This is a genomic window from Pseudomonas sp. GD04015 (assembly GCF_029837675.1).
GTDB lineage: Bacteria > Pseudomonadota > Gammaproteobacteria > Pseudomonadales > Pseudomonadaceae > Aquipseudomonas > Aquipseudomonas paralcaligenes.
In genome coordinates this window covers 1-41,017 of record NZ_JAOEEE010000041.1, presented here as the reverse complement: position 1 = coordinate 41,017, position 41,017 = coordinate 1, and the positions used below count along the sequence as shown (strand labels likewise).

At 67.9% G+C, this 41,017-nt stretch carries 37 protein-coding genes; 17 read left to right on the top strand and 20 right to left on the bottom strand.

Going from position 1 to position 41,017, the window contains the following annotated elements:
* A partial coding sequence (locus tag N7640_RS22855) for a LysR family transcriptional regulator (RefSeq protein WP_279906241.1) occupies positions 1 to 894 on the bottom strand: 894 nt, incomplete at its 3' end.
* Between the two features lie 156 nt (positions 895 to 1,050).
* Between N7640_RS22855 and ycaC the strand changes: the two genes are divergently transcribed.
* From ycaC to N7640_RS22835, 4 genes are all read left to right on the top strand, one after another.
* Complete coding sequence (gene ycaC, locus N7640_RS22850; protein ID WP_279904237.1) at positions 1,051 to 1,665, top strand: isochorismate family cysteine hydrolase YcaC; 615 nt, start codon at positions 1,051 to 1,053, stop codon at positions 1,663 to 1,665.
* A gap of 202 nt (positions 1,666 to 1,867) precedes the next feature.
* Positions 1,868 to 2,248, top strand: a complete 381-nt coding sequence (locus N7640_RS22845; RefSeq protein ID WP_279904236.1) for a c-type cytochrome — start codon at positions 1,868 to 1,870, stop codon at positions 2,246 to 2,248.
* A 1-nt stretch (position 2,249) separates the two neighbouring features.
* Positions 2,250 to 3,644 (top strand): D-arabinono-1,4-lactone oxidase, encoded by a 1,395-nt coding sequence (locus N7640_RS22840; RefSeq protein ID WP_279904235.1) that lies wholly within the window; start codon positions 2,250 to 2,252, stop codon positions 3,642 to 3,644.
* Positions 3,645 to 3,716: 72 nt separating this feature from the next.
* On the top strand, positions 3,717 to 4,931 hold the full coding sequence (locus N7640_RS22835; protein ID WP_279904271.1) for a DSD1 family PLP-dependent enzyme: 1,215 nt from the start codon (positions 3,717 to 3,719) through the stop codon (positions 4,929 to 4,931).
* 153 nt (positions 4,932 to 5,084) lie between these two features.
* Here N7640_RS22835 and N7640_RS22830 read toward each other — a convergent pair whose 3' ends face one another.
* Complete coding sequence (locus N7640_RS22830) at positions 5,085 to 6,119, bottom strand: AraC family transcriptional regulator (protein ID WP_279904234.1); 1,035 nt, start codon at positions 6,117 to 6,119, stop codon at positions 5,085 to 5,087.
* A gap of 172 nt (positions 6,120 to 6,291) precedes the next feature.
* On the opposite strand from N7640_RS22830, the gene N7640_RS22825 reads away from it, so the two are divergent.
* The 7 genes from N7640_RS22825 (at position 6,292) to N7640_RS22795 (ending at position 15,291) form a co-directional block, all read left to right on the top strand.
* On the top strand, positions 6,292 to 8,091 hold the full coding sequence (locus N7640_RS22825) for a DUF1302 domain-containing protein (RefSeq protein ID WP_279904233.1): 1,800 nt from the start codon (positions 6,292 to 6,294) through the stop codon (positions 8,089 to 8,091).
* Between the two features lie 13 nt (positions 8,092 to 8,104).
* A complete protein-coding gene (locus N7640_RS22820) occupies positions 8,105 to 9,463 on the top strand; it encodes a DUF1329 domain-containing protein (RefSeq protein ID WP_220811415.1) in 1,359 nt (452 codons plus the stop codon).
* A 356-nt stretch (positions 9,464 to 9,819) separates the two neighbouring features.
* Positions 9,820 to 12,117 (top strand): neutral/alkaline non-lysosomal ceramidase N-terminal domain-containing protein, encoded by a 2,298-nt coding sequence (locus N7640_RS22815; RefSeq protein ID WP_279906239.1) that lies wholly within the window; start codon positions 9,820 to 9,822, stop codon positions 12,115 to 12,117.
* A complete protein-coding gene (locus N7640_RS22810; protein ID WP_279904231.1) occupies positions 12,003 to 12,833 on the top strand; it encodes a sugar nucleotide-binding protein in 831 nt (276 codons plus the stop codon). Before N7640_RS22815 ends, N7640_RS22810 begins: the two co-directional genes overlap by 115 nt.
* 9 nt (positions 12,834 to 12,842) lie before the next feature.
* Complete coding sequence (locus N7640_RS22805) at positions 12,843 to 13,778, top strand: NAD-dependent epimerase/dehydratase family protein (RefSeq protein ID WP_279904230.1); 936 nt, start codon at positions 12,843 to 12,845, stop codon at positions 13,776 to 13,778.
* Between the two features lie 200 nt (positions 13,779 to 13,978).
* Entirely contained in the window at positions 13,979 to 14,701 is a 723-nt protein-coding gene (locus N7640_RS22800; protein WP_279904229.1) for a hypothetical protein, read from the top strand.
* On the top strand, positions 14,698 to 15,291 hold the full coding sequence (locus N7640_RS22795) for a FlgO family outer membrane protein (protein ID WP_220811425.1): 594 nt from the start codon (positions 14,698 to 14,700) through the stop codon (positions 15,289 to 15,291). The genes N7640_RS22800 and N7640_RS22795 overlap by 4 nt, the downstream gene beginning before the upstream one ends.
* A 367-nt stretch (positions 15,292 to 15,658) precedes the next feature.
* Here the strand turns inward: N7640_RS22795 and N7640_RS22790 are convergent, their stop codons facing one another.
* From N7640_RS22790 to N7640_RS22770, 5 genes are all read right to left on the bottom strand, one after another.
* Positions 15,659 to 16,345 (bottom strand): OmpW family outer membrane protein, encoded by a 687-nt coding sequence (locus N7640_RS22790; RefSeq protein ID WP_220811426.1) that lies wholly within the window; start codon positions 16,343 to 16,345, stop codon positions 15,659 to 15,661.
* Between the two features lie 122 nt (positions 16,346 to 16,467).
* Positions 16,468 to 16,977: a DUF3299 domain-containing protein gene (locus N7640_RS22785; RefSeq protein WP_220811428.1), complete on the bottom strand. Its 510-nt coding sequence runs from the start codon at positions 16,975 to 16,977 to the stop codon at positions 16,468 to 16,470.
* A 7-nt stretch (positions 16,978 to 16,984) separates the two neighbouring features.
* Positions 16,985 to 18,247, bottom strand: coding sequence for an ABC transporter permease (locus tag N7640_RS22780; RefSeq protein ID WP_279904228.1), 1,263 nt, complete (start codon positions 18,245 to 18,247; stop codon positions 16,985 to 16,987).
* A gap of 268 nt (positions 18,248 to 18,515) precedes the next feature.
* Positions 18,516 to 19,223, bottom strand: coding sequence for an ABC transporter ATP-binding protein (locus tag N7640_RS22775; protein ID WP_279904227.1), 708 nt, complete (start codon positions 19,221 to 19,223; stop codon positions 18,516 to 18,518).
* Positions 19,224 to 19,374: 151 nt separating this feature from the next.
* Complete coding sequence (locus tag N7640_RS22770) at positions 19,375 to 19,965, bottom strand: DUF2796 domain-containing protein (RefSeq protein ID WP_279904226.1); 591 nt, start codon at positions 19,963 to 19,965, stop codon at positions 19,375 to 19,377.
* Between the two features lie 112 nt (positions 19,966 to 20,077).
* Here N7640_RS22770 and N7640_RS22765 point away from each other — a divergent pair, with 112 nt between their 5' ends.
* The gene (locus N7640_RS22765; RefSeq protein WP_279904225.1) at positions 20,078 to 20,416 is read left to right on the top strand and encodes a hypothetical protein; all 339 of its coding nucleotides are present in this window, start codon (positions 20,078 to 20,080) and stop codon (positions 20,414 to 20,416) included.
* Between the two features lie 28 nt (positions 20,417 to 20,444).
* Here N7640_RS22765 and N7640_RS22760 read toward each other — a convergent pair whose 3' ends face one another.
* The 7 genes from N7640_RS22760 to N7640_RS22730 all read right to left on the bottom strand — a co-directional run bounded on the left by N7640_RS22760 (position 20,445) and on the right by N7640_RS22730 (position 27,287).
* Complete coding sequence (locus N7640_RS22760; protein ID WP_279904224.1) at positions 20,445 to 20,879, bottom strand: thioesterase family protein; 435 nt, start codon at positions 20,877 to 20,879, stop codon at positions 20,445 to 20,447.
* Positions 20,879 to 21,751 (bottom strand): thioredoxin, encoded by an 873-nt coding sequence (gene trxA / locus N7640_RS22755; protein ID WP_279904223.1) that lies wholly within the window; start codon positions 21,749 to 21,751, stop codon positions 20,879 to 20,881. The genes N7640_RS22760 and trxA overlap by 1 nt, the downstream gene beginning before the upstream one ends.
* A gap of 77 nt (positions 21,752 to 21,828) precedes the next feature.
* Positions 21,829 to 22,494, bottom strand: a complete 666-nt coding sequence (locus N7640_RS22750; protein ID WP_279904222.1) for a 50S ribosomal protein L11 methyltransferase — start codon at positions 22,492 to 22,494, stop codon at positions 21,829 to 21,831.
* Entirely contained in the window at positions 22,491 to 22,928 is a 438-nt protein-coding gene (locus N7640_RS22745; RefSeq protein ID WP_279904221.1) for a hypothetical protein, read from the bottom strand. Before N7640_RS22745 ends, N7640_RS22750 begins: the two co-directional genes overlap by 4 nt.
* Positions 22,929 to 23,289: 361 nt before the next feature.
* Positions 23,290 to 25,698, bottom strand: a complete 2,409-nt coding sequence (locus N7640_RS22740) for a TonB-dependent siderophore receptor (RefSeq protein ID WP_279904220.1) — start codon at positions 25,696 to 25,698, stop codon at positions 23,290 to 23,292.
* A 90-nt stretch (positions 25,699 to 25,788) separates the two neighbouring features.
* Positions 25,789 to 26,772, bottom strand: coding sequence for a FecR family protein (locus N7640_RS22735; RefSeq protein ID WP_279904219.1), 984 nt, complete (start codon positions 26,770 to 26,772; stop codon positions 25,789 to 25,791).
* Positions 26,769 to 27,287 (bottom strand): sigma-70 family RNA polymerase sigma factor, encoded by a 519-nt coding sequence (locus tag N7640_RS22730; RefSeq protein WP_279904218.1) that lies wholly within the window; start codon positions 27,285 to 27,287, stop codon positions 26,769 to 26,771. Before N7640_RS22730 ends, N7640_RS22735 begins: the two co-directional genes overlap by 4 nt.
* Before the next feature lie 146 nt (positions 27,288 to 27,433).
* Between N7640_RS22730 and nrdR the strand changes: the two genes are divergently transcribed.
* Both nrdR and ribD read left to right on the top strand, forming a co-directional pair.
* On the top strand, positions 27,434 to 27,898 hold the full coding sequence (gene nrdR, locus N7640_RS22725; protein ID WP_220811451.1) for a transcriptional regulator NrdR: 465 nt from the start codon (positions 27,434 to 27,436) through the stop codon (positions 27,896 to 27,898).
* Entirely contained in the window at positions 27,895 to 29,007 is a 1,113-nt protein-coding gene (gene ribD / locus N7640_RS22720) for a bifunctional diaminohydroxyphosphoribosylaminopyrimidine deaminase/5-amino-6-(5-phosphoribosylamino)uracil reductase RibD (protein WP_279904217.1), read from the top strand. The genes nrdR and ribD overlap by 4 nt, the downstream gene beginning before the upstream one ends.
* A 125-nt stretch (positions 29,008 to 29,132) precedes the next feature.
* Here ribD and N7640_RS22715 read toward each other — a convergent pair whose 3' ends face one another.
* Complete coding sequence (locus N7640_RS22715; protein WP_279904216.1) at positions 29,133 to 30,935, bottom strand: acyl-CoA dehydrogenase; 1,803 nt, start codon at positions 30,933 to 30,935, stop codon at positions 29,133 to 29,135.
* Positions 30,936 to 31,080: 145 nt separating this feature from the next.
* Between N7640_RS22715 and rlmJ the strand changes: the two genes are divergently transcribed.
* Positions 31,081 to 31,917 carry a 23S rRNA (adenine(2030)-N(6))-methyltransferase RlmJ gene (gene rlmJ, locus N7640_RS22710; RefSeq protein ID WP_279904215.1) on the top strand — a complete coding sequence of 279 codons (837 nt, stop codon included), beginning with the start codon at positions 31,081 to 31,083 and terminating at the stop codon, positions 31,915 to 31,917.
* A gap of 7 nt (positions 31,918 to 31,924) precedes the next feature.
* Here rlmJ and N7640_RS22705 read toward each other — a convergent pair whose 3' ends face one another.
* On the bottom strand, positions 31,925 to 33,283 hold the full coding sequence (locus N7640_RS22705) for a choice-of-anchor Q domain-containing protein (RefSeq protein WP_279904214.1): 1,359 nt from the start codon (positions 33,281 to 33,283) through the stop codon (positions 31,925 to 31,927).
* A gap of 397 nt (positions 33,284 to 33,680) precedes the next feature.
* On the opposite strand from N7640_RS22705, the gene N7640_RS22700 reads away from it, so the two are divergent.
* Positions 33,681 to 35,276, top strand: a complete 1,596-nt coding sequence (locus tag N7640_RS22700) for a malate:quinone oxidoreductase (protein ID WP_279904213.1) — start codon at positions 33,681 to 33,683, stop codon at positions 35,274 to 35,276.
* A 127-nt stretch (positions 35,277 to 35,403) separates the two neighbouring features.
* On the opposite strand, the gene N7640_RS22695 is transcribed toward N7640_RS22700, so the two are convergent.
* From N7640_RS22695 to N7640_RS22680, 4 genes are all read right to left on the bottom strand, one after another.
* On the bottom strand, positions 35,404 to 36,660 hold the full coding sequence (locus N7640_RS22695) for an HD-GYP domain-containing protein (protein WP_279904212.1): 1,257 nt from the start codon (positions 36,658 to 36,660) through the stop codon (positions 35,404 to 35,406).
* 68 nt (positions 36,661 to 36,728) lie between these two features.
* Entirely contained in the window at positions 36,729 to 36,926 is a 198-nt protein-coding gene (locus N7640_RS22690; RefSeq protein WP_220811464.1) for a YjfB family protein, read from the bottom strand.
* A 61-nt stretch (positions 36,927 to 36,987) separates the two neighbouring features.
* Positions 36,988 to 37,635 carry a peptide-methionine (S)-S-oxide reductase MsrA gene (gene msrA, locus N7640_RS22685; RefSeq protein ID WP_279904211.1) on the bottom strand — a complete coding sequence of 216 codons (648 nt, stop codon included), beginning with the start codon at positions 37,633 to 37,635 and terminating at the stop codon, positions 36,988 to 36,990.
* 95 nt (positions 37,636 to 37,730) lie between these two features.
* The gene (locus N7640_RS22680) at positions 37,731 to 40,427 is read right to left on the bottom strand and encodes a GGDEF domain-containing phosphodiesterase (RefSeq protein WP_279904210.1); all 2,697 of its coding nucleotides are present in this window, start codon (positions 40,425 to 40,427) and stop codon (positions 37,731 to 37,733) included.
* Between the two features lie 80 nt (positions 40,428 to 40,507).
* Here N7640_RS22680 and N7640_RS22675 point away from each other — a divergent pair.
* On the top strand, positions 40,508 to 41,017 hold a 510-nt coding region (locus tag N7640_RS22675; RefSeq protein ID WP_279906237.1), incomplete at its 3' end, for a hypothetical protein.

Sequence of the window (41,017 nt, the reverse complement as noted above, 5' to 3'; positions counted from 1 at the left end):
CGCGCTCGCCAGGCGGGCCTGGAGGAAGTCGCACAGCGCCGCCACCTTGCGCGAGCCGCGCCCGGCGCGCGGGTACAGGGCGTAGATGTCGTCGTCCACCGGCGTGGCGCCGATGTCAATCTCTCGCAGGGCGCCGCTGTCCAGCGCGCGCTGGGCGATGAAGCGCGGCAGCACCGCCAGCCCCAGGCCGCGTACCGCCATCTCGCACATGATCTCGCCGTTGTTGCTGGTGAAGCGCCCCTGGGGCGCCAGGCTGAAGGGCTCGCCGTCACTCTCCGACCTGAAGGTCCAGACCTGGCCGGTGCTGACGTTGCTGTAGCCGATGCCCGGGTGACGGGCGATTTCCGCCGCGCTGGCGGGCACGCCGTGGCGCGCGGCGTAGTCCGGGCTGCAGCAGAGCACCCGCGGGCTGGCGGCCAGCCTGCGGGCGATCAGCGCGCTGTCGCCCAGGCGCGAGATGCGGATGCACAGGTCGTAGCCTTCCCGCTCGAAGTCGAGGATGCGGTCGTCCAGCTGCAGGTCGACCCGCAGCTCCGGCTGCTCGGCCATGAACTCGGCGAGCAGCGGCGCCAGCCACAGGGTGCCGAAGCTCATCGGCGCCTGCAGGCGCAGGTGGCCGCGCAGGCCGCTCTCGCTGCTGGCGGCCGTCTCGGCGGCCTCGGTCAGCTGCGCCAGGGCCTGGCGCGCCTGCTCGTAGAACTGCAGGCCGGTGTCGCTGGGCGTCACCCGGCGGGTGGAGCGGTGCAGCAGGCGGGTGGCGAGGTGCTTCTCCAGGTCGCTCAGGCGCTTGCTGACCACCGACTTGGACAGCCCCATGCGCTGGGCGGCCTGGCTGACGCTGCCCAGCTCGACGACGCGGAGGAAGGTTTCGATTTCCTGCAGGTCCAGTTTCATGCGGCCTCCTGGCGGTTGATCGGCGCAGCATAGCCTCCCCGCGCGCCGCGATTGTTCGCGCCGGGCGAAAAGCCATTTCGCCGATGGGCGGGCTGTGGGCTGCGGGCCGCTGGTCTAGCCTGGAATTCCTTCCACCCAGCCTTCGGAGATACCGCCATGCCCTTCACCTACAAGCGTCTGGACAAGGACGATGCCGCCCTGCTGCTGATCGACCACCAGGCCGGCCTGCTGTCGCTGGTGCGCGACTACAGCCCGGACGAATTCAAGAACAACGTGCTGGCCCTGGCCGACATCGCCAGGTTCTTCAAGCTGCCGACCATCCTCACCACCAGCTTCGAGACCGGCCCCAACGGCCCGCTGGTGCCCGAGCTGAAAGCGATGTTCCCGAACGCGCCCTACATCGCCCGTCCCGGGCAGATCAACGCCTGGGACAACGAGGATTTCGTCGCCGCCGTCAAGGCCACCGGCCGCCGCCAGCTGATCATCGCCGGGGTGGTCACCGACGTCTGCGTCGCCTTCCCGACCCTGTCGGCGCTGGAGGCCGGCTACGACGTGTTCGTGGTGACCGACGCATCCGGCACCTTCAACACCAGCGTGCGCGACGCAGCACTCACCCGCATGGCCCACGCCGGCGCGCAGCTGGTCAACTGGTTCAGCGTGGGCGGCGAACTGCACCGCGACTGGCGCAACGACATCGAGGGCTTCGGCGGCATCCTCGGCGGCCACCTGCCGGCCTACGCCAACCTGATCCAGAGCTTCAACCAGCGCTGAGACGCGCACGGGGGCGGCCCGGGCCGTCCCCGACCTCCCGGATTCACTGGCGGTCCACGGCCGCAATCCCGCCGATTGCCTTGACCGTTTTCAGGTTCTTCGCTGGCCGTTTGGGACCTCATGCGCCGGACGGCGCTGCTCTAGTGTGAGCGGCATCGTGATGAACCGGCGTTCGGAGGGGACTATGCAGGCAGGGCGGGGCTTGAGCCGGAGGGCTGCCAGTGGCTGGCGCAACCGGGCCTTGGGGCTGGGGTTGTGCGCGTTGCTGGCGGGCTGTGGCGACGAGGGCGGGGCGCAGGCGCGGGCGGGCGATCCGCAGGCCATGCCGGCGGATGCCGCGCTGGCCCAGTTGTATGCCGCCAGCTGCCGGCAGTGCCATGCCAACCCCTCCGCCGGCGCGCCGCTGACCGGCGACGCCGCGGCCTGGGCGCCGCGCCTGGCCAAGGGCATGGATACCCTGCTGGAGCACAGCATCAACGGCTTCCAGGGCATGCCGCCGATGGGGCTGTGCATGCAGTGCTCGGCGGAGGAGTTCCAGGCGCTGATCGAATTCATGTCGGCAACGCCGACGGAGGGCCGCTGACATGGGCCAGCCGTTCTCCCGCCGCCAACTGTTGCAACGCGCCAGCCTGCTGGGCGCCGTGCTGGCGCTGCCGGCCCGCTCGCTGTGGGCGGAGCCGGCGCTCGCGTCGCGGCCGATCCCCTGGCGCAACTGGTCCGGCGCGCAGAGTTGCCTGCCGCTGGAGCGGCTGGCACCGAAGAACCTGGACGAGCTGATCCAGGCCATCCGCCAGGCGCCGGGCAAGATCCGCCCGGTCGGTTCGGGGCATTCCTTCAGCGCGCTGGTGCCCACCGACGGCACCCTGTTGTCGCTCAGCCACTTCTCCGGGCTGCTGGGCCATGACGCGCAGACCCTGCAGGCCGAGTTCGCCGGCGGCACGCCGATGTCGCAGATGGGCGCGCCGCTCAAGGAGGTCGGACAGGCGCTGATCAACATGGCCGACATCGACTACCAGACCCTGGCCGGGGCGATCGCCACCTCGACCCACGGCACCGGCGTCGACTTCGGCTCCTATTCCGCCCAGGTCTGCGGTCTGCAGCTGGTCAGCGCCGCCGGCGACGTGCTCGATTGCAGCCGCGAGAACAATCCCGCGCTGTTCGACGCCGCGCGGGTGTCGCTCGGCGCGCTGGGCGTGGTCACCCGCGTGCGCCTGCAGAACCGCCGCGCCTACCGGCTGCGCGAGCGCCAGTGGATCGCCAAGACCGAGGAGCTGCTGGAGGACATCGACAACCTCACGCGCGACAACCAGCACTGGGAGATGCTGGTGGTCACCCACTCCGACTACGCGCTGTCGGTGGCGCTGAACGAGACCGAGGACCCGGAGACGCCGCCGCTGCCGCCGGACGAGGAGGGCGGCAACGGCTTCGTCGGGCTGATCGAGGGGCTGGACAAGTACCTGAGCGACTTCCCCGACCTGCGCCGCAGCCTGCTGAACAACATGCGCCACCTGGCCAGCTTCGAGGACCGGGTGGACGACTCCTACGAAGTCTTCGCCAACGTGCGCAACGTGCGCTTCAACGAGATGGAGTACTCGGTGCCGGCCGAGCAGGGCCCGGCCTGCCTGCGCGAGATCCTCAAGCGCATCGACGACGGCAACCTGCGCACCTGGTTCCCCATCGAGTACCGCTACGTCAAGGCCGACGACATTCCCCTGAGCATGTTCGAGGGGCGCGACAGCTGCGCGATCTCGGTACACCAGCACTATGCGATGGACCATCACAACTTCTTCGCCGCGATCGAGCCGATCTTCTGGAAGTACCAGGGGCGGCCACACTGGGGCAAGCTGCACAGCCTGGGCGCGCGCCAGCTCGAAGCGCTGTACCCGCGCTGGAAGGAGTTCACCGAGGTGCGCCAGGCGCTGGACCCGCGCGGCCGCTTCGTCAACGCGCACCTGGCCGGCATCTTCGGCCTTGCTTGAGGAGTGGTGATGAAGCGACGTTCTTTCGTACTGGCCGGCCTGGGCGCCGGCGGGCTGCTGGCCGCGGCGTGGCTGCGTCCGCGCGATCACGGCCAGCCGCACGACGCCTACTTCCAGGCGCTGAACCAGGAGCTGAAGGCCAATGGGCCGATGCGCCCGGCGCTGGTGATCGACCTCGACCGGCTCGACCACAACATCGAGGTGATACGCCAGTTCCTCGCGCGCAGCGGCAAGCATCTGCGTCTGGTGGAGAAGTCCCTGCCGGCGCCCGATCTGCTGCGCTACGTCGGCGAGCGTATCGGCACCCGGCGGCTGATGTCCTTCCACCAGCCGTTCCTCAATCACGACGCGCGGCTGTTCCCCGAGGCCGACATCCTGCTCGGCAAGCCGCTGCCGGTGCGCTCGGCGCAGCTGTTCTACGAGCGCCACCGCGGCCCGTTCGACCCGGCCCGCCAGTTGCAGTGGCTGATCGACACCCCCGAGCGCCTGGGGCAGTACCTGGCGCTGGCTCAAGGCTTGGGCACGCGGCTGCGCATCAACATCGAACTGGACGTCGGCCTGCACCGCGGCGGCGTGCACGACACCCAGGCGCTGGGGCAGTTGCTGCAGCTGATCGCGGACAACCCGCAGCACCTGGAATTCGCCGGCTTCATGGGCTACGACCCGTTCGTCGGCATGAACCTGCCGGACCTGCTCGGCACCCAGGACGAGCTGCTGGCCAAGGTGATGGCGCTGTACCAGGGTCATGTGGATTTCACGCGCCAGCGCTTCCCCGCCCTGTGGCGCGAGGGCCTGACCCTGAACACCGCCGGCAGCCCCAGCTACCGCGCCCACGAGGGCGAGTCGCTGAGCACCGAGGTGGCCATCGGCACCGGCCTGCTCAAGCCCAGCCACTACGACCTGCCTTCGCTGGCCGAGCACGTGCCGGCGGTATACATCGCCACGCCGGTGCTCAAGCGCACCGGGGCGCTGCGCATCCCGGCGCTGGACGAGAAGTCGCGGCTGTTCTCCTGGTGGGACGTCAACCAGCGCGAGACCTTCTTCATCTATGGCGGCAACTGGCAGGCCGACTTCGCCTCGCCCGCCGGGCTGCAGCTGAGCGGCGTGTACGGGCGCAGCTCGAACCAGGAACTGGTCAACGGCTCGCCGGCGGTGGGGCTGGGGGTGGACGACCAGGTGTTCCTGCGGCCGACCCAGAGCGAGTCGGTGCTATTGCAATTCGGCGACCTGCTGGCGGTGCGCGGCGGCCGCATCGTCGAGCGCTGGCCGGTGTATCAGGAGTCCTGATGGTCGTGGCGCCGTAGGAGCGAGCTCTGCTCGCGAAGATGCTTGGTTCGCGAGCAGAGCTCGCTCCTACGGTGACGCGGCAATCGGTGCGCGCGGCGCACCCTACGATCTCGGGCAGACCTGGGTAGGGTGCGCCGTGCGCACCGTCGCGGCTCACTCCTGGGCGATACGCTGCTTCGCCGTGCGCGGGGTCACGCCGGTCCAGCGCTTGAAGGCGCGGCGGAAGTTGCGCACGTCGCTGAAGCCGGTGGCGCAGGCCACGTCGATCAGCCGGTTGTCGCGCTGGCCGAGCAGCTGCAGCGCACGTGCCCGGCGCAGTTCGTCGACGATTCCGTGATAGCTCAGGCCCGCGTCGCCGATGCGCCGGCGCAGGGTGCGCTCGCTCAGGTTCAACTGGCTGGCCAGCTGGCTCAGCGACGGCGGCGCCTCCAGGTTCTTGCGCACTTCGCGCTCGATGGTCTCGATCAGGTCGCTCAGCCCCTGTTCGTGCCGGCTCGCCCCGTCCAGCAGCATGCAGGCCTCGGCCACCACGTAGTCGTCTCGGGTCGGTAGTGGCATTTCCAGCCAGGCGGCCGGGAACTGCATCAGGTTGTGCTCGCTGGCGAAGCGCAGCGGGCAGCGGAACAGTTCTTCGTAGCGCTGCGCGTGCGGCGGGGCGGGGTACTGCACCTCGATGCGGCTGGCGACCAGGTCCGCGCCGGCCAGGAAGCGGACGATGGCCAGGCTGCTGGAGAACGCCTCCTCCAGGTAGAACACCGCCACGTCCGGGTCGAAGAAGCGCGGCGTGGCGTAGAACATCACCTGGCCGCCGACGATCTCCATGCGGTAGTCGAGCAGGCTGCCGATGTGCCACTGGTAGCGCAGCCCCAGGTCCAGCGCCGTGCCCAGGTCCGGGCAGGCCAGCATGGCCAGGCCGACCAGCCCCCAGGACACCGGCGTCTGCCGGCTGCCGACCGTCAGCCCCAGGCCGCTGTCGCCCAGCACCTGGCGGGCGCGCCGCACCAGCTGGTAGCTCTGCCGGAAGGACAGGCGGTAGTCCGGCCGTTTCAGATCCTCCGGGGCGAAGCCCAGGCCACGGCACAGCAGCGCCGGGTCATGGCCGCAGGCGACCGCGTGCTGCAGCAGGAAGCGGGAAATCTGCGGCGGCGCCGAGGCTTCCGAATAGCGCGGATCGACGATGGGTTTCATGCCTGTGCATCCCTCACTGCCCGAAGATGGCTGCCCGGCAGTGTGCCGCAAATACCGCGCGATGAAAGTGTTTGAAAATGTGACAGGCCTCTTGAGCCCTCCTTTTTGTCCGTTTTGGCCCCATGCCGGCTTTTTTGTTGCCGTTAATTTCATCGGGACTCAGGAGGTGCATATGTCATACAACAAAAACAAGGTGGCATTGGCAATTGGGCTTGGGCTGTGGGGGACGCAGCTGCAGGCTTTCGAGATCGAGACCGGTCCCGATCTGACGACCTCTCTCGAGAGCGTCGTCGAATTCACGTCGGTGTACCGCACCAGTTCGCCCGAGCGCATCGAGCGCGGCGGGCAGAACATCTTCGCCAACAACAACGACGGCAGCGAGTACTACGACACCGGGTTCGTCTCCAATGAATTCAAGCTGACGTCCGAGCTGCACGTGCGTACCGAGCAGGACGGCCTGTTCGTCCGCGGCACCGCCTGGTACGACACCCAGATCATGGACCACGACCCCAGCGGCGACGGCTTCGACACCCACAACACCGACAGCGACGAGCGCTACCCCTCGGACCTGAAGAACCGCGCAGGCCACCGTGCGCGCCTGCTCGACGCCTACCTCTACACCAACCGCTACATCGGCGAGATGCCGGTCAGCGTGCGGTTCGGCCGCCAGGTGATCAACTGGGGCGAGGGCATCTTCTATGCCGACGGCCTCAACGTGATCAATCCGGTGGACATCGGCCGGGTGGTGCTGCCCAACGCCAGCTTCAAGGACGCCCTGCTGCCGACCAACATGGTCTCCGCCCAGCTCGGCCTGACCGACTCGCTCAACTTCGAGACCTTCTACGGGCTGGAGTGGAAGGGCCACGAGCTGATCCCCACCGGCGCCTTCCTCAACAACCAGGACTACTTCGGCAAGGGCAGCAACGGCGTGCTGGTGGACCTGCGCAACGAGCTGGGCCCGCTGGCCGAGCTGGTGCCGGGGCTCAACGGCGAGAACGGCATCGTCGCCGGCGCCCGCTACGGCCGCGAGCACGACGCCCGCGACGACGGCCAGTACGGCTTCGCCCTGCGCTACCTGGTGGAGCAGTGGAACAACACCGAGTTCAGCCTCTACTACCTCAACTACCACAGCAAGGTGCCGTTCCTGCGCATGCAGAAGGGCCAGTCCATGGCCTGCAGCGCCGGCAGCGGCGGACGCTTCGCCGACCTGTGCGGCCTGGCCCAGCTGCTCGACCCGGCCTCGGTGCCGCTGGTGGACGGCCTGGCCCTGCTCGACAGCAGCTACTACGACTTCATCTACCCCGAGGACATCCGCCTGTTCGGTCTCAGCGTGTCCGGCACCCTCGGCGACACCAGCCTGGCCGGCGAGCTGACCTACCGGCCCAATGCGCCGCTGGAACCCTCGATGACCTACGAACTGGAGCAGATGGCCGAGGGCGCCCTGGGTGCTGGCGGCGCCAGTGGCGGCAGCATCGACCTGGGCGAGTTCGGCGACGGCTCGGCCAACGACCCGCGCCGCGGCATCGACCTGTACAAGCGCCACGAGCTGTACACCGGCTCGGTCTCGGCCATCCACGCCTTCGGCCCCACCGCCGGCCTGGACGACCTGATGGTGCTGGCCGAGGTGGCCTTCAACCATGTGCCGGGCAGCCTGCTCGACACGGTCAACTACGAGTACCTGGACTCCTTCGCCTGGGGCTACACGGTGAACCTCTCCGGCCTGATCCAGGACGTGACGCCGAACTTCGACCTGATGCCGGGGATCACCTTCCGCCAGGACGTGTCCGGCACCTCGCCCGCGCTCAACGAGAACTTCATCCAGGGGCGTAAGTCCGCCACCGTCGAGCTGGGCGCCAAGTACGGCCAGAAGCTGGCCGGCAAGCTGGCCTACACCTCGTTCTGGGGCGCGCGCAAGGACAACGCGCTGATCGACCGCGATCACGTCGCCCTCAACGTCTCCTACTCCTTCTGACGGTGGAAACCACATGACCAGAACCGCATTCACCTCCGTCCTGCTCTCCCTCGGCCTGCTGCTGCCCCTGGCGGCCCAGGCCAAGGTGAGCGCCGAGCAGGCGGCACAACTCGAGGGCGCGCTGACCCCCTTCGGCGCCGAGCGCCAGGGCGACGCGGCCAAGGGCATCCCGGAGTGGACCGGCGGCATGACCCAGGCGCCGGCCGGCTACGGCGGCCCGGGCAGCTTTCACGTCGACCCCTACGCCGACGAGAAGCCGCTGCGGGTGATCGACGCCGGCAACATGGACGCCGACGCGGCCAACCTCAGCGACGGCGTCAAGGCGCTGCTCAAGGCCTACCCGCAGACCTTCAAGCTGCCGGTCTACACCAGCCATCGCAGCTTCGCCGCGCCGGAAGACATCTACCGCAACACTGCCGTCAACGCGCAGAAGGCCGAGCTGGGCGGCTCCGGCTATGGCCTGGTGGGTGCCTACGGCGGCATCCCGTTCCCGATCCCGGCCGATGGCCGCGAGGCGATCTGGAACCACATCGCCCGCTGGCAGGCGCGCTACACCGACGAGGTGGCGGTGACCGCACAGGTCACCACCAGCGGCAGCTACTCGCTGCTGCGCGAGCGCATCCAGCTGCTGTCCAACTACTACAACCCGAAGAAGGACGCCGACAGCCTGGGCAACCGCCTCTATTACTTCGCCAGCGAGCTGCTGCCGCCGTCGCGTGACGTGGGCCGCGCGCTGCTGGTGCACGAGACCATCGATCAGGTCGCCGAGCCGCGCTCGGCATGGATCTACAACCCCGGCCAGCGCCGCGTGCGGCGCGCCCCGACCCTGGCCTACGACACGCCGATCGACGGCATCTACGCCGACGACACCGACATGTACAACGGCGCCACCGACCGCTACGACTGGAAGCTGGTCGGCAAGCAGGCGCTGCTGGTGCCGTACCACAACTACGCCATGGAGAAGCCGGGCATGAAGGCCGGCGAGTTGGTCAAGCCGGGCCACCTCAACAGCGACCTGACCCGCTGGGAGATGCACCGCGTGTGGGTGGTCGAGGCCACCCTGCGCCCGGGCCAGCGCCACGTGCACGCCAAGCGCCGCTTCTACCTCGACGAGGACAGCTGGTACGCCCTGATGGTGGAGAACTACGACGCCCGCGGCGAGCTGTGGCACGTCAACCTGGCCTTCACCAAGAACGCCTACGAGGTGCCGGTGATCACCCCGGTGAATATCGTGTTCCACGACCTGATCGCCCGCAGCTACACGGTGATCGGCCTGCGCAACAACGAGAAGGCGCCGCGCCAGTTCCACCTGGCGCCGCCGCCGGACAGCTACTTCACCCCCGCCAGCCTGCGGCGCAAGGGTACCCAGTAGGGGCTGAAGCGGCAGCGTAGTTCTGGCGCCATGGCGTCGAGAACCAGGCTGTCGCTCTTGTGGGAGCGACTGGGCGGCATTCCGATTGGCCGCGACAGGGCCGAAGCTTCGCGGCCAAGGCCGCTCCCACGGTAGTTGCTGCTCCTTTGTAGGAGCGCTGTTTGCAGATAGGCCACGCCGGGGGCGGCGTGGCTGTTTTTCCATGACGGTATTTCCAGCTTGGGGGTTCGGGCTTGCGGCAACGCCGCAGGGCGGAGCTTTGCCGCCGCGAGCCCGGGCCGACCGAGAAACCCACCGGCTGAGTTCAAGCCACCGATTGCAGTCTTGCAAGAGCCTCCGGCTCGAGGTGCTGAATCATGAAAACAACAAGAAGAGCGTTATCGTCATTCCTGGCCGTGCTGTTCGGCTTCCTGCCCCTGGTCGCCCTGGCCTACAGCGACAACTACCTGATCGGCGTCGGCAAGTACGACGTCACCGGTGCCGCCGCCGAGGTCGGCATGATGGGCTACGCCGACCCCGCGCAGAAGAGCAGCGGCATCCACAACCGCCAGTACGCCCGCGCCTATATCATCGCCCAGCCCAACGACGGGCCGGCCGTGGTGTTCGTCAACGTGGACGCCGGCGCCCTGTTCCAGTCGGTCAACCAGGCGGTGGTCGAGCGCCTGCGGCAGCGCTTCGGCGAGCGCTACACCGAGCAGAACGTGGTGCTCAGCGCCACCCACACCCACGGCGCGGCGGGCGGGCAGTCGCACTACGCGCTGTACAACGTGACCATCTTCGGCTTCATCAAGGAGAACTTCGAGGCCCAGGTCAACGGCATCGTCGCCGCCGTCGCCGAGGCCCACGCCAACCTGCGGCCCGGCCACGTGCTGATCAACCGCGGCGAGCTGTACGACACCAGCATCAACCGCTCGCAGCCGGCCTACGACAACAATCCGGCCGAGGAACGCGCCCGCTACGGCAGCTCGATCGACCCGGAGATGGTGGTGCTGCGCCTGCGCCAGGGCGACCGCGACGCCGGCATGATCAGCTGGTTCGCCGTGCATCCGGTGTCGATGAACAAGACCAACACCCTGCTCACCAGCGACAACAAGGGCCGCGCCGAATGGCGCTTCGAGGAGCTGGCCAGGGCCCAGGGCAACCCGGACTTCGTCGCCTCCTTCGCCCAGAGCAACCACGCCGACACCACGCCGAACCTCAACCTGGACGGCACCGGGCCGACCCGCGACCAGTTCCGCAACACCGAGATCATCGGCGACCGCCAGTTCGACAAGGCCCTGGCGCTGTACCAGGGCGCCAGCCTGCAGCTGACCGGCGCCGTCGACTTCCGCCACCAGTACAACAACTACTCGAAGATCCGCGTGCGGCCGGAGTTCGGCGGCGGCCAGGAGCGCAACACCTGCAACGCCGCCCTGGGCTACGCCTTCGCCGCTGGCACCGAGGACGGTCGCGGGCTGGACGGCGTTGACGAGGGCACGGTGGAGACCAACCCGCTGCTCAACCTGATCACCCAGACCCTCACCCCGCCCACCGAGGCGGACAAGGCCTGCCACGCGCCCAAGCCGATCATCCTCCAGCAGAGCGCGTTCAAGCCCTATCCCTGGAGCCCTGAGGTGCTGCCGGCGTCGATCCTGCGCATCGGCCAGTTCGCCCTGCTGGCGGTGCCCGGCGAGTTCACCGTGATGGCCGGCCGGCGCCTGCGCGAGACCGTGCGCGGCGCGCTGGGCGACGACCCGTGGCTGGTGGTGGCCGGGCTGTCCAACGCCTATGCCGGCTACGTCACCACCGCCGAGGAGTACGACGTGCAGCACTACGAGGGCGGCTCCACCCACTTCGGGCGCTGGACCTTGGCCGCCTACCAGCAGGTGTTCCACGACATGGCCGTGGCCCTGCGCGACCAGCAGGCGGTGATCAGCACCCTGGCGCCGCGCGACCTGCGCAACGACCAGCACAACTTCCTGCCCGGGGTGGTCTACGACAACCCGCCGGTGGGCAAGCGCTTCGGCCAGGTAGTGACGGACGCGAAGGCGCAGTACCGCGTCGGCGAGACGGCCCAGGCGGTGTTCTGGACACCCGCGCAACAACCTGCGCACCGAGGGCACCTTCCTCGAGGTGCAGCGCAAGGTGAACGGCCTGTGGCAAGTGGTCGCCCGCGACAACGACTGGAGCACCCAGTACCACTGGCTGCGCAAGGACGGCTTCTGGGGCACCTCCCAGGCCACGCTGCGCTGGACCATCCCGGAGGGCACCCCGGCTGGCGAGTATCGCCTGGTCCACTACGGCGACAGCAAGGCGCCGGTGACCGGCCGGATCAGCGCCTTCTCCGGCGCCAGCCGCAGCTTCACCGTGCAATGAGAGCGCCGGGCCGGGACCCCGCGTCCCGGCCCGGTAGTGACGATCCGCCGCGAAACCCGCAGAATGCCCACTTTCCGCCCGCCACCGCCGTGGCCGGGCTTCGTCTGTCTTTCGGGTCTCGTTCTGAACTATGCGAATGCGGTTGCTGTTGCTGGGAGGGGGTAACGCCCTGGGTCAGGCGCTGGTGCGCCAGGGGGCCGAGGAAGACATCGGCTTTCTCACCCCGCGTCCGCCGGAAGGAGGCTGGGACACCGCCAGCCTCACCCAGCTGCTCGACGAGACCCGCCCCGACGCGCTGATCAACCTGGCCTACTACTTCGACTGGTTCCAGTCCGAGGCCTTCGACGAGCGCCGCTTCGCCCAGCAGGAGCGGGCCATGGAGCGCATGGCCGAACTCTGCCAGCACCACGGCATCCTGCTGCTGCAGCCCTCCAGCTACCGGGTGTTCGACGGCGCCCGCGCCACCGCCTACAGCGAGAAGGACGAGCCGCTGCCCCTGGGCCAGCGCGGCCAGGCCCTGCTGCGCATCGAGCAGTGCGTGCGCGCCACCTGCCCGCGCCACGTGCTGCTGCGCTTCGGCTGGCTGCTGGACGACAGCGCCGATGGCCTGCTCGGCCGCTTCCTGCGCCGGGCCGAACAGGAGCCGGAGCTGATCCTGGCCGACGACCGCCGCGGCAACCCGACCCTGGTCGACGACGCCGCGCGGGTGATCCTCGCCGTGCTCAAGCAGCTGGACTGCCAGAGCCCGCTGTGGGGCATCTACCACTACGGCGGCCACGAGGCCACCACGCCGCTGGCCCTGGGCCAGGCGGTGCTCGGCGAAGCGCGCGGCCTGCATCCGCTGAAGGTGCAGGAGATCAGTGCCCAGGCCCACGCCGCCCGGCCGGACGCCGCCGAGGAACCGCAGCACGCGGTGCTGGCCTGCAAGAAGATCCTGCACACCTTCGGCATCAAGCCGCGGGCGTGGCGCGCCGGCCTGCCGGCGCTGCTGGACCGTTTCTACCGCCGTGCCTGAGTGAATCCCATGTCCGACTCCCTGATCCTGGTCACTGGCGGCGCCGGCTTCATCGGCTCCCACCTCTGCGACGCCCTGCTGGCCGCCGGCCACCGGGTGCGCGTGCTGGACGACCTGTCCACCGGCAAGCGCGGCAACCTGGCGCTGGACGACCCGCGCCTGGAACTGATCGAGGGCGACGTGGCCGACGCCGACCTGGTGCGCCGCGCCGTGGCCGGCTGCGCCGCGGTGGCCCACCTGGCCGCGGTGGCCTCGGTGCAGGCCTCGGTGGACGACCCGGTCGGCACCCACCAGAGCAACTTCGTCGGCACCCTGAACCTCTGCGAGGCGATGCGCGAGGCCGGCGTGCGGCGGGTGCTGTTCGCCTCCAGCGCGGCGGTGTACGGCAACAACGGCGAGGGCGTGGCGGTGGCCGAGGACACACCCAAGGCGCCGCTCACCCCCTACGCCGCGGACAAGCTGGCCAGCGAGCACTACCTGGACTTCTACCGCCGCCAGCACGGGCTGGAGCCGGCGGTGTTCCGCTTCTTCAACATCTTCGGCCCGCGCCAGGACCCGTCCTCGCCCTATTCGGGGGTGATCAGCATCTTCACCGAGCGCGTCCTGGCCGGCAGGCCGATCACGGTGTTCGGTGACGGCGAGCAGACCCGCGATTTCTTCTACGTCGCCGACCTGGTGCCGCTGCTGATGCAGGCGCTGGGTGAGGCCCAGGTGCAGCCGGACGCGGTGAACGTCGGCCACGGCCAGTCGGTCAGCCTCAACCAGTTGCTCGACGCCATCCGCCAGGTGCTCGGTGGCCTGCCCGAAGTGACCCACGGCGCGGCCCGCGCCGGCGACATCCGACACTCGCGGGCGGACAACCGCCTGCTGCGCGAGCGCTACCGGCTGGCCCCCGCCACGCCCCTGCAGGAAGGCCTGGCCCGGCTCCTCAAGCAGGGCGGGTGAATCCCTCGGGAGAACGGCGTGGCGTTGCCACGTCGGAGCGTTGCCGCCGCGGTTGGTGATGGCACTGTCGTATCAAGCTTTCCCTCCAGTTGCCGATAGGTTCAGTGCACACATGCCAACTGCCAGCGCATGCCTGCCAGTTGCCCAGGGCATGCCGCAAGGGATCGTCGAATACCACTTGAGTCTATGAGCTGTTTCCAATGGATAAACGACTTGGATTGTCTCCGATGCCCGCCTGCCGGTTAGCCGTCAGCGCCGGGTTGCTCGCCTCCACACTGTTTGCTGCAGGTTGTACAACGCCTTTCACCCCGGTTCCTGTCGCTGTCAATTTTCCCCATGCCAAGCAGGAGAAGCTCCAGGCCGCCTCCCATTGGCAGCTGATCGCGGATGACACCGCCAGGCAACTGATCCGCTCGTTGCCGGATGACCGACCACTCTATGTGAGCCAGCCTGCGACACAGAGTCCGTTTGCCCGGGTATTCAGCCAGCAGCTCATCACTTCCCTTCTGAGAGCCGGCTATCCGGTGCACAAGCAGAACACCGGCGCCGGTGTTCTGGTGGTGGAGGTGGATGCCGAACCGGTGCGCTTCTCGCCGAATCGCCTGCAGTACCGTTATGTCGGTACCGCGACGACCCTGACCAGTGGCTTGTGGGTGCTGCGCGGCATTTACCGCAGCGTATCGCCGGGCGCGGCGATGGTCGCGGCCGCGGGTGGCCTGGATGCCGCCGAATGGTTTCACTCCGAGTTCGCCAGAGGCCCGACGCCGGAGATAGAGCTGGTCGTCAATACGACCGTATCGGATCAGCACCGCTACTACGCCCGGGTGTCCGATGCCTACTACACCGTGGACCCCGAGTGGCGCCTTTACGCACCGGGATGGCAGGGCGTCAACGTCCCGGTCGTCGGAGGTTCGGGCCTATGAACCTTCGATCGTCGCTGATTGTTGTTTCCCTGCTGGGTGGCCTGCTGTTGCAGGGCTGTGGCGTTTCCCCGACTCGCCCCCAGGCCGCCAGGGAGGAGTCCAGCACGCCCCTGGTCCGGGCCAACTACCGTGCCGCCGAATCCTTGCTGGAGCAGCTGCGCTACAGCCTCCCGCTCAAGCAGGGCGCGATATTGATCGGCACGCTGGTCAATATCGACGCCCTGGACAGGTCATCGACCTTTGGCCGCCTCACCACGGACCAGATTTCTGCACGCTTCACCATGGCGGGCTATCCGATGGTCGAGATGAAGCTGCGCAACAGCGCCTACATGCTGAGGGATCAGGCCGAGCTGATGCTGAGCCGCGAGGTCGGAGACCTGATCAGCAGCCATAACGCGCAGGCGGTGATCGTGGGGACCTATGCCGTCAGTCGCGACCGGGTCTATATCAACCTGAAAGTGATTCGACCCCAGCGCGGCATCGTGTTGGCCGCCTACGACTACAGCCTGCCTCTGGACGACGAGACCCGTCTGCTCCTGCTGCGCGGCTGGCGCAATACGGAGTGGCCGGCTGCTTATCCGGCAAGGTAGGCAGGGACAGGCATCAAGATGTCCCCGTTGCGTGTTACAGACAACTGCCCTGCGGAAACGGCTTGCCTGCAATATCAATAGAAACCCACCAGCGCAATCGACCGCGGCACCGCCGGTGGGTTATGCAGGCAAGCAGCTAACCCGCCCTACACGTTGCGGGGTCAAACCCCTCTAGCTGAACGCTGCAGCTGCCTGTCTCTGGATTCCCGCCTGCGCGGGAATGACGGTCGGAAGAAACTCCTCCCCTACCTCGTCATCCCCGCGCAGGCGGGGATCCAGAAGGGATCGGAGCAATACAACATCTAACGTGGGCATGGCCAACAAAAAGCCCCGCGAGTGCGGGGCTTTTTTGTGCGGCGGTCGGGGCTTAGAACTTGTAGCCCAGGCCGACCATGTACACGAACGGATCGACATCCACGTCCACTTCGACTTCACGGCCGCCGAAGCTGGTGGTGCCCTTGGTGTCGATGTCGACGTAGCGCACCTGGGCGTTGAGCAGCAGGTTGTCGGTCAGCATGTAGTCCAGGCCCACCAGGCCGGCCAGGCCCCAGGAGTCGTCCAGGTCGAAGCCGCTGAAGCCCTTGTCCTCGGCCGCGCTGCTCAGCTTGGTGTCGAAGAACCAGGTGTAGTTGAGGCCGGCGCCGACATAGGGCTGGAAGGCGGAGGAGGCGTCCAGCGGGTAGTAAACCACGCTCAGGGTCGGCGGCAGGTGCTTCAGCTCGCCGAGCTTGCCGTTGAGGCCGGCGTATGGGCCGGGCATGCCCTTCACGCCCACGTCGTGGCTGAACGGGGTGGCGGCCAGCAGTTCGATACCGATGTTGTCGGTGATCATGTAGGCGAAGTTCAGGCCGAGCTGGGTGTTGCTGTCCAGGGTGGCCTTGGTGCCGGCCACATCGGTGCCCAGTGCGCCGACCCAGATGTCGCTGCTGCTTTCATGGGGATCGACGGTGACGGCGCCGGCGCGGACGATGATGTCGCCGGCCTTGTGAGCCTGGGCCAGCGGCGCGGCCAGGGCGAGGGCGATCAGGGAGGAGGCGAGCAGTGTCTTCTTCATCATGGAGCTCCGGGGAGTCGGCAATGTGTGTTGGCTGGCTGTCATCCTACGGCGCCGCCCGGGCGACTTGTTGACCTGGCTCAATAGGCGGGCGGTACGGTGTGCGGCAGCCTGTCGCACTACTACAGCTCGTAAGGGTAGATCTTTTCGGCGGCCATCTGGTAACCGGCGGTGCCCATTTCGCTGCCGCGCGCCTCGACCTTGAGCGGCCCCTCGATCCAGAACGGCTGGTAGAGCGCGTCCATCAGCACGCCCAGCTCGGTGGTGACGTGCACAATCTGGTTGGATGGTGGCGGCGGCACGTGGATGCAGGCGCCGAAGTAGGGCACGAAGAGGAACTCGGTCACCCGGCCTTCCTCGGTCACGTCCAGCGGCACGATGTAGCCGGGCAGCTTGATCCGCTGGTCGTTGAGTTCCTGCACCACCGGCGCGTTCGGCGACAGCTGCTGGGCTGCCGGGCCGCTCTCGGCGGCCAGGGCGTCGGCCAGCTGCGACAGGTCGTGCATCGGCGCCTGCTGCATCGGTTGCGGCGGGGCGTCCGGCGGGATCAGCTCGCTCCAGGTCAGCTCGCGCGTGTTTCCGGCCAGGACCGAGGTGGCACACAGCAGCAGGGCGAACAGCAGATGACGCATGGCAACCTCACAGGCGAATGGACAGGCCGTCGGCCAGCGACTGCCGATAGGCGCGCCACGCCGGCACGGCTCCCATCAGCAGGGCGGCGGCCAGGATAGCGCCGAGCAGCCCCCACTCATAGGGGCTGGGCAGCGCCAGCGGCAGGTAGAGGCCGTACTGCGCCTGCACCCAGCCCTGGCTGGCGGCGATGCCGGCATACAGCAGCCCCAGCCCCAGCGCCGCGCCGGCCAGGGCGAGGACCAGCGCCTCCATCACCAGTAGTCCGGCGATGTGCCACGGCCGCGCACCCACCGAGCGCAGGATGGCCATCTCCCGACGGCGTTCGTTGAGGCTGGTGAGGATCGCCGTGAGCATGCCGATCAGCCCGGTCAGCACCACGAACAGGGAGACCACGAACAGCGCCTTCTCCGCCGTGCCCATCAGGCTCCACAGCTCCTGCAGGGCCACGCCGGGGAGGATCGCCAGCAGCGGCTCGCCACGGTATTCGTTGACCTGGCGCTGTACGGCGAAGGTGGCGACCTTGCTCTTCAGCCCGAGCAGCACGGCGGTGATCGCCTTGGGTTGCAGATGCATGTCGCGCGCCTGCTCGGCCGAGACCTTGGCCGCGCCGCGCGCCGGCATGCCGTTCTGCCAGTCCACGTGCAGCGCCTCCATGCCCTCCAGCGAGATGTGCAGGGTGCGGTCCACCGGCGTGCCGGTGCGGGCGAGCACGCCGACCACGCGGAACGGTTTGTCGTCGTGCTGGGTCAGGCTGACGGTAGCGACGCCGTGGGCCAGCACGATGCTGTCGCCGAGCTTGTACTTGAGCGCCTCGGCCACCTCGGCGCCGAGCACCACCTCGAACAGGTCGGCGAACGGTTTGCCCTCGGCCAGCCGCAGGCCCTGGCCGCGGCCGTAGCGGTAGTGCTCGAAGTAGCCGGCGTCGGTGCCCAGCACCCGGTAGCCGCGGTGCGAGTCGCCCAGCGAAAGCGGGATGGCCCACTTCACCTGCGGATGCTTGCTCAGGGTCTCGAAGCTGTCCCAGCGGATATTGTTGGTGGCATTGCCGATGCGGAACACCGAGTAGAGCAGCAGGTTCACGCTGCCCGAGCGGGCGCCGACGATCAGGTCGGTGCCGCTGATGGTGCTGGCGAAGCTGGCACGGGCCTCGGTACGTACCCGCTCCACGGCCAGCAGCAGGCACACCGAGAGGGCGATGGCGAACACCGTGAGCAGGGCGGTGAAGCGGCGGTTGGCGAGGCTCGCCAGGGCGATGCGCAATAGGTGCATGTTAGGGTCTGTTCCCGGTTTTTTGTGGGCCGCGTTGCTGCGTCAAATGGCGCCAGGCTAGGCGCGGGACGCAGGCAATGGTCGCCCCCTTGGCAAGTTCCGCAACAACGCATGGCGCCATTTGACGCGCAACCCGGAGGGCCGGGCCAGTTTTTGCGCGGTGCTGCGTTATTCGTCGTTCATTTGGAATAACCAAACCTCCCTCCTCATGCCTTGCTCCGCGCAAAAACTGGTTCCGGCGCGGCCCACAAAAAACCGGGAACAGACCCTATACCTCCACCGGCTTGCTGGCGCGGTTCAGCTCGGCCAGCGAGACGCTGCGGTCGAACAGCGGCGCCAGGCTCTGGTCGTGGCTGACGAACAGCAGGCTGGCGCCGGCCGCGCGGCATTCGGCGAACAGCAGCTGGAGGAAGGCTTCGCGGGCGTCATGGTCCAGCGCCGAGGTCGGTTCGTCGGCGATCACCAGTTCGGGTTGGCCGATCAGCGCGCGGGCGGCGGCCACCCGCTGCTGCTGGCCGATGGACAGCGAATCGGCGCGGCGCTGCAGCAGCTCGGCCTTGAGCCCCAGGTGCTCCAGCAGTCGCGCGGCGGCCGTGTCGACGCTGCCGTGGCGCTCGGCGGCGCGACGGGCGCGGCTCTTCGAGAAGCGGCAGGGCAACTCGACGTTCTCGTGCACCGAGAGGAAGGGCAGCAGGTTGAACTGCTGGAAGATGTAGCCGGTGTGGTCGACGCGGAAGCGGTCGCGGGCGCCGGAAGACAGGCTCGACAGCTCCTGGCCGAGCAGCCTCAGGCTGCCCCGTCCGGGCTTCTGCACGCCGCCCAGCAGGCCGAGCAGGGTGGTCTTGCCGCTGCCGCTGGGGCCCTTGAGAAACAGGCTCTCGCCGCGCCGCAGGGTGAAGGTGGGGATATCCAGCAGTTCGGCCTGGCCGGGCCAGGCGAAGCCGAGGTCGGAAAGTTCGATCAGTGAGTCGGGCATGGGGCAGGTCGTGTGGGAGAGGTATGGGGCAGCTTACCTTGGGGAAACTCTGAAAGAACCTCTTGCCGTCACTCCCGCGAAGGCGGGAGTCCAGGTGCTGTGGGGTTCTTCTGGATTCCCGCCTTCGCGGGAATGACGACTGCTCTGGGCGTCAGAAGCTCAGGCGCGCGTTCTTCGGCGTCAGCTCTGCGCCTTGCTGGCCGCTCGGGCCGATCAGCTGCACCTCCAGCTTCTCGGTGCCGGGGAAGCTGCCGAAGAAGCTGCCCAGCTCCAGGGTCTTGAGGGCCTCGGCATTGGCGCAGGTGAAGCGGTAGCTGGCGTCGATGTCGCTGTGGCCGTGCTCGTCGCCGTGATCGTGATCGGCGTGCTCGTGCTTGGCTTCGCCGAACAGCGGGCTCTCCAGCTCGCTTTCCTGCAGGGCGCACTTGGCCTCGATCGGCAGGGCGAACAGCGCCTGCGGCTGTTCCAGCTGCTTGCGCACGGCGGCGACCTTGGCCTTGTCGGCGTCGCTGGTGGCGGCGTGCTCGAAGCCGACCAGGTTCATCGCCGGGCTTTCCAGCTGGATTTCCAGGGTCTGGCCGTCCAGCGCCACGTTGAGGCTGGCGACGCCGTGCTCGTGTGTGCCGAGACTGCCGTGCTCCTCGTGGGCATGCTCGTGATCGTGCACATGGTCGTGGCTGGCGGCCTGGGTGACGGCCAGGGGCAACAGGGCGAAGGGCAGGGCGAGCAGGATGTGGCGCATGGCGGGCTCCGGCGGGTGATTGTTAGGTTATGTTGTAACACTTTGCCGCCATAATTGGCCAGCCCCGGATGGCGTGGCAGCATGGCGGCCTGGATGAGGCGAGGAGCGGAAGATGCTGCGGATCAAGGGGCGGATCGGCGACTGGCCGGTGGACCTGACGGTGGAGATGGATGACGGGGACTGGGCGCAGCTGGCGGCCCATCTGCCGGCGCAGGCGACGGCGGCCGCACCTGCGCCGGCCCCGGTCAGCCCGGCGGATCGCAACTGGCCCCTGGCGCTGGAGCTGCTGCAGCGGGTGGGGAGCATGGAAGGGCCGCAGCTGCTCGCCGAGCTGAGCGCCCTGGCCGGCGGCGAGGCGGCCGGCAAGCGCCTGCTGGTGCGCCTGCGCCATTGTTCGCAGGTGCAGATAGAAAGCGGCGCCGAAGCGCCGCTGTATCGTTGGGTGGGATAGGGCGCGGGTTTCACCCGCCCTACGGTGCTCAGCCTGCCTGGTCGACGGTCACGTCGGGCGCGCCGCGTTCCAGCTGGGCGCGGATGGCGTCGGGAATGGTCGTCTTGGTGAAGGCCCGGGCGTCGACCATCACGTAGGTGACTTCGGCGCGGGCGATGGCCGCCTGGTCGGCGTGGCGGCGGATGTCCACCTCCAGCGCGAAGGAGCTGTTGCCCTGGCGCAGGGTGCGGACCTCCAGCTGCAGCACGTCGTCGAACCGCGCCGGCGCGCTCCAGTCGATGACCATGCGCACCACCTGGCTGTCCAGGCCCTGGTCCAGCAGCGCCTGGTAGCTGCCGAACACGGCGCGGTAGAACTCGGTGGCGGCCACGTCCACGTAGTCGCCGTAGCGGGCATTGAACACCACCTGCTGGGCGTCGCACTCGCCGTAGCGCACCCGCATGAGCAGGTGGAAGGGCGCCATCAGTAGATCGCCTGGTACAGCTTGCGGCGGTAGGCGGTGACCAGCGGATGGTCGTTGCCGAGCAGGTCGAACACCTGCAGCAGGGTCTTGTGCGGCAGGCCTTCCTGGAAGCCGCGGTTGCGCACGAACAGCCTGAGCAGGCCGTCCAGCGCCGCCTCGTACTGCTGGCGCGCCAGCTGCTGGACGGCCAGCTGGTAGCTGGCCTCGTCGTCGCCCGGGTTCTGCGCCAGGCGGCTCTTCAGCTCGGCGCCGTCCGGCAGGTTGGCGGCCTGGCGCAGGAAGGTCAGCTGCGCCTTGGCACCGGCCAGGGCCTGCTTGTGTTCGTCACCCTTGACCGCGTTGAGCACGGCCTCGGCCTCGCCCAGTTCGCCGCGCTCGGCCAGGCAGCGGGCGTAGAGGATCAGCGCCGTGCCGTTCTCGTTGTTCTCGGTGAGCACCTGCTTGAGCAGCGCCTCGGCCTCGCCGAAGCGTTCCTCGGCGAACAGCGCCTGGGCGCTTTCCAGCGGGTCGGCGGCCAGCGGCGCGGGCTCGGCCACGTGCGGCTTGAGCATCTCGCGGATGGCCGACTCCGGCTGGGCGCCGGCGAAGCCGTCCACCGGCTGGCCATCCTTGAACAGCACCACGGTGGGCAGGCTGCGGATGCCGAAGCGCATCACGATGTCCTGCTCCGCGTCGCAGTCGACCTTGGCCAGCAGCAGCTCGCCGCGGTACTCCTCGGCGATCTTGGCCAGCATCGGCATCAGCGCCTTGCACGGCGCGCACCACTCGGCCCAGAAGTCCACCAGCACCGGCTTGTGGAAGGAGTTCTCGATCACCAGCTGTTCGAAGCTGGCGGCGCCGGACACGTCGAAGATGTAGGGGGTATCGCTCATGGTCGTTCTCGAAGGGCGAAAGGCTGGACTATAAATGCGGGCGCGGGCCGGCGGATACAAGCCCGGATTGCACCGGGCTAGGGTTTTCCGGGACGCGTGGCGTGGTAGAGGCTGACGTTGCGGAATTCCGCCGGCTCGGCCAGGTCCGGCCAGGTGCAGGCGTCGAGCAGGCCGAGGCGCTGGTACAGAGGATGCTGGAAGTCCTTGACCCGCGAGTCGGCCACCAGGGCCTCCCGGCCGCGAGTTAGGAAGGCGTCGAGCAGCGGCAGGTTGGCGCGGTCGTAGAGCACGTCGGCGACGATGATCAGGTCGTAGCGATCCGGTTCGGCGAAGAAGTCCAGCGAGTAGCCCAACTCCACGCCGTTCAGCTCGGCGTTGGCGCGGCACGACTCGATGGCCAGCGGGTCGAGGTCGCAGGCCACCACTTCCGCCGCGCCGGCCCTGGCCGCGGCGATGGCCGCCACCCCGGAGCCGGCGCCGAAGTCCAGCACGAGCTTGCCGCGCACCCACTCCGGCCGTTCCGCCAGCCAGCGCGCCAGGGCCAGGCCGCTGGCCCAGCAGAAGCTCCAGTAGGGCGGCTCCTCGAGGATGCGCCGGGTCTCCTCGGGGCTGAAGCTGCGGTCCATGTTCGCCGCATCGATCAGCCACAGCTTCAGGTCGGTACCCGGCAGGGTTTCCGCCACCAGGCGGGCGTCGCCCAGCAGTTGACCCAGGGCGTCCTGCAGGATGGCTGGAGCGTTCATGGGGCCGGCACGAGCTGCAGGTCACCCACCGACTGCGAATCGGCGCTCGGGATCAGGCGCGATGGCAGGTGCAGGATCAGGCGGCCGGACTGGCTGGCGCGGCCACGTAATTCGACCTTCTGCTGCGCTGGAAACGCGGCCGGGTCGAAGCCCAGGCGAAACGGCAGGGCGTTGCCGGAGCCGACCAGTTTCAGGCTCGACAGCAGGCGCTGCGGGCGACCGCGCTCATCCACCACGAGCAACGCCAGTTCGACATCGGCCCTGGCCGGCACGCCGAGCAGCTTGCCTTGCAATTCATGGAGGAAGGGCGCGGGTGTCGGTTCGGGAGTCTTGATCGAATTTGCCGGCTCGGCGGGTGCCGGCTTTGGCGCTTCGGAAGCGCAGGCCGTGAGCAGGATGATCAGGCTGGAAAGGGCGAGCAGACGCAGGGGCATCGGGCTACCAGTACAGGTGAGGACAATGCGCTGGATTTTCCCAGCAGCGCCGGGGCAAATGCAAAGGAAAGCGCCGGTAGTGGCAGGACGATCAGGCGAGCATTCTCTCTCGATACGGGCTGTGCGGTGGGAGGGTGGACAAGCGTCGTGTCATCCACCCTGCGAGCTTGCGCGTTCGGGCGCAGCCTTTCTCTTGAAGGCAATGGCTCAAATACCGTAAGGATCGACAACCTTCAGGCCGCCGTAACGGAGCCTTCGAGTGCAGGACTTCGGGTCCGCAGGAGATGTGCGCAGTTGCAAGGAGGGCAAGGTGCCAGCCACCTGTGAGCCCAGGCTCGGAGGTGGCCGGCGCAGGGGCGGATCAGTTTTCGTAGCGCAGGGTAAGCGCGAAATTGCGCGGGGCGCCGTAGTAGTTGCCGGTGTCTTCGCTGAAGATGGCGGTGTAGTACTTCTCGTCAAACACGTTGTTGAGGTTCAACTGGACGCTGACATTCTGGTTGACGCGATAGTTGGCGTTGAGATCGACCAGGTTGTAAGCGCTCTGGGTGATGTTGTTCAGGTACAGCTTGCTCTGGTGATAGACGCTGGTACCCACTCGCCATTGGTCCAGCTCACCCGGCAGCTGATAGGTGGTAGCCGCCTTGAACAGTCGCTGAGGCGAGTTTTCCGTACCGTAGGTGTCGCCCTTGCGGGCCCCGGCAACGTACTTGGGATGGCTGTAGGTGTAACCCATCGAGGCATTCCACCCTGGCATCAGCTCGCCCGACACTTCCGCATCGAAGCCGCGGTTGCGCACCTTGGCACCTTCGGTATAGCAGCGTGCATCGCGGGTCGGTCCGCAGACGCGGCCTGCCTCGGGAACGACCTGGGGCAGACCCGCCTGATCGACCTGGAACAGCGCCAGAGAGGCGTTGAGTCTGCCGTCGAACAGCTCGTTCTTCAGGCCGATCTCGTAGTTGCTACCCGTCGTGGGGGTGAGCAGCTTGTTGTCGACACTGTAGTTGCTTTGCAGTTTGTAGATTTCAGTGTAACTGGCGTAGACCGAGGTCTGATCGGTGATGTCATAGACGATGCCGCCGTACGGAATGACCTTGCGGTCTTCCTTGAAACGGTCGGTTTCCCATGGCCCCTGGGTATCGTAATCGACCCAGCTCAAGCGGCTGCCGAGGATCACGTGGAGGTCGTCGGCAGGATTGAGACGGGTAGCCGCGTAGATCCCCTTGTCCTTGCGCACATGGCGGCTTGGTGTGAGGTTCCCGACTATTTCCGGTTTGGGGAATTGCGAAGAATCGAAGTCGAGGACGTCCACCGTAGGGTAGATGCTCGGCGAGCCGGTCACGTACTGCAGGCGATCGCGGCGCATGCTCGTCCCCACGACCACTTCATGCTTGCGGCCCATCAGGTTGAACGCGCCGTTCAGCGCTGCGTCCAGGTTGATCTGCTCGTCATCGTATCTGGCGCTGTTGGGGTAGTACTGCATCGACGAGTCGGTATCGAAGGTGTGATAGCCGACCTGTGCCAGAAAGTCCGCATTGGACCAGATGAGATTGGTCGCGACGGTCAGGTTCCAGTCTTCGTTGAACGAGTGCTTGATATCGGCGAAGACGTTGCGGTTCAGCTTGTCCAGATAGGCCCATTTGCCGGCCGTAGAGGTCGAACGGGAGAGGTCGTAGAAACTGCCGTCCAGGCGTGTCGGCAGTCCACCCCAGTCGTAGCCGTTGTTGTTGTCCTGCTGCACCGATCCACCGACGGTCAAGGTGGTCGAGTCACTCAGATCCGCTTCGCCGATTGCATAGAACAGCTGGTTTTCCTTGCCGGCGTAGTCCTGGTAGCTATTGCGGTTGTTGTACATCAGTACCGTTCGACCGCGCAGGGTCCCTTCGGCATTCAACGGGCCGCCGACATCCAGCTGGGTCCGGTAGTTATCCCATGAGCCCGCGCCTATCTCGGCCTTGAGCTGATAGTCCAGGGTAGGCCGCTTGCGCACCATGTTGATGGCCGCTGACGGGTTGCCCGCACCCTGCAGCAGGCCATTGGCGCCGCGCACGATCTCGACCCGGTCATACATGGCCATGTTGTTCACGGACATGACGTCCATCGAGAAGCTTTCGGTCACGCTGGTCGGCAGGCCGTCGACCTGCAGGTCGTCCACCTGGAAACCTCGCGCGTAATACAGGGGACGCTCGGTGCCGAAACCCTTGACGGTATTGATCCCTGTCGCGGCCATGGCCACGTCTTCCAGGGACTGCATGTTCTGGTCGTTCATCTGCTGGCGGGTGACGACGCTGATGGATTGTGGCGTTTCGCGAATCGACAGGTTCATCTTGGTGGCGGTGCTGGTCGCGCCAGTGGTGTAGGAGCCAGTACCTTCCGTGGTCGCGCCGAGGCGGCTGGTGCTGATGCTGGTCGCCCCCAGTTGCAGGGCGCTCCCTGTTTCGACTACCTGTACCGTCAGGGTGCCGTTGTCGGTGACCAGCAGTTGCAGGTTGGTACCGCTCAGGGCCTGGCGCACGGCTTCTTCCGCGTTGAAATCACCGCGCACGGCAGCGGACCGCTTGCCCTGCAGCAGAGCGGGGTCGGCGGCGATCACTCGGCCGCTTTGCCGGGCGATCTGGCGCAGGGTCTGTTCCAGCGGGCCGCTGGCGATATCGAAGCCGAGCCTGGCTTCGGCAGCCAGGGTGGCATGGACTGGCAGCAGGGCCAGGGTACCGCTGGTGGCCAGAGACACGGCCAGCGCCAGGCTGGCGGGGTTCAAACGGGTGGGGCGCATCGGGTGCATTCCTCGTTGGGTTTCGTTGGCATTCGCTAGCCATGTCCAACGAGGCGGGAAAACCCCTCACATGATGAGAAATATTTTTATTCAGCGGCTGTCGATCAGGGTCAGCCAGGGGCCGTAGCGCTCCATGCGGATCGGCAGGACCTCGGCCAAGGCTTGCAGGGCGCGTTCGCTGTCGTCCAGGGGAAATACGCCGAATAACCGCAGTCTTGCGGCTTCCGGCGAGACACGCAGCAGGCCGCGACGATAGGGGCGCAGGGCGTCGATGACGGCCTCCAGTGGTTCGTCGCGAACTTCCAGCAGGCCGTCGACCCAGCTCGCGTAGCGGCTCGGGTCCGTCGCCTGCGGGCTGACCGTGGTACTGCTGAAACGCAAGGTGCCGCCACTTTCGACGACAGCATGCTGGCCGCCGAGGGTGCTGATCTCGACGCTGTGCTCCTGCACAGATACCAGACTGTGGCTGCCTGTCTGGCGAACGGTGAAGCGTGTACCCAGTGCGCGCACCCGGCCCTGGGCGGTCTGCACCAAGAAGGGACGGCTGGCATCGGCGGCTACGCTGACCTGCAGCTCGCCTTCACGCAGGTGCAGCAGGCGCAGGTCTGCGCTGAAATCGAGATCCACCGCCGAGCGCGCGTTGAGGATCAGCAGGCTGCCATCCGGCAAGCTGATGCGGCGGCGCTCGCCGGTACCGCTGCGCAGGTCGGCGAATACCGCGTTCAGCGGCATGTTGCGTTGCAGGGCGATACCACCGGACAGGCCAAGCAGCACCAGCAGAGCGCCGCTGCCGCCAAGCAGCTTGCGTCTGCTGGCGGAAAGCCCCGGCTGGCGCAACGCCTGGGTGGCGGCGTGCAACTGGCCGGGCATCTGCCGCTCGGCCTGGACCAACCGGGCCAGGGGCTCTGCCAGCTGACCCTGCAGGTGCTCCCAGGCGTGTCGATGGCGCGGGTCCTGCGCCAGCCAGGTCTCGAAAGCCTGGCGTTCGGTCGCGCCGGCGCTGCCCGAGTCCAGTCGCATCATCCAGTCGATGGCCGCTTCGCCGATGGGGTCGAGGCGCCTGCCGCCGCTCATGGCGCCTCCTGCAGGCGGGCGAGATACAGATGGGTCAGGGCGCGCTTGATCCAGCGTTCGACCGTGGCCAGGGAGACGCCGAGCTCCGCGGCGATCTGCGCATGGGGCAGCCCTTCCAGGCGATTGAGCAGGAAGGCATGGCGCACGTTGCCTGGCAGGCCGTCCAGCAGGCGGTCGATGGCCTCCAGCGCCTCACGCACCAGGGCATATTCCTCCTCCGAGGGAGCGACGGGCTCCGGGAGGCTGGCCAGGGCCGACAGGTAGCTCTGCTCCAGTTCATGACGGCGCCAGAAGCTGCACAGGATGCGTTTGGCCACGGTGCAGAGAAACGCCCGGGGCTCCTGGATCCTTTCGAGTGGTGGGGAATTGAGGACGCGCAGGAAGGTGTCCTGGGTCATGTCCGCGGCATCGGCACGGTTCTGCAGTTTCTTGCAGAGCCAGGCATACAGCCAGCCGTGGTGGTCGGCATAGAGGCTGTGCAGGGAAGGGGGCGGCGAGCTTTTGTCGGCAGGCATGTGTGAGCAATCGAAGTTCATGAAAATCGTTCTCATCTTCTCCGCCGATCGGTGCTTTGGCAAGTCGGCTTCGCTCCGGGGCGTTCATTTGTCTGCGCAAACGGATGCGCTACCATGAGCCACCATTTCCTGGGCGCCTTTCTGTAATGCATTGTCCTTTCTGCGCTGCCAACGACACCAAGGTCATCGATTCCCGCCTGGTCGCCGAGGGCGAACAGGTCCGCCGCCGCCGCGAGTGCGTGGCCTGCGGCGAGCGCTTCACCACCTTCGAGACCGCCGAACTGGTGATGCCGCGCCTGATCAAGTCCGACGGCAGCCGCCAGCCGTTCGACGAGGAGAAGCTGCGCGCCGGCATGCAGCGTGCCCTGGAGAAGCGGCCGGTGAGCGTCGAGCGCCTGGAGGAGGCCATCGCCCACATCAAGCACCGCCTGCGTGCCACCGGCGAGCGTGAAATCAAGTCGCGGGTGCTCGGCGAGCTGGTGATGACCGAGCTGCAGAAGCTCGATGAGGTCGCCTACATCCGCTTCGCCTCGGTGTACCGCCGATTCCAGGACCTCAACGAGTTCCGCGAGGAGATCGAGCGCCTGGCCCGCGAGCCGTCGAAAGAATGAGCCTGCCGGACCAGCACTACATGGCCCGCGCGCTGGAGCTGGCGCGCAAGGGGCTGTATTCCACCCATCCCAACCCGCGGGTCGGCTGCGTCATCGTGCAGGACGGCAAGGTCGTCGGCGAAGGCTGGCACGCCAAGGCCGGCGAGCCGCACGCCGAGGTCCATGCGCTGCGTCAGGCCGGCGACAGGGCGCGCGGCGCCACCGCCTACGTCACCCTGGAGCCGTGCAGCCACCACGGCCGCACCCCGCCCTGCGCCGACGCGCTGATCGCCGCCGGCGTGGGCCGGGTGGTCGCGGCCATGCGCGACCCCAACCCGCAGGTCGCCGGCAGCGGCCTGCTGCGTCTGGCGGATGCCGGCATCGCCGTGCACAGCGGCGTGCTGGAGGCCGAGGCGCGTGAACTCAACGCCGGCTTCATCAAGCGCATGGAACAGGGTCTGCCGTTCGTCCGGGTCAAGCTGGCGATGAGCCTGGACGGCCGCACCGCCATGGCCAGCGGCGAGAGCCAGTGGATCACCGGCCCCGAGGCACGCGCTGCCGTACAGCGCCTGCGCGCGCGGGCCAGCGCCATCGTCACCGGCGCCGACACCGTGCTGGCCGACCAGGCACGGCTCACCGTGCGCGCCGAGGAACTGGGTCTGAACGCCGAGCTGACCGCCCTGGCCATCGATCGACCGCCGCTGCGTGTGCTGGTCGACGGCCGCCTGCGCGTGCCGCTCTCCGCGCCGTTCTTCCAGGCCGGCCCGGCGCTGGTCGCCACCTGCGCCGCGGCCGCCGCCCGTGTTCGTTTCAGCGAGGAACGCCACGAACTGCTGGCGGTGCCCGGCAGCAACGGCCACGTCGACCTGCGCCGGCTGCTGCTCGAACTGGCCGGGCGCGGCGCCAACGAGGTGCTGGTGGAAGCGGGGCCGAAGCTGGCCGGCGCCTTCGCCCGCGCCGGGCTGGTCGACGAGTACCAGCTGTTCGTAGCGCCCAAGTTCCTCGGCTCCAGCGCCCGCCCACTGCTCGACTGGCCGCTGGCGCGCATGGCCGAGGCCCAGGAACTGGATATCCGCGACATCCGCGCGGTCGGCGCCGACTGGCGGATCACCGCAGTACCGAAGGGCTAGGGCGTCCGCGTTCCGCAGGGTGCATATGCACTCTGCATGGGGCAGCAGCCTGGGCTATGTCCAGGCCACATGCGTGGGCTTTCGTCAGGCGGTGATCGAAAGTGACTCGACCGTAATGGCGGCTCTTAGAACCAGTCCGCCTGCATCTCCAGGCAGGTATCGTCGCGCGCCTCCAGCAGCGCCAGCTCGTGATGGCATGCCGGCACTTCCCAGGTCAGGAAGTAGCGGGCCGCCTGCAGCTTGCCCTGGTAGAACTCGGTGTCCGCCGCGTTGTTGCGGGCCAGGCCTTCCTCGGCGCGGATCGCCTGTTCCAGCCAGCGCCAGCCGATCACCGCGTGGCCGAATACCTTGAGGTACAGCGCCGAGTTCGCCAGGCCCTGGTTGACCTTGCCGGCCATCAGGTCGCCAATCAGCGCCAGGGTCACGCTGCCGAGGCGGTTGACCAGCCGCTCCAGCGGCTGGCGCAGGCGGCCCAGCGACTCGAAGGCCTCGGCGCGGCGGCAGGTGTTCTGGATCAGGCCCATCAGGCGCTTGAGCGCGGCGCCGCCGTTCATCGACACCTTGCGGCCGAGCAGGTCGAGCGACTGGATGCCGTGGGTGCCTTCGTGGATCGGGTTGAGGCGGTTGTCGCGATAGTACTGCTCCACCGGGTATTCGCGGGTGTAGCCGTGGCCGCCGAGGATCTGGATGGCCAGCTCGTTGGCCTTGAGGCAGAACTCCGAGGGCCAGGACTTGACGATCGGCGTGAGCAGGTCGAGCAGCTCCAGGGCGCGGGTGCGGTCCTCGGCGGTCTCCAGGGTATGGGTGTCGTCGAACAGGCGGGCGGCGTACAGGCCCAGGTCGAAGGCGCCTTCCACGTAGGCCTTCTGGGTCAGCAGCATGCGCCGTACGTCGGCGTGCTCGATGATCGACACCTGCGGGCTGGTCGGGTCCTTGCCGTCCGGCTGGCGGCCCTGCGGGCGCTCGCGGGCGTATTCCAGCGAGTACAGATAGCCGGCGTAGCCGAGCATGACCGCGCCCATGCCGACGCCGATGCGCGCCTCGTTCATCATCTGGAACATGTAGCTCAGGCCATGGTGCGGCTTGCCGACCAGGTAGCCGACGCACTCGCCGTTGTCGCCGAAGTTCAGCGCGGTAGAGGTGGTGCCGCGCCAGCCCATCTTGTGGAACAGGCCGGCCAGGGTCACGTCGTTGCGCGCGCCCAGCGAGCCGTCGTCGTTGACGTGGAACTTGGGCACGATGAACAGGCTGATGCCCTTCACCCCGGGCGGCGCGTCCGGCAGCTTGGCCAGCACCATGTGCACGATGTTCTCGGAGATCGGCTGGTCGCCGCCGGAGATGAATATCTTGTTGCCCTTGAGCCGGTAGCTGCCGTCGGCGTGCGGCTCGGCGCGGGTGCGGATGTCCGACAGCGAGGAGCCGGCGTGCGGCTCGGTCAGCGCCATGGTGCCGAAGAAGCGGCCGTCGATGATCGGCTGCAGGTAGCGCGCCTTCTGCTCGTCGCTGCCGAAGGCCTCGATCAGGTTGGCCACGCCCATGGTCAGCATGGAGTAGGAGCTGGTGGCGCAGTTGGCCGACTGGAAGTGGGCGAAGCAGGCCTGCGACAGCAGGTTCGGCAGCTGCATGCCGCCGGCCTCGAAGTCGCGGGTGGCGTTGAGGAAACCGGCGTCGTGGAAGGCGCGCAGCGCCGGCTCGACCTCGGGGATCAGCACGGCGGCGCCGTCCACGTACTGCGGCTCGTGCTCGTCGTTCTTGCGGTTGTGCGGGGCGAACAGCTCCTCGGCGATACCTCGCGCGGTGGCGATGGCGGCATCGAAGGTCTCGCGGTTGTGATCGGCGAAGCGCGGGCGCTGGGTGAGGGCTTCGGCGTCCAGCACTTCGTAGAGTTCGAAGGCCAGGTTGCGGGAACTGAGCAAGGACTCGGACATGAATCGTCTCCGGTGGGATCTTTCTGAAGTCTAGAATCGTGAATAGAGGCTGCCTAGCAAGATTCATCCGCCTGATGAACCGCCAGAACCTGCCGTCGTCATCCCTTCGGGCTACAATTCGCGCCCCGTTCCAGGTAAAGCGTCCATGAACTACCGCCACGCCTTCCATGCCGGCAACCACGCCGACGTGCTCAAGCACCTCGTCATCAGCCGCATCATCGCTCTGCTGTCGCGCAAGGAGGCGCCCTTCGCCTACCTTGACAGCCACGCCGGCGTCGGTCTCTACGACCTGCAGGGCGACCAGGCCAGCCGCACCGGCGAGTGGCTGGAGGGCATCGGCCGGCTGTGGGAGGCGCCGGACCTGCCCGAGGCGGCCGCCGACTACTTCGGCGTGCTGCGGGACCTCAACCCGGACGGCCGGCTGCGCTACTACCCCGGCTCGCCCGAGCTGGCGCGCCAGCTGACGCGCGAGCAGGACCGGGTGCTGCTCAACGAGAAGCACCCGGAAGACGGCCAGCTGCTCAAGGACAACATGAAGGGCGACCGCCGCGTGGCCGTGCACCTGGGCGAGGGCTGGCACGTGCCGCGTGCCCTGCTGCCGGTGGCGGAGAAACGCGCCCTGCTGCTGATCGACCCGCCGTTCGAGAAGGCCGACGAGCTGGAGCGCTGCGTCACCGCGCTGGACGAGGCCATCGGTCGTATGCGCCAGACCGTGGTCGCCATCTGGTACCCGATCAAGGACGAGCGCCAGCTCAAGCGCTTCTATCAGGGCCTGGAGAAATCCAGCGCGCCCAAGCTGCTGCGCGCCGAGCTGTTCGTCCATGCCCCGGACGACGCCGGCCGCCTGGCTGGCTCCGGGCTGGCCATCGCCAACGCGCCCTGGGGCCTGGAAGACGAGCTGAGGCAACTGCTGCCCTGGCTGGCCGGCAAGCTGGCGCAGAGCCAGGGCGACTGGCGCCTGGACTGGCTGATCGCCGACTAACCTTCACTCAAGGCCCGGCACGCTCGAAGGCGCCCAGGTCGCAGCGGGCGATGCCGTCGCCATCGCTGTCGCGGGGGCGGGTCAGGCCGCGCTGGTCATGGCCGGGGCAGGCGCCTTCGGCGCTGTCCAGCGCGGCGCTGGTGCGGCGCAGGGCGTGGGCCAGGGTGCCGTTGTTCTCCGCTAGCGGGAACAGCTCGCGAATGAGCACCTGGTCGTTGTCCACACTGATGCTGCCGACGCAGTTGCCGGCGTCGCTGCCCAGCAGCAGGCCGCGCACGTTCATGGCGACGGCGCTGTCCCGCTGGTGGCAGTTGCGTGGCTCGCCGGTCTCGCGCTGGCGGTTGCCGGCGACGATGACGTTGCGCAGGTCGACCGTGCCGTCGTAATTGAGCAGGCCGTAGCCGTCGTTCTCGGCGATGGTCACATGGCTCAGCGTGGCGCTGGGCGTGCCGCTCGGTTGCGGGTTGTAGCGGTCGCCGTTGTCCAGCGCGGCGCCCTTCTCGCCGCTGTAGTTTTCGCTGAGGGTCGAGTTGACCAGGTTCAGGCGGCCCAGGTTGAGGATGGCTCCGCCCATGCCGTCCGGCGCGGTGCGATTGCCGACCAGGGCGACCCGGGCCAGGTCCGCCGTGCCCTGGTTGAACAGGCCGCAGCCCATGCCGACCTCGTGGTAGTCGATGCAGCGGTTGAGTTGCAGGCGGCTGTCGCGCACCAGCAGCGTGCCTTCGTTGTACAGGGCGCCGCCCTTGCCCATGGTGGTTTCGCCGCCGTCCACCAGGTTGTTTTCCGCGCGCACGTGGTGCAGTCGAGCCGTGCCGAAGTTGGCCAGTGCGCCGCCCCGGCTCTCGACCAGGTAGACGTAGGAGCGGTTGTCGATCAGGTTCACGTCCGTCAGTTGCAGGGTGCCGCGGTTGCGCAGCGCGCCGCCGTCATGCTGCGTGAGGCCGTTGTGCAGGCTCAGCCCGCGCAGGGTGAGGCTGGCGCCGCTGTGCACGTCGAGCAGGCGGTCGACCCGCGCGGCGTCCAGCACGGTGCGGCCCGAGCCGGCGCCGACCAGGGTGACCTGCCCGAGCACGTCGAGGTCGCCGACGAGGTTGGCATCCTCTTCGATCACCTCGTCCTGGGCGCCCCGGCGGTTGGCCAGGGCCAGCCGGTAGGTGCCGGGGCCGAGCAGGATCAGGCTCGCCTCGGAGGGCGCGGCATTGGCGGCGGCCACCGCCTCGCGCAGCGAGCAGTGCTGCACGGTGCAGGCGCCGTCCGTCTCGTCGAGCGGGGTGGTGACGCGCAGCTCCTGGGCTAGGCTTGGTAGGGCCAGGCAGGTGAGCAGGCCGAGACAGGATGAAACGCAGGATGAGCGGGGAAGGGACATGGCAGCCCTCGCGAAGTCGGGTGGACGGGGACTGCTGGGTTCGTCGATGGACCCTGCTCCGCGCGCCCGGGTTCCCGTTCCGGTGCGGGCGGTGGCGGTCGTCCGCCACGCGGGTGGCGGAGTCCGGCCAGTTTCCTCTCCTGCAGGGCGGCGCGCGGGCCCGCGCCATGCGGTTTTCGCCGCCGGCACCGGATTTGCTAATGGCTGCGCGACCTTTTGTCCCCCGCTGGCACAAAAGCCGTCAACTCCCGGCTCGTTTGGCGGTCAACCGACCGAACGGCCCCTGTCTCGACTCCCCACCCGTCGACCGCGACGGATCGGCGAACGCGCCTCGCAGAGCGCGGCCCGAGCGTGGGGCCGGTCGATCCGCCTTGCCAATCGCACATAGGTCATTGCCATGAAGAAACTCCTGCTGGTCCTGTTCTGCCTCGTTGCGGCGGGCTGCTCCGAGCCGCCCAAGCCGGAACGCTCCGTCGACGTGCTGCTGATCGGCGGCGGCGTCATGAGCGCCACCCTGGGCACCTACCTCAACCAACTCGAACCGGGCTGGACCATCGACATCTACGAGCGCCAGGACAAGGTCGCCGAGGAGAGTTCCAACGCCTGGAACAACGCCGGCACCGGCCACTCGGCGTTCTGCGAACTGAACTACACGCCGGAGACCGCCGACGGCGGCATCGACATCAGCAAGGCCGTGGCGATCAACGAGTCGTTCGAGATCTCCAAGCAGTTCTGGGCCCACCAGGTGGACCTGGGCGTGCTCAAGGAGCCGAAGTCGTTCATCAACAATGTGCCGCACATGAGCTTCGTCTGGGGCGACGACAACGTCGCCTACCTGAAGAAGCGCCATGCCGCCCTGCAGCACAGCACGCTGTTCCGCGGCATGGAGTATTCCGAGGACCCGGCGCAGATCGCCCGCTGGGTGCCGCTGGTGATGGCCGACCGCGACCCCGCGCAGAAGATTGCCGCCACGCGCATGCCCATCGGCACCGACGTCAACTTCGGCGAGATCACCAAGCAGCTGATCGGCTCGCTGACCCAGCGCGAGGGCGTGTCCCTGCACCTGAGCCACGAGGTGCGCGACTTGGTGCGCAACGACGACGGCAGCTGGACGGTGGTGGTCGCCGACCTTGCCAACGACGAGAAGGAGAGCAGCATCAAGGCTCGCTTCGTGTTCATCGGCGCCGGCGGCGCGGCGCTGCCGCTGCTGCAGAAGTCGGGCATCGAGGAGGCCGACGGCTACGCTGGCTTCCCGGTGGGCGGCCAGTTCCTGCTGACCCGCAACCCGGAGATCGTCGCCCAGCACCAGGCCAAGCTGTACGGCAAGGCTTCGGTGGGCTCGCCGCCCATGTCGGTGCCGCACCTCGACACCCGGGTGATCGACGGCGAGAAGGTGCTGCTGTTCGGGCCCTTCGCCACCTTCTCCAGCAAGTTCCTCAAGCACGGCTCGCTGTGGGACATGTTCGCCGCCATCAGCACCGACAACATCGGCCCCATGACCCACGCCGGCTGGGACAACATGGACCTGACCCGCTACCTGATCGGCCAGCTGATGCTGAGCCAGGAAGACCGCATGCACGCCCTGCGCGAGTACTTCCCCGACGCCCGCGACGAGGACTGGGAGCTGATCACCGCCGGCCAGCGCGTGCAGGTGATCAAGAAGGACGCGGACAAGGGCGGCGTGCTGCAGTTCGGCACCGAGGTGGTGAGTTCCGCCGACGGCAGCATCGCCGCGCTGCTCGGCGCCTCGCCGGGCGCCTCGACGGCGGCGCCGATCATGCTGACCGTGCTGGAGAAGTCCTTCAAGGACAAGGTGCAGACGCCGGAGTGGCAGGCGCGCCTGAAGGAGATCATCCCCTCGTACGGGCAGAAGCTGAACGACGACCTCGAACTGACCAACCGCATCCGCGCCTCCACCAGCGAGCGTTTGCAGCTGATCCATGTGCCGGTCCAGCCGGAAACCGTGGTGGCGGGGGGTGATACCGTCCGGTGACGGCGCAGGCCGCGATGCCTGTCGCCCAGGAGAACGCCGCGACTTCCTCTACGGAGTCGCGGCGTTTTGCTTTCCAGGCACGTAGGGCGGGTGAAACCCGCGTGCCGGCTCGCGGGTTTCACCCGCCCTACCGGCCGCGCTGGTTCGGATCGACGTAGTAGGTCAGCTGCTGGCGCGGGTTGAGGTATTCCAGCGCCTCCGGCGGCAGCTGCGATGGGCGCAGGCTGCGGGCGATCGCCAGTTGCGGCTCGTGCTCCAGGTTGACGATCAGCGCCTCGGCCTTGGGAATGCTCGGCTCGTACAGGATCAGCGTCGGCCTGAGCGGCAGGGTAGGGTGCATGGCCAGCACCAGCGCGTGGCGCTCGTCCTCCAGCTGCACCAGGCTGCCCGGCGGGTAGATGCCCATGCAGCGGACGAAGGCCCTCAGGGCCACGTCGTCGAAGCGTTCGCGCTGCTGCTTGAACATCAGCGCCAGGGCCTCGTGGGGGCTCAGGCCGTCGCGCGGGTTCGGCGGGTTGCACAGGTTGTCGAAGGTGTTGGCGATGGTCACCAGCCGGCTCAGCCGGCCGATGGCGGCCTCGCGCAGGCCGCGCGGGTAGCCGCTGCCGTCGCAGTGCTCGTGGTGTTCGTGGATGATGCGCAGCACCTCGTCGTCGAGCATCAGCTGCTGGCCGCGGCGCACACCGAACTCGCAGTGCATCTGCAGCAGCTTCTGCTCCGGGCGGGTGAGCGGCTCGGTCTTGAGCAGCACCTTGCTGGGAATCTCCAGCTTGCCGATGTCGTGCAGCAGCGCGCCCAGGCCCAGGCTGTGGCAGGCCTCGCTGTCGTAGCCGAGCTGGCGGCCGAGCATCACCGACAGCACGGTCACGTTCAGCGAGTGGAAGTAGGCGTCCTCGGAGGCCTTGCCGTTGATGCTGTGCAGCGCCGCGCCATCCTCGCCGGCCAGCGCATCGACCAGGTCGCGCACCACCTCGCCGGCCAGCTTGACCGCCTCCTCCGGCTGGTTGCGTAGCGTCTGGTTGAGCGACTTGACTCGCTGGCTGGCCTGGATGAAGCGGCGATCCACCTCGGCCAGGCGCTTGCGCAGGACACCCAGCTTGGCGGCGCGTGCCTGGCGCGCCAGTTCCTCGGGGCTGGCCGGCGCCTGGGGCGCGGGTTCCGGCCGGGCTTCTGGCGGCAGCAGAGGGAGGGGATCGCAGTCGCTGCGTGCCGGCTCGTAGCGGAGCTGTTCCAGACCGAGGTCGCGCAGGGCCTTGAGCTGGTGCTCGTCCCTGATCTTGAAGTTGCTGAAGGTGAAGTCGTGTTCCCACCAGCTCAGGTCCAGGTGCACGTAGAGGCCTACGCGCAGCTGTTCGGGCGAAATGGGGACGGTGGTGGCGGGCATGCCGGGCTCGCTGGGTGATGGCTTCGTGATGGCAGTCTAGCGGCTTGCCAGGGGCCTGGCAGCGGGCGCTAGGCCATCACGTCGATCGAGTTGCCCAGGTTGGGCGGGTTGCTCGGCGGGGTGACCTGGGGAATGGCCTGGATCAGGCCGATGGCGCTCTCGGCCTGGAGGTCCAGCGTCTTGCGAAGCAGGAGGACCGCCGCCATGGCCGACGCCTGGGCGGCGCTGGCGTTGGAGACGGCGCTGGCGATGCTGCTCAGTTCCATGGGGGTTCTCCGGAGAATCGGCCTAAGCGGTCGACTGCACGGCGGGAGCGGAGGTTCCCCTTCACGCCGGCAGGCACACCCCGGTCCCGCCCAGCCCGCAGTAGCCGCCGGGGTTCTTGGCCAGGTACTGCTGGTGGTAGGCCTCGGCGTAGTAGAAGGTCGGCGCCTCGGCGATCTCGGTGGTGATGGCGCCGAGCCCGGCCTTCTCCAGTTCGGCCTGGAAGCGCTGCTCGCTGGCCTCGGCGGCGGCCAGTTGGGCGGCGTCGGCGCAGTAGATGGCCGAGCGGTACTGGGTGCCGATGTCGTTGCCCTGGCGCATGCCCTGGGTCGGGTTGTGGGCCTCCCAGAACACCTTGAGCAGTTGCTCGTAGCTGGTCTGTTGCGGGTCGAACACCACCAGCACCACCTCGGTGTGGCCGGTCAGCCCGGAGCAGACTTCTTCGTAGGTCGGGTTCGGCGTGTGTCCGCCAGCGTAGCCCACCGCGGTGGTCCATACCCCCGGCTGCTGCCAGAAGCGGCGCTCGGCGCCCCAGAAGCAGCCGAGGCCGAAGACCGCCTGCTGCAGGCCGGCGGGGAAGGGCGGCTTGAGCGGGTTGCCGTTGACATAGTGCCGCTCGGGCACCTGCAGGCTCTCGGCGCGACCCGGCAGGGCCTGTTCGGCGCTCGGCAGTTCGAGCTTGTGGGCGAGGATTTGCGAACGCAGCACCATGACGGGCTCCTGTGAGAGGGCGGAGTGGAACATAGCTTACTCCGCCGGTGCGGCGGTTGAAGCGGGAAAGGCAGGCAGCTCGTCCGGGAACCGGCTCAGGCGCCGCCACGGCAGGGATAGCGGCGCAGGCTTTCCAGCAGTTCGCGGCCGGGGATGGGCCGGTCGAACAGGTAGCCCTGGCCGACGTCGCAGTGCTGGCGGCGGAGGAAGCCGAGCTGGGCGGCGGTCTCGATGCCCTCGGCCACCACCTTGAGCTTGAGGTTGTGGGCCATGGCGATCACCGCGGAGGTGATCTCCATGTCGTCCTCGTTCTCGGGGATGTCCTTGATGAAGCTGCGGTCGATCTTGATCACGTCGATGGGGAATTTCTTCAGGTAGCTCAGCGACGAGTAGCCGGTGCCGAAGTCGTCCATCGTCAGTGTCAGGCCCAGGGCCTTGAGCCGCGCCACCTGCTGGCGGGTGGCGTCGTCGCCTTCGAGCAGCAGGCTCTCGGTGAGTTCGAGTTCCAGCAGGCGGGTCGGCAGCTGTTCCTCGTCGAGGATGGCGGCGATCGAGCCGACCAGGTCCGGGTCGGTGAACTGCTTGGCCGACAGGTTGATCGCCACCTGCACCTCGCCCATGCCCAGGGTGGCCAGTTCCATGCTAGTGCGGCAGGCCTGGCGCGCGACCCACTTGCCGATGGGGATGATCAGCCCCGTCTCCTCGGCCACGCTGATGAACTGGTCCGGGCTGATCATGCCCTTCTCCGGATGGCGCCAGCGCAACAGCGCCTCCAGGCCCACCAACTGGCCGGTGCGCAGGCACAGCTGCGGCTGGTAGTAGACCTCCAGCTCGTTCTGGGTCAGCGCCCGGCGCAGGTTGTTCTCGACGAACAGCTTGTGGCTGGCCTCGGCGTTCAGGGCCTCGGTGAAGATCTGTACCTGGTGCTTGCCGTTGGCCTTGGCCTTGTGCAGCGCCAGGCCGGCGTGCTTCATCAGGGTGTGCGGGTCGGCGCCGTGCAGCGGGGCGCAGGCCAGGCCGACGGTGCCGGTGACGCTGATCAGCTGGTTGTCGACGAACAGCGGCTTGTCCAGGGTGCCCAGCAGTTCCTGGGCCAGCTTGAGGCCCGCGTCCTGTCCGGCGCCATCGAGCAGCACGGCGAACTCGTTGCTGGCGAAGCGGGCCAGGCTGGTACCCTGGGTCAGGCTGTTGCGCAGGCGCCGGGCCAGGTTGGTGAGCAGCTTGTCGCCCGTCTGGTGGCCCAGGCTGTCGTTGATCCGCTTGAAGTTGTCGATGTCCACCAGCAGCAGGCTGAAGGCCTGGCTGCCCTGGCGGGCGAAGCGTTCCTCCAGGCAGCGGATGAAGTAGGGGCGGTTGCCCAGGCCGGTGAGGTTGTCGCTGTAGGCCAGGCGCTCGATGCGCTGCTGGGCCAGCTTGCTCTGGGTGATGTCTTCGTAGATGCCGATGTAGTGGGTCAGCTCGCCGTCGTCGTTGTACACCTTGGAGATCGACAGCTGGGCCCAGTAGGGCTCGAGGTTCTTGCGCCGGCTGCGGAACTCGCCCTGCCAGCTGTTGCGCTCGGCCAGCCCGGCCTGGGCGTCGAACAGCAGGTCGCCGAGGTTCTCCAGGGCCGGCAGCTGGGACACCCGCCGGCCCTGCACTTCCTCGGCGCCGTACTGGGTGATCGAGGTGAAGCTGGGGTTGACGTACTGCACCAGGCCGTCGCGGTCGAACAGCAGGAAGGCGCTGGCGCTCTGCTCCACGGCGCGCTGGAACAGGAACAGGGCGCTGGTGGCGTCGCGCCGCTGCTGGTTGCTCATGGCCTGGGCGAACTGGTCGGCCAGCTCGCCGGCGAAGGCCACCTCGTCGGCCTGCCAGGTGCGTGCCGGCCCGACGTGCTCCAGGCAGAGGATGCCCACCACCTCGCCGCCGAGGCGTACGCTGGCGTCGAGCAGTGCGCCGATGCCCAGCGGCTGGAGATAGCCGGCCGCCAGTTCGCTGGTGCGCGGGTCGGTCTGGGCGTCGTGAGCGTCGATGGCGCGGCCGCTGTGCAGGGCCTCCAGATAGCGCGGGAACTGGCTGGCGTCGATGGCGGCCGGCAGTTCGTGGCGTTCGATGTCGCGGCGATACAGGGCCACCGGCTCCAGCTTCTCGCCGTGCAGGTGCCAGATGCTGGCGCGGGCCACGTCGTAGGTTTCGCAGGCGGCCCGGGTGATCAGCTCGGCCGCCTCGCGCAGCGGGTCCAGCGCGTTGTAACGGTGGCGGGCCAGCTGCACGATCAGGTTCTGCTGGGCGCGCGAGCGGGTCAGGTGCTGCAGGTGGTCTGCCTGGTTCTGCTGGTGCAGCTCCAGTTCCGCCCTGAGCTGGGTGTTCTGCGCCTGCAGTTCTTCCAGGCGCTGCGTGGCCAGCGTGTCCCCGGTCTCGGCGGTCACCTGCAGGTAGCCCCGCAACAGCGACCTGCCGCGCTGCCGGAACGGCTCGCCGATCTCCAGCATGTGCAGCGCGCCATTCGGCGTGTGCAGGCGATAGCGCACGGAATAGTGCTGGGTCTGCGCCACTTGCCGCTGGATTTCGTCATGCAGACGGTAGCGGGCCTCGGGCTCCATCAGGCTGGCATAGGGGGAGTCGAGCAGGGCGCAGAGTTCGCTGGCGCCGACGCCGAGCTGGCGTTCGCATAAGGGATCGAGGAACAGCAGGGTCCAGCTGGGTTCGTTCAAGCGTTCGAAGCGCAGCATGCCGAGGCGCGAAGGCACTGGCAACTGCGTCACAACCTCGGCCGCCTGACGGCTGGCGGCATCGGGATGGCTTTTCATCGAACGGTTGGCTTCCAGTATGCTGCCGGTCGGGGCAGGCTAGAGTCTGTTACATCAATCGAGTTCGGCAAGGGTGCATCATGCGGCTGGGACTGACAAGAAGACTGAGCGGGTTGCTGCTGCTGCTGAGCCTGGGCGTGGGAGCCCCGGCGCAGGCCAGCGAGAGTCAGCTGAGCGGAGAGGAGCAGGCGCGCTATCTCGCCGAGCTCAAACGGCTGTATCTGACCAAGGACGATCGCAAGGCGCTGCTCGACCACAGCAACGCGCTGCTCGATACCTACGCGTTGCGCGCGGGCTACCAGATCGGCAAGTCGCCGGCACAGCGCAGCGACCTGCGCTACCAGCTGAGCATCGCCGGAGCGGGCGAACTGCTGCTGCGCCAGGAGACCCGTCAGGCGCAGAGCAACAGCCTGACGGTCAGCAACCAGCGTCTGTCGGTGTTCGGCGTCGACCCCTACATTCATTACGACTGCCCGCATGGAGGAATCACCTGCGTGCTGAACAACCCGGCCGATGGCAGCCCCTGGATCACGGTGCTGCGCGACCACCAGGGCGCCGCCGACCTGGCCAAGGCAATCAGTTTCCTGATT

Excerpts from the sequence above, each read along its gene's own strand:
- N7640_RS22735 (WP_279904219.1), bottom strand. The coding sequence starts at position 26,772 with ATGAGCGGCGGCAGGCGCCTCGACCCCATCGGCGAAGCGGCCATCGAC.
- N7640_RS22820 (WP_220811415.1), top strand. The coding sequence starts at position 8,105 with ATGACCAGAACCGCATTCACCTCCGTCCTGCTCTCCCTCGGCCTGCTG.
- N7640_RS22780 (WP_279904228.1), bottom strand. The coding sequence starts at position 18,247 with ATGCACCTATTGCGCATCGCCCTGGCGAGCCTCGCCAACCGCCGCTTC.
- N7640_RS22800 (WP_279904229.1), top strand. The coding sequence starts at position 13,979 with ATGGATAAACGACTTGGATTGTCTCCGATGCCCGCCTGCCGGTTAGCC.
- N7640_RS22765 (WP_279904225.1), top strand. The coding sequence starts at position 20,078 with ATGCTGCGGATCAAGGGGCGGATCGGCGACTGGCCGGTGGACCTGACG.
- N7640_RS22715 (WP_279904216.1), bottom strand. The coding sequence starts at position 30,935 with ATGTCCGAGTCCTTGCTCAGTTCCCGCAACCTGGCCTTCGAACTCTAC.
- N7640_RS22785 (WP_220811428.1), bottom strand. The coding sequence starts at position 16,977 with ATGCGTCATCTGCTGTTCGCCCTGCTGCTGTGTGCCACCTCGGTCCTG.
- N7640_RS22770 (WP_279904226.1), bottom strand. The coding sequence starts at position 19,965 with ATGCGCCACATCCTGCTCGCCCTGCCCTTCGCCCTGTTGCCCCTGGCC.
- N7640_RS22690 (WP_220811464.1), bottom strand. The coding sequence starts at position 36,926 with ATGGAACTGAGCAGCATCGCCAGCGCCGTCTCCAACGCCAGCGCCGCC.
- N7640_RS22805 (WP_279904230.1), top strand. The coding sequence starts at position 12,843 with ATGTCCGACTCCCTGATCCTGGTCACTGGCGGCGCCGGCTTCATCGGC.
- nrdR (WP_220811451.1), top strand. The coding sequence starts at position 27,434 with ATGCATTGTCCTTTCTGCGCTGCCAACGACACCAAGGTCATCGATTCC.
- N7640_RS22750 (WP_279904222.1), bottom strand. The coding sequence starts at position 22,494 with ATGAACGCTCCAGCCATCCTGCAGGACGCCCTGGGTCAACTGCTGGGC.
- N7640_RS22775 (WP_279904227.1), bottom strand. The coding sequence starts at position 19,223 with ATGCCCGACTCACTGATCGAACTTTCCGACCTCGGCTTCGCCTGGCCC.
- N7640_RS22795 (WP_220811425.1), top strand. The coding sequence starts at position 14,698 with ATGAACCTTCGATCGTCGCTGATTGTTGTTTCCCTGCTGGGTGGCCTG.
- N7640_RS22695 (WP_279904212.1), bottom strand. The coding sequence starts at position 36,660 with ATGCCCGCCACCACCGTCCCCATTTCGCCCGAACAGCTGCGCGTAGGC.
- N7640_RS22740 (WP_279904220.1), bottom strand. The coding sequence starts at position 25,698 with ATGCGCCCCACCCGTTTGAACCCCGCCAGCCTGGCGCTGGCCGTGTCT.
- N7640_RS22790 (WP_220811426.1), bottom strand. The coding sequence starts at position 16,345 with ATGAAGAAGACACTGCTCGCCTCCTCCCTGATCGCCCTCGCCCTGGCC.
- N7640_RS22705 (WP_279904214.1), bottom strand. The coding sequence starts at position 33,283 with ATGTCCCTTCCCCGCTCATCCTGCGTTTCATCCTGTCTCGGCCTGCTC.
- N7640_RS22680 (WP_279904210.1), bottom strand. The coding sequence starts at position 40,427 with ATGAAAAGCCATCCCGATGCCGCCAGCCGTCAGGCGGCCGAGGTTGTG.
- N7640_RS22815 (WP_279906239.1), top strand. The coding sequence starts at position 9,820 with ATGAAAACAACAAGAAGAGCGTTATCGTCATTCCTGGCCGTGCTGTTC.
- ribD (WP_279904217.1), top strand. The coding sequence starts at position 27,895 with ATGAGCCTGCCGGACCAGCACTACATGGCCCGCGCGCTGGAGCTGGCG.
- ycaC (WP_279904237.1), top strand. The coding sequence starts at position 1,051 with ATGCCCTTCACCTACAAGCGTCTGGACAAGGACGATGCCGCCCTGCTG.
- msrA (WP_279904211.1), bottom strand. The coding sequence starts at position 37,635 with ATGGTGCTGCGTTCGCAAATCCTCGCCCACAAGCTCGAACTGCCGAGC.
- trxA (WP_279904223.1), bottom strand. The coding sequence starts at position 21,751 with ATGAGCGATACCCCCTACATCTTCGACGTGTCCGGCGCCGCCAGCTTC.
- rlmJ (WP_279904215.1), top strand. The coding sequence starts at position 31,081 with ATGAACTACCGCCACGCCTTCCATGCCGGCAACCACGCCGACGTGCTC.
- N7640_RS22700 (WP_279904213.1), top strand. The coding sequence starts at position 33,681 with ATGAAGAAACTCCTGCTGGTCCTGTTCTGCCTCGTTGCGGCGGGCTGC.
- N7640_RS22825 (WP_279904233.1), top strand. The coding sequence starts at position 6,292 with ATGTCATACAACAAAAACAAGGTGGCATTGGCAATTGGGCTTGGGCTG.
- N7640_RS22730 (WP_279904218.1), bottom strand. The coding sequence starts at position 27,287 with ATGCCTGCCGACAAAAGCTCGCCGCCCCCTTCCCTGCACAGCCTCTAT.
- N7640_RS22830 (WP_279904234.1), bottom strand. The coding sequence starts at position 6,119 with ATGAAACCCATCGTCGATCCGCGCTATTCGGAAGCCTCGGCGCCGCCG.
- N7640_RS22745 (WP_279904221.1), bottom strand. The coding sequence starts at position 22,928 with ATGCCCCTGCGTCTGCTCGCCCTTTCCAGCCTGATCATCCTGCTCACG.
- N7640_RS22840 (WP_279904235.1), top strand. The coding sequence starts at position 2,250 with ATGGGCCAGCCGTTCTCCCGCCGCCAACTGTTGCAACGCGCCAGCCTG.
- N7640_RS22760 (WP_279904224.1), bottom strand. The coding sequence starts at position 20,879 with ATGGCGCCCTTCCACCTGCTCATGCGGGTGCGCTACGGCGAGTGCGAC.